The sequence below is a fragment of the Caballeronia sp. BR00000012568055 genome (assembly GCF_029439455.1).
Lineage (GTDB): Bacteria > Pseudomonadota > Gammaproteobacteria > Burkholderiales > Burkholderiaceae > Caballeronia.
Window position 1 is genome coordinate 1 of record NZ_JAQFVG010000301.1, and the last position, 57671, is coordinate 57671.

52 protein-coding genes (1 of these 52 running past the window's edge) are annotated in these 57671 nt (G+C 60.9%); 20 read left to right on the top strand and 32 right to left on the bottom strand.

What is annotated here, in order from left to right:
• The coding region (locus P7F28_RS19300) for a hypothetical protein (RefSeq protein WP_277186194.1) at positions 1-1246 on the top strand (1246 nt) is incomplete at its 5' end.
• Between the two features lie 84 nt (positions 1247-1330).
• On the opposite strand, the gene P7F28_RS19305 is transcribed toward P7F28_RS19300, so the two are convergent.
• On the bottom strand, positions 1331-2722 hold the full coding sequence (locus P7F28_RS19305) for a nucleobase:cation symporter-2 family protein (RefSeq protein ID WP_277186195.1): 1392 nt from the start codon (positions 2720-2722) through the stop codon (positions 1331-1333).
• A 465-nt stretch (positions 2723-3187) separates the two neighbouring features.
• On the opposite strand from P7F28_RS19305, the gene P7F28_RS19310 reads away from it, so the two are divergent.
• The 4 genes from P7F28_RS19310 to P7F28_RS19325 all read left to right on the top strand — a co-directional run bounded on the left by P7F28_RS19310 (position 3188) and on the right by P7F28_RS19325 (position 8148).
• Positions 3188-4402, top strand: a complete 1215-nt coding sequence (locus P7F28_RS19310; protein ID WP_277186196.1) for an AGE family epimerase/isomerase — start codon at positions 3188-3190, stop codon at positions 4400-4402.
• Between the two features lie 21 nt (positions 4403-4423).
• Entirely contained in the window at positions 4424-5530 is a 1107-nt protein-coding gene (locus P7F28_RS19315) for an S-(hydroxymethyl)glutathione dehydrogenase/class III alcohol dehydrogenase (RefSeq protein WP_277186197.1), read from the top strand.
• 13 nt (positions 5531-5543) lie between these two features.
• Complete coding sequence (fghA, locus tag P7F28_RS19320) at positions 5544-6386, top strand: S-formylglutathione hydrolase (RefSeq protein WP_277186198.1); 843 nt, start codon at positions 5544-5546, stop codon at positions 6384-6386.
• 166 nt (positions 6387-6552) lie between these two features.
• On the top strand, positions 6553-8148 hold the full coding sequence (locus P7F28_RS19325) for a tetratricopeptide repeat-containing glycosyltransferase family protein (RefSeq protein ID WP_277186199.1): 1596 nt from the start codon (positions 6553-6555) through the stop codon (positions 8146-8148).
• Here P7F28_RS19325 and P7F28_RS19330 read toward each other — a convergent pair.
• The 6 genes from P7F28_RS19330 to P7F28_RS19355 all read right to left on the bottom strand — a co-directional run bounded on the left by P7F28_RS19330 (position 8112) and on the right by P7F28_RS19355 (position 11971).
• Positions 8112-8900 carry a metal ABC transporter permease gene (locus P7F28_RS19330; protein WP_277186200.1) on the bottom strand — a complete coding sequence of 263 codons (789 nt, stop codon included), beginning with the start codon at positions 8898-8900 and terminating at the stop codon, positions 8112-8114. The genes P7F28_RS19325 and P7F28_RS19330 overlap by 37 nt on opposite strands.
• An 8-nt stretch (positions 8901-8908) precedes the next feature.
• On the bottom strand, positions 8909-9802 hold the full coding sequence (locus tag P7F28_RS19335; protein WP_277186307.1) for a metal ABC transporter ATP-binding protein: 894 nt from the start codon (positions 9800-9802) through the stop codon (positions 8909-8911).
• Positions 9802-10692: a metal ABC transporter solute-binding protein gene (locus P7F28_RS19340; protein ID WP_277186201.1), complete on the bottom strand. Its 891-nt coding sequence runs from the start codon at positions 10690-10692 to the stop codon at positions 9802-9804. The genes P7F28_RS19335 and P7F28_RS19340 overlap by 1 nt, the downstream gene beginning before the upstream one ends.
• Positions 10693-10720: 28 nt before the next feature.
• On the bottom strand, positions 10721-11188 hold the full coding sequence (locus P7F28_RS19345; RefSeq protein WP_277186202.1) for a Fur family transcriptional regulator: 468 nt from the start codon (positions 11186-11188) through the stop codon (positions 10721-10723).
• 95 nt (positions 11189-11283) lie between these two features.
• A complete protein-coding gene (locus P7F28_RS19350) occupies positions 11284-11505 on the bottom strand; it encodes a hypothetical protein (RefSeq protein ID WP_277186203.1) in 222 nt (73 codons plus the stop codon).
• Between the two features lie 19 nt (positions 11506-11524).
• Positions 11525-11971: a hypothetical protein gene (locus P7F28_RS19355; RefSeq protein WP_277186204.1), complete on the bottom strand. Its 447-nt coding sequence runs from the start codon at positions 11969-11971 to the stop codon at positions 11525-11527.
• Between the two features lie 704 nt (positions 11972-12675).
• Between P7F28_RS19355 and P7F28_RS19360 the strand changes: the two genes are divergently transcribed.
• From P7F28_RS19360 to P7F28_RS19380, 5 genes are all read left to right on the top strand, one after another.
• Positions 12676-14037, top strand: a complete 1362-nt coding sequence (locus P7F28_RS19360) for a sugar ABC transporter substrate-binding protein (RefSeq protein ID WP_277186205.1) — start codon at positions 12676-12678, stop codon at positions 14035-14037.
• Positions 14038-14117: 80 nt separating this feature from the next.
• Positions 14118-15056, top strand: coding sequence for a carbohydrate ABC transporter permease (locus P7F28_RS19365; RefSeq protein WP_370467358.1), 939 nt, complete (start codon positions 14118-14120; stop codon positions 15054-15056).
• Positions 15053-15913 (top strand): carbohydrate ABC transporter permease, encoded by an 861-nt coding sequence (locus tag P7F28_RS19370; RefSeq protein ID WP_277186206.1) that lies wholly within the window; start codon positions 15053-15055, stop codon positions 15911-15913. The genes P7F28_RS19365 and P7F28_RS19370 overlap by 4 nt, the downstream gene beginning before the upstream one ends.
• A 10-nt stretch (positions 15914-15923) precedes the next feature.
• Positions 15924-16637, top strand: coding sequence for an HAD family phosphatase (locus P7F28_RS19375; RefSeq protein WP_277186207.1), 714 nt, complete (start codon positions 15924-15926; stop codon positions 16635-16637).
• A gap of 49 nt (positions 16638-16686) precedes the next feature.
• On the top strand, positions 16687-17841 hold the full coding sequence (locus tag P7F28_RS19380) for an ABC transporter ATP-binding protein (RefSeq protein WP_277186208.1): 1155 nt from the start codon (positions 16687-16689) through the stop codon (positions 17839-17841).
• Between the two features lie 16 nt (positions 17842-17857).
• Here the strand turns inward: P7F28_RS19380 and P7F28_RS19385 are convergent, their stop codons facing one another.
• The 6 genes from P7F28_RS19385 to P7F28_RS19410 form a co-directional block, all read right to left on the bottom strand.
• Complete coding sequence (locus P7F28_RS19385) at positions 17858-18805, bottom strand: sugar-binding transcriptional regulator (RefSeq protein WP_277186209.1); 948 nt, start codon at positions 18803-18805, stop codon at positions 17858-17860.
• A 103-nt stretch (positions 18806-18908) separates the two neighbouring features.
• On the bottom strand, positions 18909-19163 hold the full coding sequence (locus tag P7F28_RS19390; RefSeq protein WP_277186210.1) for a DUF2442 domain-containing protein: 255 nt from the start codon (positions 19161-19163) through the stop codon (positions 18909-18911).
• The gene (locus P7F28_RS19395) at positions 19147-19389 is read right to left on the bottom strand and encodes a DUF4160 domain-containing protein (protein ID WP_277186211.1); all 243 of its coding nucleotides are present in this window, start codon (positions 19387-19389) and stop codon (positions 19147-19149) included. Before P7F28_RS19395 ends, P7F28_RS19390 begins: the two co-directional genes overlap by 17 nt.
• 23 nt (positions 19390-19412) lie before the next feature.
• Positions 19413-20894, bottom strand: a complete 1482-nt coding sequence (gene xylB / locus P7F28_RS19400) for a xylulokinase (RefSeq protein WP_277186309.1) — start codon at positions 20892-20894, stop codon at positions 19413-19415.
• Between the two features lie 147 nt (positions 20895-21041).
• Positions 21042-22424 (bottom strand): D-arabinitol 4-dehydrogenase, encoded by a 1383-nt coding sequence (gene dalD / locus P7F28_RS19405; RefSeq protein ID WP_277186212.1) that lies wholly within the window; start codon positions 22422-22424, stop codon positions 21042-21044.
• Positions 22425-22686: 262 nt separating this feature from the next.
• Positions 22687-23514: an EAL domain-containing protein gene (locus tag P7F28_RS19410; protein WP_277186213.1), complete on the bottom strand. Its 828-nt coding sequence runs from the start codon at positions 23512-23514 to the stop codon at positions 22687-22689.
• Positions 23515-23727: 213 nt separating this feature from the next.
• Between P7F28_RS19410 and hmgA the strand changes: the two genes are divergently transcribed.
• From hmgA to P7F28_RS19425, 3 genes are read left to right on the top strand one after another with little or no spacing between them, the layout of a single operon-like run.
• Entirely contained in the window at positions 23728-25053 is a 1326-nt protein-coding gene (gene hmgA / locus P7F28_RS19415; protein WP_277186214.1) for a homogentisate 1,2-dioxygenase, read from the top strand.
• Complete coding sequence (gene fahA, locus P7F28_RS19420; protein ID WP_277186215.1) at positions 25050-26339, top strand: fumarylacetoacetase; 1290 nt, start codon at positions 25050-25052, stop codon at positions 26337-26339. Before hmgA ends, fahA begins: the two co-directional genes overlap by 4 nt.
• Before the next feature lie 13 nt (positions 26340-26352).
• Positions 26353-27690 (top strand): MFS transporter, encoded by a 1338-nt coding sequence (locus P7F28_RS19425; protein ID WP_277186216.1) that lies wholly within the window; start codon positions 26353-26355, stop codon positions 27688-27690.
• Positions 27691-27714: 24 nt separating this feature from the next.
• On the opposite strand, the gene P7F28_RS19430 is transcribed toward P7F28_RS19425, so the two are convergent.
• Positions 27715-28872: an MFS transporter gene (locus tag P7F28_RS19430; protein ID WP_277186217.1), complete on the bottom strand. Its 1158-nt coding sequence runs from the start codon at positions 28870-28872 to the stop codon at positions 27715-27717.
• Between the two features lie 27 nt (positions 28873-28899).
• Complete coding sequence (locus P7F28_RS19435) at positions 28900-30072, bottom strand: MFS transporter (RefSeq protein WP_277186218.1); 1173 nt, start codon at positions 30070-30072, stop codon at positions 28900-28902.
• Positions 30073-30367: 295 nt separating this feature from the next.
• Between P7F28_RS19435 and P7F28_RS19440 the strand changes: the two genes are divergently transcribed.
• Positions 30368-30805 (top strand): hypothetical protein, encoded by a 438-nt coding sequence (locus P7F28_RS19440; protein ID WP_277186219.1) that lies wholly within the window; start codon positions 30368-30370, stop codon positions 30803-30805.
• On the opposite strand, the gene pdeM is transcribed toward P7F28_RS19440, so the two are convergent.
• Genes pdeM through P7F28_RS19460 form a run of 4 tightly spaced genes read right to left on the bottom strand, consistent with a single transcriptional unit; the run spans position 30802 to position 36724 of the window.
• Positions 30802-31467: a ligase-associated DNA damage response endonuclease PdeM gene (gene pdeM, locus P7F28_RS19445; RefSeq protein ID WP_277186220.1), complete on the bottom strand. Its 666-nt coding sequence runs from the start codon at positions 31465-31467 to the stop codon at positions 30802-30804. The genes P7F28_RS19440 and pdeM overlap by 4 nt on opposite strands.
• A gap of 9 nt (positions 31468-31476) precedes the next feature.
• Positions 31477-34038: a ligase-associated DNA damage response DEXH box helicase gene (locus tag P7F28_RS19450; protein ID WP_277186221.1), complete on the bottom strand. Its 2562-nt coding sequence runs from the start codon at positions 34036-34038 to the stop codon at positions 31477-31479.
• Positions 34035-35690, bottom strand: coding sequence for an ATP-dependent DNA ligase (locus P7F28_RS19455; RefSeq protein ID WP_277186222.1), 1656 nt, complete (start codon positions 35688-35690; stop codon positions 34035-34037). The genes P7F28_RS19450 and P7F28_RS19455 overlap by 4 nt, the downstream gene beginning before the upstream one ends.
• On the bottom strand, positions 35687-36724 hold the full coding sequence (locus P7F28_RS19460) for a ligase-associated DNA damage response exonuclease (RefSeq protein WP_277186223.1): 1038 nt from the start codon (positions 36722-36724) through the stop codon (positions 35687-35689). Before P7F28_RS19460 ends, P7F28_RS19455 begins: the two co-directional genes overlap by 4 nt.
• 257 nt (positions 36725-36981) lie before the next feature.
• Between P7F28_RS19460 and P7F28_RS19465 the strand changes: the two genes are divergently transcribed.
• Positions 36982-37479 carry a hypothetical protein gene (locus tag P7F28_RS19465; protein WP_277186224.1) on the top strand — a complete coding sequence of 166 codons (498 nt, stop codon included), beginning with the start codon at positions 36982-36984 and terminating at the stop codon, positions 37477-37479.
• Positions 37480-37489: 10 nt separating this feature from the next.
• On the opposite strand, the gene P7F28_RS19470 is transcribed toward P7F28_RS19465, so the two are convergent.
• Positions 37490-38509, bottom strand: a complete 1020-nt coding sequence (locus tag P7F28_RS19470) for a 2-hydroxyacid dehydrogenase (protein ID WP_277186225.1) — start codon at positions 38507-38509, stop codon at positions 37490-37492.
• Between the two features lie 64 nt (positions 38510-38573).
• On the bottom strand, positions 38574-39578 hold the full coding sequence (locus P7F28_RS19475; RefSeq protein WP_370467362.1) for a LysR family transcriptional regulator: 1005 nt from the start codon (positions 39576-39578) through the stop codon (positions 38574-38576).
• Positions 39579-40072: 494 nt separating this feature from the next.
• Between P7F28_RS19475 and aspT (P7F28_RS19480) the strand changes: the two genes are divergently transcribed.
• From aspT (P7F28_RS19480) to P7F28_RS19490, 3 genes are all read left to right on the top strand, one after another.
• Positions 40073-41755, top strand: a complete 1683-nt coding sequence (gene aspT / locus P7F28_RS19480; protein ID WP_277186227.1) for an aspartate-alanine antiporter — start codon at positions 40073-40075, stop codon at positions 41753-41755.
• A 22-nt stretch (positions 41756-41777) separates the two neighbouring features.
• Positions 41778-43466, top strand: a complete 1689-nt coding sequence (aspT, locus tag P7F28_RS19485) for an aspartate-alanine antiporter (RefSeq protein WP_277186228.1) — start codon at positions 41778-41780, stop codon at positions 43464-43466.
• Positions 43467-43530: 64 nt separating this feature from the next.
• The gene (locus P7F28_RS19490; RefSeq protein WP_277186229.1) at positions 43531-44376 is read left to right on the top strand and encodes an aldo/keto reductase; all 846 of its coding nucleotides are present in this window, start codon (positions 43531-43533) and stop codon (positions 44374-44376) included.
• Here P7F28_RS19490 and P7F28_RS19495 read toward each other — a convergent pair whose 3' ends face one another.
• The 10 genes from P7F28_RS19495 to P7F28_RS19540 all read right to left on the bottom strand — a co-directional run bounded on the left by P7F28_RS19495 (position 44377) and on the right by P7F28_RS19540 (position 55279).
• A complete protein-coding gene (locus P7F28_RS19495; protein WP_277186310.1) occupies positions 44377-44742 on the bottom strand; it encodes a hypothetical protein in 366 nt (121 codons plus the stop codon).
• A gap of 123 nt (positions 44743-44865) precedes the next feature.
• On the bottom strand, positions 44866-46941 hold the full coding sequence (locus tag P7F28_RS19500; protein ID WP_277186230.1) for an ABC transporter ATP-binding protein: 2076 nt from the start codon (positions 46939-46941) through the stop codon (positions 44866-44868).
• Complete coding sequence (locus P7F28_RS19505) at positions 46938-47789, bottom strand: ABC transporter permease (RefSeq protein WP_277186231.1); 852 nt, start codon at positions 47787-47789, stop codon at positions 46938-46940. The genes P7F28_RS19500 and P7F28_RS19505 overlap by 4 nt, the downstream gene beginning before the upstream one ends.
• Entirely contained in the window at positions 47786-48793 is a 1008-nt protein-coding gene (locus P7F28_RS19510; RefSeq protein ID WP_277186232.1) for an ABC transporter permease, read from the bottom strand. The genes P7F28_RS19505 and P7F28_RS19510 overlap by 4 nt, the downstream gene beginning before the upstream one ends.
• Positions 48794-50461, bottom strand: coding sequence for an ABC transporter substrate-binding protein (locus P7F28_RS19515; RefSeq protein WP_277186233.1), 1668 nt, complete (start codon positions 50459-50461; stop codon positions 48794-48796). It abuts the gene before it with no gap.
• A gap of 124 nt (positions 50462-50585) precedes the next feature.
• Positions 50586-51071, bottom strand: coding sequence for a cupin domain-containing protein (locus tag P7F28_RS19520; protein WP_277186234.1), 486 nt, complete (start codon positions 51069-51071; stop codon positions 50586-50588).
• Between the two features lie 91 nt (positions 51072-51162).
• On the bottom strand, positions 51163-53268 hold the full coding sequence (fusA, locus tag P7F28_RS19525; RefSeq protein WP_277186235.1) for an elongation factor G: 2106 nt from the start codon (positions 53266-53268) through the stop codon (positions 51163-51165).
• A 172-nt stretch (positions 53269-53440) separates the two neighbouring features.
• Positions 53441-53902, bottom strand: coding sequence for a DUF192 domain-containing protein (locus P7F28_RS19530; RefSeq protein WP_277186311.1), 462 nt, complete (start codon positions 53900-53902; stop codon positions 53441-53443).
• Positions 53903-54116: 214 nt separating this feature from the next.
• The gene (locus P7F28_RS19535; protein ID WP_074169340.1) at positions 54117-54323 is read right to left on the bottom strand and encodes a hypothetical protein; all 207 of its coding nucleotides are present in this window, start codon (positions 54321-54323) and stop codon (positions 54117-54119) included.
• A 386-nt stretch (positions 54324-54709) separates the two neighbouring features.
• Positions 54710-55279 carry a pseudouridine synthase gene (locus P7F28_RS19540; protein ID WP_277186236.1) on the bottom strand — a complete coding sequence of 190 codons (570 nt, stop codon included), beginning with the start codon at positions 55277-55279 and terminating at the stop codon, positions 54710-54712.
• Between the two features lie 210 nt (positions 55280-55489).
• Here P7F28_RS19540 and icd point away from each other — a divergent pair, with 210 nt between their 5' ends.
• Positions 55490-56743: an NADP-dependent isocitrate dehydrogenase gene (icd, locus tag P7F28_RS19545; protein ID WP_277186237.1), complete on the top strand. Its 1254-nt coding sequence runs from the start codon at positions 55490-55492 to the stop codon at positions 56741-56743.
• Positions 56744-56938: 195 nt separating this feature from the next.
• Here icd and cspD read toward each other — a convergent pair whose 3' ends face one another.
• Positions 56939-57145 (bottom strand): cold shock domain-containing protein CspD, encoded by a 207-nt coding sequence (gene cspD / locus P7F28_RS19550; RefSeq protein WP_008351201.1) that lies wholly within the window; start codon positions 57143-57145, stop codon positions 56939-56941.
• A 512-nt stretch (positions 57146-57657) separates the two neighbouring features.
• On the opposite strand from cspD, the gene clpS reads away from it, so the two are divergent.
• On the top strand, positions 57658-57671 hold the start of the coding sequence (clpS, locus tag P7F28_RS19555; RefSeq protein ID WP_014190611.1) for an ATP-dependent Clp protease adapter ClpS. Its footprint extends 301 nt past the window's final position; 14 of the gene's 315 nt are visible here — the first part of the coding sequence; its start codon is at positions 57658-57660; the stop codon falls past the right edge of the window.

Here is a 57671-nt window from a genome sequence, read left to right on the forward strand (position 1 = left end):
TCTCGACATGACGGGGCGCTTGGTCAGTTACGCATTTTTGCTCGCCTCCCTCATTCCCTCGTGGACTGTGTGCAAGCATTTTTTCGGCAGTGGTGCGAAACTATTTTTCTGTGTGTTCGTTGCACTCTGTCTGTCCTGTCCTCTATATCTGTTCTGGGGTCGGGCATTTTTGATGGAGACAGAGGCGCTGTACTTCACGCTTTCCTTTCTCGCTTTCTCACTCAAAACACCTATTGACGAAGTGCGATGGAAAGATGCTCTGATGTGCGGTGGTTTCCTCGCGTTGGCGATACTCCAGAAATCGACTACGGTGCTTCCCGTGCTGTTATTCGCTGTTGTTTGGAGAATCGCTGGCTTGATACGCTCTCGCATCAGACCCAACGCGGACTTGTTGCTGAAGTCGTGTGCGACTTATGTCGTCCCGTTCATCATCGGTGTTATATGGGTCGAGTACACCGATAAGGTTAAATCCCAAAACTTATTTGGGCAGTTGCTAACTTCCGCAAAGCTTTTCAGCTGGAATTTCGGGACGCTGCATGCTCGCCTTTCCGCTGAACTCTGGAACGGTGTGATCTGGCATCGCGTCGTCGCGGAAAATTCTGGCGGTCACCTGGGCATGTTGATCATCGTTGCCGGACTGCTATGGGCGCCCCAACGACGCTGGCTGATCGGGGCCGCGTGCGGACTCTTTCTCAGCTTTTTCTTGATCTTCGAAAATCTGCTTTTCGTACACGAGTATTATCCGGCTGCAAACACGGTCTATCTGGTATTCGCCATAACGGCCTCGATTGCAGGTTTGATAGAGAAATATCCTGCGCGATCTGCTTTCATCCTTGTTGTCGTCGGCATTATCGTTGCATTGAATCTGAATGCCTTCTGGCGCGGGCCTCTTTATGCCCAAGAGACGCACATTTACGCGGCCAATGACCCAATCCTTTCTTCGGCCTTTTTTGTTCGGGACAACACTGAGAAGCAATCAGCCATTCTGGTATACGGAGATGACTGGAACAGTCAGTTTCCCTACTATTCGCAACGAAAAGCGTTCGTGGTGTCGAAGAGTTTCTCCGACTATCTCGATCCGATCAAACACCCGCAACGCTATATTCAGACACGGCCGGCGGCGACGATGGTTTGCGGCGAAGCACGTGCAGATGTACAACTTCATCAGGTGATCTCGGTGGCTTACAAGGGATGGAGAAAGACGTCGCTCGAACTCTGCGAAATCTATCAGCCGGTCAGCCAGTGAGAAGCAAAAAAAACGCCGCGGCTCTCGCCACGGCGCTCAACGCAACACCACTTCCAGGAAACTCGCTACATCAGAATCACGAAATCAATGCACATCGCCTGCATGAGCCGCACCTTCGAATTCATGCGCGGCTTCGCGCATCTCACAGCGCGCTTCACGTTCCTTGCGCACGCCGTTGAACACCACGTTCAACACCACCGCCGTCACCGATGCCAGCAAAATCCCGCTGTGAAGAATCGGCTCCAGCGCATGCGGCAGTTGCGAGAAAAACTTGGGCGCTACGACCGGCACCATCCCCATTCCCACGCTCACCGCGACGATAAACAAGTTGTGATGGTTCTTCGAGAAATCCACGCGCGACAGCGTCTTGATGCCGTTCGCCGCCACCATCCCGAACATCACGATACCCGCGCCGCCGAGCACGAACGGCGGCACTGACGCCACCACCTGCGCCATCTTCGGGAACAGGCCGAGCACGACGAGAATCACGCCGCCGGTCGCACACACGAAGCGGCTTTTCACACCCGTCACGCCGATCAGCCCGACGTTCTGCGAAAACGACGTATGCGGAAACGAGTTGAACACGCCACCGATCAGCGTACCGAGTCCGTCCACACGCAGCCCGCGCACCAGCGCCTTCTGATCCACCGGACGCTCGACCAGATCGCCGACCGCGAGGAACATGCCGGTCGATTCGATAAACGTCACGAACATGACGATCACCATCGTTGCGACGGAGAGCGGATCGAAGTGCGGCAAACCGAAGTGGAACGGCAGCACGATACCAACCCACGGCGCATGCGCCACGCCATCCATATTCACGCGGCCGAGCATCGCGGCGATCGCGAAGCCTGCGACGATCCCGAGCAGCACCGAAATATTCGCGATAAACCCGCGCGCAAACTTGTTGATGAGCAGAATCAGCGACAGCACGACCAGCGACAGCAGCAGATAAATCGGATTGCCGTAATCCGGATTGCCGACGCCACCCGCCGCCCAGTTGATACCCACGCCCATCAGCGACAAGCCGATCACCGCGATCACGGTGCCGACCACCACCGGCGGAAAGAAGCGCAGCAGCTTGCCGATCATCGGCGCGAGCACGATGCCGATCACACCGGCCGCGATCGTCGAGCCGAATACATCGAGAATGCCGAGCGACGGGTTCGTGCCGATGGCGATCATCGGGCCGACCGCGGCGAACGTACAGCCCATGATCACCGGCAGACGGATGCCGAAAATCCACAGGCCGAGCGTTTGAATCAGCGTGGCCACGCCGCAGGAAAACAAGTCCGCGCTGATCAGAAACGCGACCTGATCCTTGGTCAGATGCATCGCCGCACCGAGAATCAGCGGCACCGCGACTGCGCCCGCGTACATCACCAGCACGTGCTGGATGCCCAACGTGAGCAACTGACCTGTCGGCAGCCGCTCGTCGACCGGATGGACCTTCGGTCCCGTCGAACTCAATGCCATGTCTCTCTCCTATATGCCTCTCATTGGAATGGTCTCCAAGTTAAGTGGATAAAAGCCCATGAACAAGACCACGCGCCGCTATACGTCGCGTTCGCGTGACCATATGGGAAATGCGCCGCATATATCGAGTCCAAGCGGAAAACCCCTTGCTGCAAGGGGTTTGACGCATGCAGGGAGATTTGCGTCGCGTGACGAAAGGCCGCTATCTTCGGGCCATCGTTATGATGTGCATTACGGCGCGCGTATAGTCCGTTTTTCGCGTGCACCACGAAAGGGCGGGGTTAACCCCGGTTTTACGTGTTTTCCCCTAGGCTCGTTTTCATCGATAAAACCGGGTTCTGACGAGCGCTCCGTTAGCCCTTAAACTTGGCGCGCCCATGTCGCGAATGACGACGGGCTTCTGCAACGCCGCTTCATATTGACCGCCCCCGATGTTCGGGTTTACACGTCAACATCGACCCAACAATGCCCGATTCCGCTTTGACGCAACCAGACTTCCGCTCGCGCGTTTTCCTGCTCGATCACGCGCTTCGCACCATGACCTTCTATCACCCGCACTGCATGGATCCGGCGGGCGGTTTTTTCCACTTCTACAAGAACGACGGCACCATTTACGACCGCAAGTCGCGACATCTGGTGTCGAGCACGCGCTTCGTCTTCAACTATGCGATGGCCTACAAGCACTACGGGCTGGAGGAGTATCGCGGCGGCGTGCGGCATGGCATCGACTATTTGCGGGAGGTGCATCGCAATCCGCAGACGGGCGGCTACGCATGGACGCTCGACGGACGCACCGTCACCGATGCCACCAATCATTGCTATGGCCTGGCCTTCGTCGTGCTCGCGTATGCGAAGGCCGTGGAGGCGGGCGTGGATGAAGCGCGCGCGTATCTGTCGGAAACGTGGGACGTGATGGAGCAGCACTTCTGGGATGCGCCGCACGGTCTGTACAAGGACGAAGCGAGCGCCGACTGGACCGTCTCCGACTATCGCGGCCAGAACGCCAATATGCACGCGTGCGAAGCCTTCCTTGCCGCGTTCGAAGCGACCGGCGAAACGCGTTATCTCGATCGCGCCGCGCTGCTGGCGGACAACATGGTGAATCGGCAGGCGTCGCTGGCGGGCGGTCTGGTGTGGGAGCACTACAAGCCGGATTGGTCGATCGACTGGGAGTACAACAAGGGCGATCGTTCGAACATCTTCAGGCCGTGGGGCTTTCAGCCGGGCCATCAGACCGAATGGGCGAAGCTGCTGCTGATTCTCGACCGGCATCGTCGGCAAGCGTGGCATCTGCAACGCGCGCGCGAGTTGTTCGACCGCGCGCTCGAACTGTCATGGGACGATGAACACGGCGGCATGGTCTACGGCTTCGATCCCGACGGCCAGTTCTACGACGAAGACAAATACTTCTGGGTGCAGGCGGAATCGCTCGCGGCGGCGGCGCTGCTCGCCGATCGCATGCAGCGCGATGGCGACACGCAAGCCGCGCAGCACTACTGGAACGAATACGACCGCTTGTGGACCTATAACTGGGCGCATTTCGTCGATCACAAATGGGGCGCGTGGTATCGCATTCTCACGCGCGACAACCGCCAGTACAGCGACGAAAAAAGTCCCGCAGGCAAAACCGACTATCACACGATGGGCGCGTGCTACGAAGTTCTGAACGTAGTCCGCTAAGACAAACTCAGGGAGAAACGAATGAAGACGAAGGCAGCAATCGCATGGGAAGCCGGCAAGCCGTTGACCATCGAGGAAGTCGATCTCGAAGGCCCGCGCGCCGGTGAAGTGCTGATCGAAGTGAAAGCGACCGGCATCTGCCATACCGATTACTACACGCTCTCGGGCGCGGACCCCGAAGGCATTTTCCCGGCGATTCTCGGTCACGAAGGCGCGGGCGTGGTGGTCGATGTCGGTCCGGGCGTTGGCACGCTGAAGAAGGGCGATCACGTTATTCCGCTCTACACGCCGGAATGCCGCGAGTGCAAGTTCTGTCTGTCGCGCAAGACGAATCTGTGCCAGAAGATTCGCGCCACGCAAGGCAAAGGCTTGATGCCGGATGCGACCTCGCGCTTCTCGCTCGATGGCAAGCCGCTGTTCCACTACATGGGCACATCGACGTTTTCGAATTACATCGTGGTGCCGGAAATCGCGGTGGCGAAGGTGCGTGAAGACGCGCCGTTCGACAAGATTTGCTATATCGGCTGCGGCGTGACGACGGGCGTCGGCGCGGTGGTGTATTCGGCGAAGGTGGAAGCGGGCGCGAACGTGGTCGTGTTCGGGCTCGGTGGCATCGGCTTGAACGTGATTCAAGGCGCGAAGATGGTCGGCGCGGACAAGATCATTGGTGTCGATATCAATCCGGGCCGCGTGGAACTGGCGAAGAAGTTCGGCATGACGCACTTCATCAACCCGAACGAAGTGGAGAACGTCGTCGATCATATCGTTCAACTGACGGATGGCGGCGCGGATTATTCGTTCGAATGCGTCGGCAATGTCAAGCTGATGCGTCAGGCGCTCGAATGCACGCACAAGGGCTGGGGCCAGTCGTTCATCATCGGCGTGGCGGCGGCGGGGCAGGAAATCAGCACGCGTCCGTTCCAGCTCGTCACGGGCCGTGAGTGGAAAGGCTCGGCGTTCGGCGGCGCGCGCGGCCGGACCGATGTGCCGAAGATCGTCGATTGGTACATGGAAGGCAAGATCAATATCGACGATCTGATCACGCATCATTTGCCGTTGGAGCGTATCAACGAAGGCTTCGATCTGATGAAGAAGGGCGAGTCGATCCGCTCCGTCGTCGTGTACTAACGAGGATATGCCGATGCTCGAACTCATCGAAGAACACGCGTGTTTCGGTGGCGTGCAGCGAATCTACAAGCACGGCTCGAAGTCCATCGGTCTGCCGATGCGCTTCTCCGTGTTCCTGCCCGCGCAGGCGTCTTCCAAAAAAGTGCCCGCGCTGTTCTATCTCGCCGGCCTGACGTGCACGGAAGAAACCTTCCCGATCAAAGCCGGCGCGCAGCGATATGCGGCTGAACACGGCATCGCGCTGATCGCGCCGGACACGTCGCCGCGTGGCGCGGATATTCCCGGCGAGAAAGACGCGTGGGATTTCGGCGCAGGCGCAGGCTTTTATGTCGATGCCACGCGCGAACCGTGGGCGCAGCGTTATCGGATGTATTCGTACGTGACGCAGGATTTGCGCGAGGCGGTGCTGGCGGAATTGCCCATCGACGAAAAGCGGCTCGGCATCTTCGGCCATTCGATGGGCGGGCACGGCGCGCTGGTGCTGGCGCTGCGCAATCCGGAGATCTATCGGAGCGTGTCGGCGTTCGCGCCGATTGCCGCGCCTTCGCAATGTCCGTGGGGCGTGAAGGCGTTTTCGGGCTATCTCGGTGAAGATCGCGAAGCGTGGAAGCAATACGATGCAAGCGAGTTGGTGAAGCAGGCATCGCGCGTCGAAGGCGGCATTCTGATCGATCAGGGATTGGCGGATCAATTCCTGAAAGAGCAGCTTCATCCGGACGTATTCGAACGCAACGCGAAAGCGGCGGGGCATGACGTGACCGTGCGCCGCCATGAAGGCTACGACCACGGTTATTTCTTTATCTCGAGCTTTATCGGCGACCATATCGCGCATCACGCGCGCGTGCTCTGTCGTTGATATCGTCGGTCGCTCTTCCATAGACGGAGTGTTAAAAAAGGCCGTTTCGCCTGATCGCGAAATGGCCTTTTTGTTTTTCAGGCGCAAATGAGATTTGTCTCGTGGTTCCTAAGCGTTGCCCGGGTTACTCTGCGCCGGTCCTTCGCTCCGAAATAGCCCACGCCTCATGCAAACCAGCGCCCGCTCAGACTACGCATCCGCCGAAGCGCTTTATCTCGATGGCCGGTTCGCGCAAGCGCTTGCATCGTTGAAAGCGTGCGACGACGCCTTGTCGCTCAATCTCGCGGCGGCGTGCTGTCTTGCGCTGGCACGCGTCACCGACGCGGCCGCGTACTGTCATCGAGCGATCGATGCCGATCCGCGCAACGCCAACGCGCATAACAACCTCGGCGTCGCGTTGCGTGCGGACGGGCGCTTGCAAGACGCGAAGGCGGCCTTTCTGCGCGCACTGGAGATTGCCCCCAATCTCGCCAACGCACATTCGAACCTCGGTCTTTTCCATGATGCGCTCGGCGCGCATGATGACGCGATGCAGTCGCATCGGCGGGCGCTCGAATGCGATCCACGCGATTCCTACGCGCATCTCAACTACGGTTTCTGCTGCACGAAGCTTGGCCGATACGGCGAGGCGGAACAGGCGTTTCAGAGCGCGGCGTCGCTCGCCCCGAGCGACGCGCAAGCGCATTTCAATCACGGCACGGCGCTGAAAAAACTGGTGCGCTTCGAGGAAGCGGAAGCGGCCTACCGGCGCGCGCTGGCGTTACACCCCGATCATATCGACGCGAAACTCAACCTCGCGCATCTGCTGCTCGGTCTCGGAACGATGCGCGAAGGCTGGGCGCTGTTCGAATCGCGCTATGAACCGGGCGGCTGGTTCGAGCCGCCGCGCACCGGCGTTCCGATGTGGCAGGGCGAGCCGCTCGAAGGAAAATCGCTGATCGTGTGGGTGGAGCAGGGACACGGCGACACGCTGCAATTCTGCCGCTATCTGCCGATGCTCAAGGCGCGCGGCGTCGCACGATTGAGTTTCGCGTGCCCGGACGCGCTTCGTGAACTGTGCCTGACGATCGAAGGCGTGGACGCGTGCATCGGCTTCGACGATGACGCCGTGCTCGACCATGATTACCAGTGCATGCTGATGAGCCTGCCGCATCGCTTCGGCACCACGCTCGATTCGGTGCCGGCCGCGTTGCCGTATCTCCATGTGCAGCAAGCACGGGCGCGGGCGTGGCAAGACAGGCTGCCATTGGGCGATTTCAACGTGGGTCTGGTCTGGGCCGGCGATCCGCGCAGCCACGCGGCGCATCTGAACGCGGTGGACCGGCAGCGTTCGCTATCGGCGCAGCAGTATCTGCCGATTCTGCGCGTGCCCGGCGTCACCTTCATCAGCCTGCAAAAGGGCGCTACGACGCAGCCGCAAATCGACACGCTTCCGCCCGATCTGCGTCCCTTCGACCCAATGCACGACGTCACGGATTTCGCGGATACCGCCGCGATCATCGAACAACTCGATCTGGTGATTACCGTCGATACGTCCGTCGCGCATCTGGCGGGCGCGCTGAACAAGCCGGTGTGGATTCTCTCGCGCTACGACGGCTGCTGGCGATGGCTGTATCGAGCCGAGCGGACTTCGCCGTGGTATCCGAAGGCGCGTCTGTTCAGGCAGACGCAACCCGGCGAGTGGGACGACGTGATCGCGGACGTCGCGCGCGCGCTCGAAGAGGCTCAGCTATTGCGCCGCCCGAGCAAACTCGCACCATAAACCAGCGCGGCGAGCGTCGTGATCCAGAAGCTCGTCGGCCAGTCGGTGTAGTAGGCGAGCACCAGGCCGAGCCACGCCTGACCGAGCGCGAACAGCGCGGCGAGCACCAGGCCCGACGATAGCCGCGTCGTCACGTTCTGTGCGGCGGCGGCGGGACCGACCATCAGCGCGAACACCAGCAACACGCCGACAATCTGCGTACACGCGGCGACTGCGAGCGCGGTGATCGCCAGAAACAAGACCGACACGAGCCGCAGCGATACACCCTTGGCTTCCGCCAGTTCCGGCTGCAAGGACGCGAACATCAGCGGGCGCGTGATAAACGCGAGCGCGACGAGACTCACCACGGCCAGACCCGCCAGCAAGGCGAGCGTTTCGTGATTCACGCCAAGCACGTTGCCGAACAAAAGCGCGGTCGCCTGCGTCGCGTAGGCGGTGAAAAAGTGCAGAAACAGCAAGCCGAAACCGAGCGACAAAGACAGAATCACGCCGATGGCCACATCGCGCCCGGAGAGCTTTTCGCCCAGCGCGCCCATGCCGATACCCGCCATCAGCGTGAAGCCGACCATGCCCCAGATCGGCGGCATGCCGAGCAGCACCGCGCCGGTCGCGCCGGTGAAGCCGACGTGCGAGAGCGCGTGACCGGCGAAGGTTTGCCCGCGCATCACCAGAAAATAGCCGACGATTCCCGCGAGCACCGCGACGATCCCCGACGCCGCGAATGCGTTGACCATGAAGTCGTATTCAAACATTGTGCGTTCTACTTGGCGTGACTGTGATGATGACCATGACCATGACCGTGCGCGTGCTCATGGCCGTGATCGTGTTCGTGCTCATGCTCGCCGCCTTCCTCGTGCGCATGATCGAGCTTGTCGATTTCGACATCGCCGGACATCACGAAGATGCGGCCGTTCACGCGCATCACGTCGATCGGCGAGCCGTACAGTTTCGAGAGCACGGGTTTGGAGATGACTTCATCGACGGTGCCGAGCGCGGCGCGCCCGTTGCCGAGATAAAGCACGCGATCGAGCGAATTCAACAGCGGATTGAGTTCGTGCGCAGAAAACAGCACGGTGATATTCAACTCACGCTGCACGCGCCGCACCAGTTCGACCACGCCGGTTTGATGACGCGGATCGAGACTGATGAGCGGCTCATCGAGCAATAAGAGATGCGGGTCGCCGAGCAAACATTGCGCGAGCAGCAAACGCTGACGCTCGCCGCCCGAGAGTTCCGACAGTGGCCGCTTCGCAAGCTGTTCAGCGCCGACCAGCGACAACACGCGATCCACCTCCGCCCGCACGCGCGCACTGCGATGCGGCACGCCCCAGCGATGCCCGTCCGCCGCCATCGCGACGAAATCGCGGCCGAGCACGCGGCGATTCGCCAGACCCGTGCGAATCTGCGGCATATAGCCGATAAACGGATTGCCGCGCATGACCGCTTCGCCGTGCACGCGGATCGCGCCGGACGCGACCGGCACGAGGCCGAGCAGGGCGCGCATCAGCGTGGTCTTGCCCGCGCCGTTCGGACCGAGCACGCCGATAAATTCGCCGTTCCCGACCGTAAAGCTCGCGTCGTTGAGAATCGCGCGGCCGCCCAGTTCGAGCGTGACGCGATCGACTTCGAGCGCGGGAGGCTGCGGCGTGTTCATCATTGCCATCCTTGCAGCGCGCCGGCGAGATTGTCCAACTGGCCGAGCATCCATTGCTGGAACGATTTGCCCGCAGGCAAGGTTTCCGTCACGCTGATGGTCGGCACATGCGAGTCCTTGGCGACGCCGAGCATGCGTTTGGTCAGCGCGTCGGTCGCCTGGCTGTTGTAGATCAGCACGTGCACGCGGCGGTCGCGCAGGTCTTTCTCGAACGCGGCGATATCGGCGGGGCTGGGTTCGGTGTCGTCCATCGCGGCGAGCTGGAAGCGCTCGTTGCGCATCTCGAAGCCGATGGCATCGGCCATATAGCCGAACACTGGTTCGGTCGCGGTCACCGGCACGCCCTTGTAGTGCGACCGGAGTGTGGCGACGCGCGTGTCGATGGCCTTCATCGAATCGAGGAACGTGGCGAGACGGGCGTCGTAATCGCTCTTGTTGGCGGGATCGGCTTTCACCAGATACGCGCTGATGGCTTTGGCGACCACGGGCATGGTCTTCGGGTCGTACCAGAGATGCGGATTGTCGCCGCCCTTCTTGCCGACCAGTTGCGCCGCGACGATCACCGTGCGCTTGTCATTACTCTTCGATGCACCGAGCAGCTTGTCCATCCACGGATCGTAGTCCGCGCCGTTATAGACGATCAGCGAGGCGTGTTGCAAGGCGCGCGCGGTCTTCGGGCTGGCTTCGAACAGATGCGGGTCTTGATCGGGATTGCTGAGGATGCTGGTGACCTGAACGTGATCTCCGCCGAGCTGATGAATCACCTCGCCATAGAAGTTTTCAGCGGCGACCACGGGCACGCGCGCGGTTTGCGCAGAGGCCGCGTCGCAGAAGCCGAAGGTGATGGCGAAGGCGATGGCGAAACAAGTCAGGACATGCGCGAATTTCATCGGATTCCTTTGGTTTTGTCTTGTGATGTCAGGCGTCGTGCTGCGCGCGATGTTTCTTCTGGCAATCGGCACACAATCCGCTCAATTCGACGACCTGGTGATGCACCTGAAACCCGTGCGCAGGCGGACTCGCCGACAACGACGACGCCAGATCGCGGCCCTGGATTTCGAGCGTGGCGCCGCATTCATCGCAGATCAGGAATTGGCTTTCGTGCGGTTTGCCGGCATCGCAACAGGCAATAAACGCATTTTTCGATTCGATGCGATGCACGAAGCCGTTGTCGACCAGAAAGTCGAGCGCGCGATAGACGGTGGTCGGCGGCACGCGCGCGCCGCGCTGCGGCTCCATCGCATCGATGAGGTCGTACGCACCGATGGGCTTGTGCGCCTTCAGCACGAGTTCGTAGACCTGGCGGCGCAACGGCGTAAGCGCCAGGCCGCGTTCGCCCGCCAACGCTTCGGCGCGGGCGAGCATGGATTCGACGGATGCGGTCATGTCGGTGACTCTCTGCAAGGGTGAGGCGTTCGCCGCGCGGTACGCCGGTCAGGACGTGCGTCGGAGAAATCCGAGATGATATAACGTATCAGATCTTACCGCATCGGCGGGGCCGGGGACATTTTGCGACCCGTGAGGGCGCGCGCGTCGAGATCGATGCCGTTCGCCGCGAGGAACGCCGTCTTGCTATGCCATTTCACGATGCCACCGGATATGCCGAAGGCGAGGTCGCTGTCGGCGGGAACGTCGTTTTCGTCGGGCGCTTGAGTGAAGGTGCGGGTACGCCATGCAACCGCGATCAGCATTTTGATGCGCATCGAAGACGCGAATCCAGGTTCAATGCGCACCGGACGAATCTTCCCAGCCAATCGCGATGGTTCTCACCGTGCGCCCGGCGCGATCGAGTTGTTCCTGACGCTGAACGTGCTTGCCGAGCATCTGGAATCGCGCGACGGGAACGTGCGACCCGGCCAGAAAGTATTCCGCCATCACCCAGTCGCCGCCCGATGACACAATCGGCACGTCACGCCGCCGGTCATATCCATAAAGATCAGTCAGGCGATGCAGCGTGCGCTCCGGCACATGCGCGGCGGGAAACGAATAGCGCGCGGGCTTGTAGTCGCCGGTTTCGGAGCGGACCGCGTTGTGGTCGTTCATGTCGAGCTTCAGCAACCTGGGCGGCATGGCCACGGAGATCAATTCGCCGTGAGCGACGTTAGCCACGTAAGGCGGGTTGGCAATGAGCGACACGGCGAGCGTCAAAGCCGAAGCGATTGGGTTCATCGAGTGATCTGAGAAATGGAAGATCACGGATTACTCCATACCCGCGTCCAAATGCCTCGCAAAATTTTGTCGATGCTTAAAACGCGGAATGAGGCTTGCTACTGCCGTCACCAGTCAGGTTTTTCGCGCCGGCCCTTGCGCGCCGCAGCATCAAAACCTCGTTTCCTCTCCTTGACACGAGCACGCGCAACGCCGATGATTCGATCAAACTACGAGCAATTGCTCAGGCGTCGAGCGTTCGCTCACCTTGCGAGCCGCGTTTGCGAACTGCGAAGACAGCGCCGGACGATGAAAAGAATCGGAGACATCGGTGTGAGACTGAGAGACAGGGTGACCATCATCACGAGCACCGCGAGCGCGCGCCTTCCCGCGACCTCATACAAGCTATGCACCTATGCAACCGCGTCTTCACGATCATCGTGCAAGACGGGGAATCGCATTAGCTGTCGATAAGCATCAAGCGAACAAATTGAGCACGGCGTGAGCACGGCGGACAGCGTTGCAGCTTGAAGCATGAAGCGCACCGTCTATAGTGAAACGGCATCACGCGACGCAAAGAGCACAGAGTACAGAACGCAGAACGAAGCAAAACCACGCGAGCCACATCGCATCCCTGAAGGTAAGCGGCACATGAGGCAGTCTCGGTCAGGCGCATGGTTCAGGGCCGCGACATCAGTGCCAACGAAAAAAGGAGACGCACCACTATGAAACGCATTCACTCTGTCGTCCGCAGCGAGCCGGGAAAGAAGCTCGTGCTGAACGGGCTTGCCGGATCCTTATTGGCCGCGACTGCCGCGCTCGTCCCCGCCACGGGGAATGCCGCGACCATCACCATCGCTACGCTCAACAACCCGGACATCATCGAGCTGAAGAAGCTCTCGCCGGCGTTCGAGAAGGCCAATCCGGACATCAAGCTGAACTGGGTGATTCTGGAAGAGAACGTGCTGCGCCAGCGTGCCACGACCGATATCACCACCAACAGCGGTCAGTTCGATGTGGTCACCATCGGTACGTACGAAGCGCCGCAATGGGGCAAGCGCGGCTGGCTCTCGCCGATGACCGGCCTGCCATCCACCTACGATCTCGACGATGTCGTGAAGACCGCGCGTGACGGTCTTTCCTACAACGGCACGCTGTACGCGCTGCCGTTCTACGTCGAAAGTTCGATGACGTATTACCGCAAGGATCTGTTCCAGGCCGCCGGTCTCAAGATGCCCGATCAGCCGACCTACGATCAGATCAAGCAGTTTGCCGACAAGCTCACCGACAAGTCCAAAGGCCAGTACGGCATCTGTCTGCGTGGTAAGGCGGGCTGGGGCGAGAACATGGCTTTCGTATCGACAGTCGTGAATACGTACGGCGGCGAGTGGTTCAACGAGAAGTGGCAGGCGCAGCTCGATACGCCCGAATGGAAGAAGGCGGTCGGCTTCTACGCCGATCTGCTGAAGGCAGACGGCCCTCCGGGAGCCAGCTCCAACGGCTTCAACGAAAACCTCACGCTGATGTCGTCCGGCAAGTGCGCAATGTGGATCGATGCAACCGTCGCCGCGGGCATGCTCTACAACAAGGCGCAATCGCAGGTGGCCGACAAGATCGGCTTTGCGGCCGCGCCGATCGCCGTGACGCCGAAGGGCTCGCACTGGTTGTGGTCGTGGTCGCTGGCGATTCCGAAGACGTCCAAGCAACAAGACGCCGCGAAGAAGTTCGCTGCGTGGGCCACGTCGAAGGAATACATCGAGATGGTCGGCAAGGACGAAGGCTGGGCATCGGTGCCGCCGGGAACGCGTAAATCCACCTACGCCCGTCCCGAATATAAGCAAGCTGCACCTTTCGGTGACTTCGTGCTGCAGGCGATCGAAACCGCGAATCCGAACGATGCCACGCTGCACAAGGTGCCGTACACCGGCATTCAGTTCGTCGGCATTCCGGAGTTCCAGTCGTTCGGCACGGTGGTCGGTCAGTCGATCGCGGGTGTGGTCGCGGGTCAGTCGAGTGTCGATCAGGCGCTCAAGGCTGCAAACGCAGCGGCTGATCGTGCTGTGAAACAAGCCGGCTATCAGAAGTAACGCAGACGTCACTCCACGCAGCATCACGGGCCGGTTTGCAATGAACCGGCCCGCAAGCATCATCATCGAGAGGTGAAACGATGAGTCAACTGAATCCCCCCATCACCGATCACCACATGCAGGAGTCTGCCGCCGAACGCGACAAGCGTCGCGCGAAGTCGGTGCGCTGGCTGATCACGCCATCGACCGGATTGCTGTTCTTGTGGATGGCCATTCCGCTGGCGATGACGATCTGGTTTTCGTTCTCGCGCTACAACCTGCTGAATCCCGATGTCAAAGGTTTCGCGGGGCTCGACAACTTCGAGTTCCTCGTCACCGATCCGGCGTTCGGCCCGTCGATCGGCCATACGCTGACGCTGATCATTTCGGTGCTGGCGATTACGGTGATCGGCGGCGTGCTGCTGGCCGTATTGTTCGATCGCAAGTTCCTCGGGCAGGGCATTGCGCGCCTGCTGGTGATCGCGCCGTTCTTCGTGATGCCGACAGTGTCCGCGCTGATCTGGAAGAACATGATCCTGCATCCGGTGTACGGCCTGATCGCGCAACTGATGCGCTCGATGGGCATGCAGCCGATCGACTGGTTCGCGGATTACCCGTTGTTCGCGGTGATCGTGATCGTGGCGTGGCAATGGCTGCCGTTCGCATTCCTGATCTTGTTCACCGCGATCCAATCGCTCGATCAGGAGCAAAAGGAAGCGGCCAAGATCGACGGCGCGGGCGCGTTCACCATGTTCTTCTACATCACGCTGCCGCACTTGAAGCGCGCAATCGCCGTGGTCGTGATGATGGAAACCATCTTCTTGCTGTCGATCTTCGCGGAAATCTATACGACCACCGGCGGCGGTCCCGGCACCGCGACCACCAACCTGTCGTATTTGATCTACGCGCTGGGCTTGCAGCAATTCGACGTGGGTCTCGCGTCCGCAGGCGGCATTCTCGCGGTCATTCTGGCGAATATCGTGGCGTTCTTCCTCGTGCGGATGCTCGCGAAGAACCTCAAGGGAGAGTTGGAATCATGAGCACATCTGTCAATACGCGCGTCAATGCGCCGCCGGGGAAGTCGGCGCTCGATCATGTGAAGAACATCGTGCCGGGCGTTGTCGCGTGGCTCGTATCGATTCTGCTGTTCTTCCCGATCTTCTGGATGACCATCACCGCGTTCAAGACCGAGCAGCAGGCGTATTCGTCCTCGCTGTTCTTCTCGCCGACGCTGGAGAGCTTCCGCGAAGTGTTCGCGCGCAGCAATTACTTTGGCTTCGCGCTGAACTCGGTGCTGATCTCGGTCGGCGTCACGGTGATCTGCCTGCTGCTCGCCGTGCCCTGCGCGTACGCAATGGCCTTTTTCCCGACCAAGAAAACGCAGTCCGTTTTGCTGTGGATGCTGTCTACGAAGATGATGCCGTCGGTCGGCGTGCTGGTGCCGATCTATCTGCTGTGGAAGAACACCGGTTTGCTCGATACGGTGAGCGGTCTGATCATCGTATACACGCTGATCAATCTGCCGATTGCGGTGTGGATGGCCTTTACGTACTTCAACGAAGTGCCGAAGGACATTCTCGAAGCCGGCCGCATCGATGGCGCGACGACGTGGCAGGAAATCGTCTATTTGCTGATGCCGATGGCGCTGCCGGGACTCGCATCGACGGGATTGCTGTTGATCATTCTTTCGTGGAACGAAGCATTCTGGTCGATCAATCTGTCGAGTTCGAATGCCGCGCCGCTGACGGTGTTCATCGCGTCGTATTCGAGTCCGGAAGGGCTGTTCTGGGCCAAACTCTCGGCGGCTTCGCTGCTCGCGGTCGCGCCGATTCTGATCGTCGGCTGGCTGTCGCAGAAGCAACTGGTGCGCGGTCTTACGTTTGGCGCGGTGAAGTGAGGACGATTACGTGAACCTCACTCCATCGAGAGAAGCGAGCCTCGAAGACCGACTGCTGATCTGCGATTGCGACGGTGTCCTGATCGATAGCGAAGCGGTGGCGGCGCATATGCTCGTCACCGAACTGGAAGCGCTGTGGCCCGGCGTCGATGTCGAACCGGTGCTGCTGCCGCTGCTGGGACTGCGCATCGAAGCCGTGCTGGCGAGTGCGGCGGACGCGGTCGGCAGAACGCTGACGCACGAGCAGGTGATATCGATCCGCCGCGCGGTCGAAGTAGCGGCGATGCAAGCGCCGACGGTTCCGGGTATCGCGGAAGCGTTGGCGGCCGTGCCGTTCGAGAAGGCATGTGCGAGCAACAGCTTTTCGAACTACGTGGAAAGCGTGCTGAATCGCACCGGCCTCGTGCGTTATTTCGGCGATCGACGTTTCTGCGCCGACATGGTCGAGAACCCGAAGCCTGCGCCCGACGTGTACCTCGCCGCAGCGCGCGCAATGCGTGTCGATCCGCTGCGTTGTCTCGTGGTGGAGGACAGCGTGACCGGCGTGACGGCGGCGAAGGCGGCGGGCATGACGGTGCTGGGTTTCATCGGCGGCGGACATGCGACTGAATCGCAGATGGGCGCGTTGCAGCGCGTGGGCGCGGAAGTGGTATTCGACGATATGAAGCGGCTGCCCGTGCTCGTCGAGCAATGGCTCGCGAACACGACGTTCGAAATTCGATAGCGTGGACACGCGGCAGCAAGCCGCGAGATAAGCATCAAGGAGACACATCATGGCTAGCCTGACACTGCGGAATATCGCAAAGCGTTACGAAGAAACCGAAGTGATGCGCAACATCAACCTCGACATCAACGACGGCGAGTTTGTCGTGTTCGTCGGACCGTCGGGCTGCGGCAAGTCCACGCTGATGCGCATGATCGCGGGACTCGAAGATATCAGCGCGGGCGATCTGATGATCGACAACGCGCGCGTGAACGAACTGCCACCCGCGAAACGCGGCATCGCGATGGTGTTTCAGTCGTATGCGCTGTATCCGCATATGACGCTGTACGACAACATGGCGTTCGGCCTCAAACTCGCGGGCGAGAAGAAGCCCGCGATCGATGCGGCGGTGAAAAATGCCGCGAAGATTCTGCATATCGATCACTTGCTGGATCGCAAGCCGAAGCAATTGTCGGGCGGTCAGCGCCAGCGCGTGGCGATTGGCCGCGCGATTACGCGCAAGCCAAAAGTCTTTCTCTTCGATGAACCGTTGTCGAACCTCGACGCTGCGTTGCGCGTGAAGATGCGCCTGGAATTTGCGCGCCTGCACGACGACCTCAAGACCACGATGATCTACGTCACGCACGATCAGGTCGAAGCGATGACGTTGGCGGACAAGATCGTGGTGCTGTCAGCGGGGAATATCGAACAGGTTGGTACGCCTAACGAGTTGTATCACGCACCGGCGAACAAGTTCGTCGCGGGTTTCATCGGATCGCCGAAGATGAACTTCTTGTCGGGCACGGTGGCTTCAGTCCAGAACGATGGCGTGCTGGTCAAATACGCGACGGGCGAGACGCAACTGGTCGGCGTGCTGCCTGGCAACGCCAAGCCCGGCGATGCGGTCACTGTCGGCGTGCGCCCCGAGCATTTGCAGCCGAATTCGGTTGAAGCGGGCGACTACGGTTTGACGGCGACGGCATCAACGGTCGAAACGCTCGGCGATGCAGCGTATCTCTACGCCGAAACGCCGGTTGCACCCGATGGCATCATTTCGCGGATTCCGCCGCTGGAAAAGCACGCGCGCGGTACGCAAATTCGCCTGGGCACCGCGCCCGATCACTGCCATCTGTTCAACGCGGAAGGGCAGGCGTTCAAGCGCAATGTGGTGGCGGCGTGGGTGAGAGAAAATCCGACGCATCCGGTAGCGGCTGCGCGGGCTTGAACTCCAGTGAAGGCGGTTAGCTTTCGAGCGCCGCCTTCGCGCACAGCTCATCGGTCACCAAACCGGAAAGCCATTTCCCTTTTAGCGCTGCGATCAGCGCTTCCTGCTTGCGCTGTCCGCCCGCGAATCCGATCGTCGGACGCTGCGGCGGCGAATCGAGCCTGAGACTTGTCACGCGTGCACCGGCATTCGATTTCACCCGCGTGCCGCTCGCATTGATTGGCAATCCCAACCACTCGGCGACGGCGCCCGCCTGCATCATTTCATCCACTTCCGTGCGCGTGATAAAACCATCCTCATGCAGCGGACAGTTCGGCCCGACATTGCCGATTCCCACGAACGACACATCCGCCTGCTGCGCCAAATCCTCGACGATCCGATACAACCGGTGATTCACCCACTGCGCGCGCTCGGTTTCGCTATCGGCCATCAGTGGCGCGGGCAGCATGAAGTGCTTGCCGCCGGTCTTCTCCGATAACTGCTGCGCGACGTCGTATCGATTCGACGATCCATCCTGCGCAATTGCACCGACCATCGACACGAATCGATGCTGCGGCCGTTCCAGTTGCGCGATCTGCGCGACCGCGGCCTTCAGCGTCCGTCCACTGCCGATGGACACGACGAGCGGTTTCTCATCGACGAGATAGCGTTCCATGACTTGCGCGCCCGCGACCGCGAGTTTTCGATCCACCTGTTCCTTTTCATCGCCATCGATCGGCACGACTTCGCACATGGCAAGGCCATAGCGATCGCACAGCGCTTTCGCCAGCGACAGACAGTCCGCGATGCGATGATCGACGCGCACGCGAATCAGGTTTTTCTCGACCGCGAACGCGACCAGCCGCTGCGCCACCGGACGCGAAATCTGCAGCTTTTCGGCGATTTCGTTTTGGGTGTTGCCAGCGACGTAATAGAGCCACGCGGCTCGCGTCGCGAGATCGAGTTTTTCGTTGGATTTGGGCACGAGGTCTATGTGTTCTGGTTTTCTATTAGTTTTAGTTCGTATTTTGCCGTTTGGTGGTTTTTCCCGGAAACCACGTGCTCAAACGAATCTGTTTAATTTTTGTTCACGCGGCGCGCGGCGGTACACGCGTGACATCACCGCGGCCCGCGAGCAGCCCATCAACCGAAATATCTTCGTCAACGTCCGGCCAATGGATGCCGATTCCGCTGTAGCTGATTTCGTAACGCTGCCGTTGCTCCGCCGTAGCGTGCAGCAAGCGGGGAAACCAGGCCAGCGGCACTCCGAGCGTGCGACCGTCCGTGAGTTCGACCCACATCGTGTAATCGTCGAATCGAATCGCTTTAGCCGAAGTATTCATTCCAGGATCTCTCTATTTCTTCGCGACGCTCTTCGACCAATAACAACAGTTCGGAAAGCGTGCGTCGGTCGAATCCGGTACTGCTTGCAACGTGCACGTTCGGCCGAAGCCAGAATTTGGCTTCGCCGTTTGCGCCACTTGCATGAATATGCAGTGGTTCCCTCGGATTCCCTTCGTTGGAGTAAAAGTGAAATCGTACACCCTTGTATCGAAATACCGTCGGCATCAAAAACTCTCTACTTCCTTAACTCAAGCCAACCGCGGCCGCGCCGGATCGAACAACGGCCGCACGTGCTGATACAACTCGCGGAATCCCTTCAACCGCGCGCGCAGTTGCTCATGCCGCGCGGCATTCGGAATGAACTCTTGTTTGATGGCCGGTTTCGCCAGCACCGTAGCCGGATCGCCGCCCGCTGCGAGCCAGCCGAGTCGCGCCGCGCCCAAGGCCGCGCCGGTTTCGCCGCCGCCGTGCGTGCGCGTCGGGGTATCGAATGCGTCGGCGAACATTTGCGCCCAGTACGCGCTGCGTGCGCCGCCACCGAGCATCGACAACGCGCGGGCTTGAGTGCCTGCGGATTCGAGTGCATCGAGTCCATCGGTCAAGGAAAGCGTGACGCCTTCGAGTACCGAATAGCCGAGCAAGGCGCGATCGGTTGCGTGCGTCATGCCGAAGAACACGCCTTGCGCGTACGGATCGTTATGCGGCGTGCGTTCGCCGCTGAGATAAGGCAGAAACAACGGCGCGGACGATAAGACATCGGCGGGAAGGGCTTCGACTTCGGCAAGCAAAGTCGGCTCATCGGTCGAGGTGAGTTTGCAGACCCAGCGCAAACAACTCGCCGCCGATAACACCACGCTCATCTGATGCCACCGATCCGGAATCGCATGGCAGAACGCGTGCACGGCCGACGCCGGATTCGGCCGGAAGCGATCGCCGATCACGCACAGCACGCCCGATGTGCCCAGCGACAAAAAGCCATCGCCCGGATCGGTCGCGCCGATGCCGACCGCGCTCGCGGCATTGTCACCGCCGCCCGCCGCCACCACGACGTCGTCGCGCAGACCGAACTCGCGCGCAAGCTCCGGCAACAGCATGCCCGATGGCTCGCTGCCTTCCGCAAGCGACGGCATCTGCTGCCGCGACATGCTGCATGCAGCAAGCAACTCATCCGACCAGTCACGACGCGCGACATCGAGCCAAAGCGTGCCAGCGGCATCCGATGGATCCGACACCTTCGTACCTGTCAGATGCATGCGCAGATAGTCCTTCGGCAACAGCACGCAGGCGGTTTGATTGAAGATTTCCGGCTCGTTGTGCGCGACCCAGAGCAGCTTCGGCGCGGTGAAACCGGGCATCGCCAGATTGCCGGCGATCTCGTGCAGATTCGGCGCGCGCTCATAAAGCTCGGCGCATTCCTTGTCGCTGCGCATATCGTTCCAAAGTATCGCGGGACGCAGCACGCGATCGGTGGAATCGAGCAATACGGCGCCGTGCATCTGTCCCGACAGGCCGATGCCGCGAATCGCCGCGAACGCTTTCGGGAATTGTTCGCGCAGCTTGAACAACGCCGCGCGCGTGCCTTCCCACCAGTCGAGCGGATTCTGTTCGGACCAGCGAGGCTTCGGACGCGAGACCGTGAACGGCGTGCCCGCCGTGCCGATGACGCTGCCATCGCTCGAAAGCAACAGTACTTTCACTTCGGATGTGCCGAGGTCGATGCCTAAGTACATGAACGGACCCTTGATCGATGCCGGCACGCGATGTCCGGCAGAAGGAAGCGGAAGAACGGTCGCGCTAATTTAACGCCACGCGCGAAGCCGCGCCATGGGCACAATACCCGAGCGGCGCGGCGCTTTGAAGTACGCGCGGAAACAGCGTTATGCAGGCCGGTTGGCGAGCCACGCATCCACACGGCCGATCGCACCGCGGATCACGCGTTCGAGCTTGTCGCTGCCCGCCATGCTGCCCCACAGGAGCTTGTCGGCGGTGAACGCCTTGATCGGATCGGCGGATTCGAAGAACGCGTGCGCAACGGCCGGGTCCATCACGCCGTCCTGATACGCGTAGGGCAGCTTGCCTTCGTGCCAGCGTTCGAGAAAGCGGAAGAACAGCGCGGGCAGCACGGCGGTGGCGTCCGGATCGACGCCGCGCGCGAAGCATTCGGAAATGGTCGGCGCGATAAAGCCGGGCAGCTTCGAAAAGCCATCGGCGGCGACGCGCTGATTCGTGTCCTTGATATGCGGATTGCTGAACCGATCCAGCACGATATCGCGATACTTCGCCAGATCGAGCGGACTCGGCGTGAGGCACGGAATCACGTCTTCGGTGACGTAGGCATCGGCGAGGGCGCGGATTTCCATGTCCTGCGTGCCTTCGTGGATATATTGCAGGCCGACCAGCGTCCCCGCCCACGCGATGCAGCTATGGCTCGCGTTGAGAATGCGGATCTTCGCCTCCTCATACGGATGCACCGATTCCACCATCTCTGCGCCGACCTTCTCCCACGCCGGCCGCCCCGCGATGAAGTTATCCTCGATCACCCACTGAATGAACTTCTCGCCCATGATCGGCGCTTTGTCGTCGAAACCGGTCGCGGCCTTGATGCGCTCGGCCACGTCCGGAGTCGGGCGCGGCGTGATGCGGTCCACCATCGAATTAGGCGATGACGTGTTGGCGATCATCCAGTCGCGCAGGGCGGTTTCGCCGCGCAATTGCAGGAACTCCAGCATGCCTTTCTTGAAGCGGTCGCCGTTGCTGCGCAGGTTGTCGCAGTTCTGCAGCGACACTTTGCCCGCGCCGTTTTTCATGCGCGCATCGAGGATGGCGGCGAGCGCGCCGTAAATGGTCGTCTTGCCGCCTTTGAGGTCGGTGGCGAGATCGGCGTTGGCGGTATCGAGCTTGTCGTGTTCGTCGAGGTAATAGCCGCCTTCGGTCACCGTGAAGGACACGATCTTGCATTCCGGCGATGCGCCCGTTTCGATCAGCGCGTTCAGATCGGCGGACCAGGGCACCACGCGGCGGATCGCACGCACGGTTTCGTATTCGCGCTCGCCTTTGGGCGTAACGGTTTCGAGCGTGTACTCGCCGTTCTGCGCGGCGAGCGCTTCGAGCACGGCGTTCATATCGCCGCGAATATTGCCGATGCTGAGCGACCAGTTCGCTTCGCCCGTCTCGATCAGCCGATGCAGATACCACGCCTGATGCGCGCGATGAAACGAACCGGCGCCGATGTGCAGGATCACGTTGGCTTCGCTATTCATATCGTGTCTTCCTCTGAATGGGCAGGCGTCCGTTCTGTGCGGACGACGCTATGCGTTTGACGCGCTCTGCGGCGGCTTGAGCGGTTCTAGACCGAGCATTTGCTCGTTTGTTGGTCGAATGTTCGAATAATGGTATCCGCAAGAGCGAAAGTCAAGGCGCGCGGATGCCGTCGAAGACATCGCAATTCGCGCGCCTCGACGTGTGCGGTTTGTGCGGGAGAAGATCGGGAATAACCCGGATGGGGATGCTGCGCGTGTGGGATTATCGAACTTGCGCGTGGACCGGATGCGCATCAAACACCGGTCCCTGCACGAAATGCACATCGAACTGTTGAAGCGCATTGAACTGCGCTTCATCGGAAACGTTCGAGAAGATCAGCGGAATCTTCAGCCGATGCGCGTACGCCACCAGATGCTTCACCACTGAATCGCGCAGCGCCGCGCTGGCATCCATCTTGATGAAATCGGGGCGCGGCGCGTCCGCAAAGGCCATGATCTGGCCGGCGTTCGGCAGATTGCCCGCGACCTTGAATCCGTAGTGCTGATAACTCTTGGTCAGATAGCCAAGAAAGGTCTTGTGCGCCACCGCCGCCGCCGGCAATTCGATCACCACGCGCGACGGGCTCATGCCGAACTCCATCAACACGGACGAGAAGTGCAGTCCGTGATCGTATTTCACGCTCTTGAGCAGACGTTCATGCACGCGCAGGAACAACAGCCCATGCCGCTGCGGCCCGAAGAAATTGAACGCATGCAGCGCACGCGCTAAACGATCAAGCGTCACCAACTCGCGATCGTCATCGGTCTGCGCGAACGGATCGGGCGGCGCATCGCCTTCGATCAGCGTGATTGCCTGAACGCCCAGCTCGTCGCCGAATCGCTCGGCGCTTTCCGGCGATGCAGTCAATACCTGCGGAAAACTATGCGTGCCGACATCGAAAATCGGCTCGTAGGCGCTCGCAATCGTCATCGCGCCATGCCGCGCGATGGCCTGCTGCGCGTGTTCGCCCGAGCCTTCCACGATATGCGCGCCCAGAAACGGATGCTGCCGTGCACGGGCGACGAGTTCGGGAAGAGACGGGGAGATCATGTCGTTCTGAGCGTTCGGAGGTGGATGCGTTTGTGATTGGAGTTTCCGACGATGGTATCAGCGAGTGCCGCCACGTCATCCACCAAATCCACATATTGATATGCGCGGCTCATGACGTCGATTAAGGGTATACGAGCTATTTCACTAATCGTAATTCGTTTTACTATGCGTAAAACATTGTGACCACGGCTTTCTTTCCTGAGGTTCCCGATCATGCCCACGTTCGAGACGCACACGGACGCCAATCGGCATTACCAGTCCGGCTTTGCCAACAATTTCGCCACCGAGGCGCTGCCGGGCACGCTGCCGATCGGCCGCAACTCGCCGCAGCGCGCGGCTTACGGCCTTTACACCGAGCAGCTTTCCGGCACCGCGTTCACCGCGCCGCGCGCGCATAACCGTCGTTCGTGGCTGTATCGAATACGGCCGGCGGCGGTGCATATGCCGTTCACGCAGATTGGCCGCGCCAAACTCGTCGCCAATTTCGCGGAGGTGCCGCCTACGCCGCCGAATCAGCTTCGCTGGGATCCGCTGCCGATGCCGACCACGCCGACGGACTTCATCGATGGATGGGTGACGATGGCGGGAAACGGCGCGGCGGAATCCATGAACGGTTGCGCGATTCATCTCTACGCCGCGAATCGGCCGATGCACGACCGCTTTTTCTACAGCGCCGATGGCGAATTGCTGATCGTGCCGCAGCAGGGGCGGCTGGCGATTTTCACGGAACTCGGCAAGCTGGATATCGAACCGTTCGAGATCGCGGTGATTCCGCGCGGCGTCCGTTTCAGCGTGACGCTGCCCGATGGCGAAGCGCGCGGGTATATCTGCGAGAACTTTGGCGCGCTGTTGCAGTTGCCGGATCTGGGACCGATCGGCTCGAACGGACTGGCGAATCCGCGCGATTTCCTGACGCCGAATGCCGCGTACGAAGACCGCGAAGGCGACTTCGAACTCGTCGCCAAGATGAACGGCGTGCTGTGGCGCGCGCAGATCGGCCATTCGCCGCTCGATGTGGTCGCGTGGCACGGCAACTACGCGCCGTACAAATACGATCTGCGCCACTTCAACACCATCGGTTCGATCAGCTACGACCATCCCGATCCGTCGATCTTCCTCGTGCTGCAATCACCGAGCGATACGCCCGGCGTCGATACCATCGACTTCGTGATTTTTCCGCCGCGTTGGCTCGCCGCGGAAGATACGTTCCGGCCGCCGTGGTTTCATCGCAATGTGGCGAGCGAGTTTATGGGACTCGTGCACGGCGTGTACGACGCCAAGGCCGAAGGCTTTTTGCCCGGCGGCGCGAGTCTGCACAACTGTATGTCGGGCCACGGACCGGACGCGGGCACATTCGAAAAAGCCTCGCATATCGATACGACGAAGCCCGCGAAAGTCGGCGACACGATGGCCTTTATGTTCGAAACGCGCACGCTGATCAAGCCGACGCAATTCGCGCTCGAAACCGCGCAATTGCAGGCGCATTACTACGAATGCTGGCAGGGCCTCACAAAACACTTCAACCCGGAACAACGATGAACGACGCGCTCAAGGCCACGCTCTCGCCTGCACTCAAAAGCTGGATCGATTCCGCCAACGATCCTTCGAGCGACTTTCCGATTCAAAATCTGCCGTTCGGCGTGTTCAGCGACGAAGTGAATATGAAGCCGCGCGCGGGCGTGGCGATCGGTGAATGGATCGTCGATCTTTCGGTGCTGCAAAGCGCCGATTTGCTCGACACGCACGCCGCGTTCGATGTCCCGCGTCTGAACGATTTCATCGCGCTGGGTCGGGAAACGTGGCGTTCGGTGCGGATCGCGTTGAGCGCGTTGCTCGCGCAAGGCAACGCGACTTTGCGCGATAACGCCGATCTGCGTCGCCGCGCGCTCGTGCCGCAATCGAACGCGACGATGCATCTGCCTGTGGAGATTCCCGGCTACACGGATTTCTATTCGTCGAAGGAACACGCGACCAATGTCGGATCGATGTTTCGGGATCCGAAGAATGCGTTGCTGCCGAACTGGTCGGAGATGCCGATTGGGTATAACGGGCGCGCGTCGTCGGTGGTGGTGAGTGGAACGCCGGTGCGTCGGCCGAACGGGCAGTTGAAGTTGCCGACGGATGATCGGCCGGTGTTCGGCGCGTGTCGCAAGCTGGATATCGAACTGGAGACGGGCTTTGTCATCGGACAGGGCAATGCGCTGGGCGAACCGATTGCATGTGACGATGCCGAAGCGCACATCTTCGGCATGGTGCTGCTGAACGACTGGAGCGCGCGCGATATTCAGCAGTGGGAATACGTGCCGCTGGGTCCGTTCAATTCCAAGGGTTTCGCAACGACCATTTCCCCGTGGATCGTCACGCTCGATGCGCTGGAGCCGTTCCGTGTCGCCACGCCTGTGCAATCGCCCGAGCCACTTTCGTATCTGAAGCACGATGGCGATCACGCGTTCGATATCGAACTGGAAGTGTCGCTGCGTGCCGAGGGCGCATCGAAGCCGACGACCATCACGCGGACCAATTTCAAGCTGATGTACTGGTCGATGGCGCAGCAGCTTGCGCATCACACGGTATCGGGCTGCAACACGCGCGTCGGCGATCTGATGGGCTCGGGCACGATCAGCGGACCGACGCCGGATTCGTGCGGCAGTTTGCTGGAAAGCACGTGGAACGGTCAGCGGCCTGTGAAGCTGGAAGAGGGCGGCGAGCGCGCATTTCTTCAGGATGGCGATGAAATCACAATCGCGGGATGGTGTCAGGGAGCGGGGTATCGCGTGGGATTTGGAGAGTGCCTAGGGACGATTCTCGCAGCGCACGCGCAATAAAAAGGACACGGACATGAGAGAGACGACGATCGATGTCGAGCGCGTGCTGGGCGAGGCGCATCGGCCCGGATTTCAGTGGATGCTGCTTGCGCTATGCGGTCTGTGCCTCGTGATCGACGGCTTCGACGCGCAGGCGATGGGTTACGTCGCGCCAGCCGTGATCGCGGACTGGCATGTGTCGAAAGCGGCGCTCGGTCCGGTATTCAGCGCCAGTTTGTTCGGCATGCTGCTGGGCGCACTGGGCTTGTCGGTGCTGGCGGATCGCATCGGGCGTCGTCCGGTGCTGATCGGATCGACGCTGTTCTTCGGCCTGTCGATGATCGCCACCGCGTTCACGCAAGACCTCACCGTGCTGACGATCCTGCGCTTTATCACCGGACTCGGCCTCGGCTGCATCATGCCGAACGCGATGGCGCTGGTCGGCGAGTTTTCGAGCCCGGCGCATCGCGTGAAGCGGATGATGCTCGTATCGTGCGGCTTCACGCTGGGCGCGGCGCTCGGCGGCTTTCTGAGCGCGGCGCTGATTCCCGCGTTCGGCTGGAGCTCGGTGTTCTGGATCGGCGGCGCGGTGCCGCTGCTGCTTTCATTGGCGATGATCGCCGCGCTGCCGGAATCGCTGCAATTTCTGGTGCTCAAAGGTCGCGAATCGCGTGCGCGCGCCTGGCTCGCGAAGTTCGATCCCTCTCTGAAAAGTGACGACGCCACGCGGCTCGTGGTGCGCGAGAAGGCGAGCGGCGGCGCGCCGGTTGCCGAATTGTTCCGCGCGGGACGCGGACCGGTCACGCTGATCCTTTGGGCGATCAGCTTTATGAATTTGATCGACTTGTACTTCCTGTCGAACTGGTTGCCGACCGTGATGCGCGATGCGGGCTATTCGCCCGGCATGGCGGTGCTCGTCGGAACGTTGCTTCAAACGGGCGGCGTAGTGGGCACCTTGTCGCTCGGATGGGTTATCGAACGATTCGGCTTCGTGCGGGTGTTGCTCGCGTGCTTTGGCATCGGCGCAGTGGGCGTCGGCATGATCGGCGGTGTCGCGCATGTGCAGCTCTGGCTGTTCGTCGCGGTATTCGCGAGCGGCTTTTGCATCGTCGGCGGACAACCTGCGGTCAATGCGCTCGCGGGCCATTACTATCCGACGACGTTGCGATCGACGGGTATCGGCTGGAGTCTGGGCATCGGGCGAGTCGGATCGGTGATAGGACCGCTCGTCGGCGGACAGATGATCGCGCTCGGATGGAGCAACGTCGCGCTGTTTCATGCGGCAGCGGTGCCGGTGGCATGTTCGGCGGCGTTGGTGGTGCTGCTCGCGATCGTGCGTCGGGAGAAGGGTGGGGTGGTGCAGGCGGCGTGAGGGGTTTTGCTTCGACGGCGTCGCTCAGTTTCTTCGAGTTTCGCCGTCGCGCCCTTCCCACCACGCCGCACCCAAAAAACCCACCACCGCCACAAACAACACCGCAATCAGCGCATCCGCGCCGACGCGCTCCATCAACGCTCCCGCGATAATCGGCCCGCCGAAACTCGCCGTACTCCACGATGCCCCGACGATCGCCGTAGCGGTCACCAGCGCCGCGCCACGAAAGCGCTCGCCGCACGCCACGATCGACAGCGTATAAACGCTGCCCGCCGCCGCGCCGGTCACGAACAGCAGCGGCCAGCACACCCACGGATGATTCACCGCCCACGGCAACAAGGGCAACGCCAACGCGACGACAACGCCCGCGCCCGCATGCACCTTCGCGCGCCCGATCCGATCCGCCAGCCAGCCGATGGGAAACTGCATCGTCGTATCGCCGAGGAGGATGGCGGAGGCGAACAGCACGCCGACGTTCGCAGCGATACCGTGCGAGATGGCGAACAAAGGCATCAAGGAAAGCGCGAGGGTATCGAATAATGCGAAAAAGCCGGTGCCGATCACCAGCGCCGGCATGCGCGGCAACACCTGCCGCCAGTCGCCGTGCTCGCCTTCGTCGGAATCAAGCGCGTGCGGCGAGACGCGGATCATCGCAAGCGCAGGAAGCGCCAGCAAGAAGATCGCGCCGCAGATGGCGAAGCGCATCGATGGCCAGTGGCCGATCGCGCTGACCAGCACCGGGCCCATCATCTGAAACAGCGTGAAATTGGTCGCGTAGATGGCGACGACGCGCCCGCGCGTGGTGTCATCGGCAAGCTGCGTGACCCATGCTTCGCCGATAGTGAACAGCAGCATCAGCGCCGCGCCGCATAGAAAACGCAGCAACGCCCACAGCCACAGGTTGCCGGAAAACTGCATCGCGATGGTCGCGAACGCAGCGACGACCACCGTGCCGGTGATCGTCTCGCGCGCGCCGTATCGCGTGGCGATGCGGCTGGCGAACGGCGCGATGGCGAGTCCGCCGCCCGCCTGCATCGCCGTCATGATGCCGACGATATCGCTCCCATGTCCGGCTTGCGTGAGTGCGAGCGCGGTGAGCGGAAGCGTCGCGCCGAGGCCGAGTCCGACCACCGCGACGCTCAAAATCAGAGCCAGAAAATCCTTCGACAGAACACCCTTCATCCACTACCCGACCACAAAACTATGACGTCACGCAGCTTGCCCGATTGCGAGCCGGCGCGCACGTTTATCGAGCGTGGCGGAGAGGAGCGTAAGCGCGAAGGAGCAGCCCGCCATCAGAATGCCGACCCACGGCAGCGAGGTCAGCGGCGCGCCCGCGCTGATCACGCAGCCGCCGAGCCACGCGCCGGTCGCGTTGCCCAGGTTGAACGCGCCCTGGTTCAGCGTGGAGGCGAGATTCGGGGCATCGCTGGCGCGGTTGACGATCAGCATTTGCAGCGGCGGCACGATCGCGAAGGCGAGCACGCCCCACAGGAAGATGGTGATCATCGCAGAAACCGGCTCGTGCATGGTGCCCGCGAAGATCGTCAGAATCACCATGATCGACACGAGAAAAGTCAGCAGCGAGCGCAACAGCTTCCAGTCCGCGAGCTTGCCGCCGAGCGTGCTGCCGACCGTCAGCCCGAGGCCGAACAGCAGCAGCACGTACGTGACCGCGTGCGGCGACAGGCCGGTGACGTCTTCGAGAATCGGCGTGATGTAGGTGAACACCGAGAACAGACTTGCCGATGCCAACACGCTGATGCCCAGCACCATCAGCACTTGCGGGTTCTTCAGCACGTCGAATTCGCGCAGGATGCTGGTGTCCTGCATCTCGATATGCTTCGGCAAACACAGATGCAGCGCGCCCGCCGCGACCAGACCGATCGCCGTCACCACCCAGAATGTCGCGCGCCAGCCGGCCGCTTGTCCGAGCGCGGTGCCGAGCGGCACGCCGAGCACGTTGGCGAGCGTCAGACCGGTGAACATCAGCGCGATCGCCTGCGCGCGCCGATTCGGCGCGACCAGATTCGCCGCCACCACGGAACCGATTCCAAAGAACGCGCCATGACAGAACGCGGTGACGATACGCGCGCCCATCAGCACCCAGTAATTCGGTGCAATCGCACACAGCAGATTGCCGACGATAAACACCGCAATGAGGTTCATCAGCGCTTTCTTGCGCGCCATTTTTGCGGTGATGACAGCGAGAATCGGCGCGCCGATGGTCACGCCGAGCGCGTACCCGGACACCAACATGCCCGCCGCCGGAATCGATACACCGAGATCGCGGGCGACATTGGGCAACAGGCCCATGATGACGAATTCGGTCGTGCCGATGCCGAACGCGGCAACGGCGAGAGCGAGAAGGGGCAGAGGCATGGCGGCGGGCGGGAGAAGGATTCATCCTCGCCTTGAGCGAGGTCAAGGTTCGGATTCTACCGAAAGCTTTTTTACGATGTTGGTAAAAACCCTTATCCACATTGGCCTGGTCGATGCAGAATTATTTTTTTGAACAGGCACGCAATGCAGGAGTCTTGCGGCACATGAAGCCGTAAGTAAGCATTGCTTTCGACAAAATGTCGCAGGCGTGCGCTTCATTGCGCGACATCTATCCGTGGAATATCCGTGAAAGTGTTGGAAAATTGCAGCACACGCTGAATTCCGGATTTTTTCGATGAAACCTATTCTTCTCGCCCTGCTCGCCGGGCTGGCTTTTTCCAACGTCGTTCACGCGCAGAACAACGCAACAGGTCCGATCGCCACGCCCGCAGGCGCGCTGCAATTCGTGCGCGACGATCGCGATTTCGTCGTGACGCTGAACAACCAGATCGTCGATCGTTTCGATGCGAACACGCTGGCCCATTTCGACGATATCGGCACATCGAACGACGCGATCGCGCGTACGCTCGTGCAGACCGACACCGGCCCGATTCTCTACGACTTCCGCCGCAATCCGCCGCTGATTCAGCGCACGGGCAAGCGCATGGTCGTTAAACGCGTGTTCTGGCAGGGCGATGAAGTCGTGATGCAAGGCTCGCAAGGCTGGTTTCGCTATCAGCGCGGCGTGTTGACCAAGCTGCAATCATCGACGACCACGTATCACACGAACTAAGGAGCGCGCACGCCGAACACGCGTTCGCCCGCGATCACATAGACCGATTCGCCGCGCACCTCGCCGTTCACTTCGTAACCGCCTGTGAACGCGCCGAACGCGGGCAGCACGCCGGATGTCGGACCAAATCGAAAGCACGGCAAACGCGCGCTGTCGATTCGCGTCGCCAGCTTGTACACGGGATGCTCGTGGCCGGCGAGTGCGTAGCCATCGGCGACGCGCTGCGGGTGATGGCACAGCGCCCACGGCCCAAGCCGATACGGCTCCTTCACGACATCCATATCGAACGATGCCGGCAGCGCGCCCGCATGTTTATCGTGATTGCCTTCGACCAGCACGAGCTTCAGCGCGCGATGCTTCTCGCGCCACGCGTCCAGCGCGCGCAATGTTTCCTCCGCATGCGATTCGCGCGCGTGCAGCAAGTCGCCCAGAAACACGATGGTTTCCGGATGATGCGTGGCGATCAGCCGATCCAGCCGCGCGAGCGTTTCATCGGTTGCGCCGACGGGCACGGGAATGCCGCGCGCGCGGAACACGGCGTCCTTGCCGAAATGCGCATCGGCGATAAACAGGCTTTGGGACTTCGGATCGTAGGCGGCGCGGTCGGCTGAGAGAATCAGCGCGTGGCCTTGTACATCGATGGTCAGTGCTTCTATCGGCATATCGTTAGGTTAAGTTCCAGCGGCTTTCTCCAGATCCATCAGCATGCGTTCGACGCGATCCGCGAGTTTCTCCGTGCTCACTTTTTCCCTCAATCGCCCGACGATCAGCGGAAAGGCGAACGGCGTCGGTTTTTTCGGATGCGTGAGCGCGAGGCGGCTGTCGTTCATGCGTTCGAGCGCGGCGCGGATTCTGCCGAGTTCCAGTTCCTGCAACATGACTTCCTGATCGGCTTGTGCGAGCAGCAGATTATCGCTGTCGTGCTTGCGGAAGACTTCGTAGAACAGTCCGCTCGACGCCTGCAATTGCCGCGCACTTTTCTGTTGCCCCGGATGGCCCTGATAAATCAATCCCGACACGCGCGCGATCTCGCGAAACCTGCGTGCCGATAGCTCCGACGCATTGAGACTCGCCAGAATATCGTGCTCCAGATTCTCCGCCGAGAATAAACCTTCCGCGATCAGCGTCTCCCAGTCGAACGGGCGCGCGGAAAGCAATTCGAAGCCGTAATCGTTCATCGAAATGGAGAAGGTGGAGGGCTGATCGCGCGCGACGCGCCAGCCGATCAGCGAGCCGAGGCCGATATGCGCCATGCGTCCCGCGAACGGATAGCAGAAGAAATGATGCCCTTCGCGCGAACGCACGTTTTCGACCACCAGCACGCCGGGTCCGGGCAGCGCGGACCACTTCGCCTGCAAATCGAGCAGCGGTTTGATGGCCTGCATCTCGGGTTCGTCGTAGATGCCATCGCTGGCGCGCGCCAGCATCACCAGCGCCGACTCCGCCAGTTCCGACGATAGCGGCATCTTGCTGCCCGCCCATGTCGGCATCGCGCCGCGCGAGGACGTCGCGCGTTTGACGTAGGCGATCATATCGCGCACGCGGATCAGTTCGAGCGTGCGTCCGCCGAAGGTGAAGACATCGCCGGGCTTGAGCCGCGAAATGAACGATTCCTCCATCGCGCCGATGCGTCCGCCCGTCATATACGCCACATTGATCGTGCCATTCGAAACGATCGTCCCGACATTATTCCGATGCCTTCTCACCAGATCCTCACGCGGCACGCGATACACCCCGTCATCGCCGCGCACCACGCGGTGATAATCCGGATACGCCCCAAGCGATGCGCCGCCACGCTCGACAAACGCCAGCGCCCAATCGAATTCCTTCTGTGTCAGATCGCGATACGCATACGCGCTGCGCACTTCATCGAGCATGGGAGCCGCTTCGAAACCGCCGCCGATCGCCACGGTCACGAGATGCTGAACCAGCACATCGAGCGGCTTGAGCGGCATATCGCGCCCTTCGATACGGCGCTCGCCGATCGCCCAGCGCGCCGCCGCCGCTTCGACCAGTTCGAGCGCATGCGTCGGCACGATCGTCACGCGCGACACGCGTCCCGGCGCGTGGCCGGATCGGCCGGCACGCTGCATCAAACGCGCGACGCCCTTCGGCGAACCGATCTGAAACACGCGATCCACCGGCAGGAAATCGACGCCGAGATCGAGACTCGACGTACACACGACCGCCTTCAGTTGGCCGTTCTTCAAACCCAGTTCGACCCAGTCGCGCACTTCCTTATCGAGCGATCCGTGATGCAGCGCGATCAGCCCGGCCCATTCCGGCCGCGTCTCCAGCAAGGCGCGATACCAGATTTCCGCCTGCGAACGCGTGTTGGTGAACACCAGCGAGCTTTGCGCGCGTTCGATTTCATCGGCGACGGGTTTGACCTGACGCACGCCGAGATGCCCGCCCCACGGAAATCGTTCGATGGTCGCGGGAATCAGCGTATCGACGATAAGCGTTTTCGGCTGCGCGCCTTGCACGACCACGCGCGGCGTTTTTACGGGATGCAACAGCGCATCGTGCGCGAGTGCGAGATTGCCGAGCGTCGCCGACAAGCCCCAGATTTGCAGATCGGGACGCCAGCGCGCCAGCCGCGCGATCGCCAGTTGCGTCTGCGTGCCGCGCTTGTTGCCGAGCAACTCGTGCCATTCATCGACCACGATCATCCGCAGATGCTTCAGTTCGTCGCGTGCGTTAGCGCGCGTGAGCATCAGCGTGAGGCTTTCGGGCGTGGTCACGAGCGTGGACGGCATGCGGCGGTTTTGCTTCGCGCGTTCGCCCGATTGTGTATCGCCGGTGCGCAGGCCGATGGTCCACGGCACCGAAAGCGCCGTGACCGCCGTTTGCAGCGCGCGGGCGGTATCGGCGGCGAGCGCGCGCATCGGCGTGATCCAGAGGACGGTGAGCGGCGCGTTCGGTTTTTCGTTGGAAAACGCGGCGAGTGCGCCGAGCCAGATCGCCCAGGTTTTGCCCGCGCCCGTGGTCGCGTGAAGCAGGCCGCTCGCGCCGCGTTCGACTTCGCGCCAGACCTCGCGCTGGAAGTCGAACGGTTTCCAGTTGCGCTCACCGAACCATCGTGCGATGCGTTCATCGATGGGTTTCGCGGCTTCGATTGCGTCGTAGACCAAAGGCGCAGGTTTGAACAGCTCGGCGGCAGCGTCGAGCTTTGCCTGTGCGGCTTGTGTGCGAGGAATTCGACGCGGACGCGGACGTGGCGATGTGCTCATGCCATCGCCTCGTTGAGGAAGCCTTTGAGCATATCGAGCGTGTCGGCGTCATCGATTGCCTTGTCGGTGCGCCAGCGCAGCATGCGCGGAAATCGCACCGCGATGCCCGACTTGTGACGCGGACTCGCCTGAATCCCTTCGAAGCCGATCTCGAACACGAGAGTCGGCGTGACGCTGCGCACTGGCCCGAACTTTTCGATGGTCGTCTTGCGCACGATGGCATCGACCTGGCGCATTTCTTCATCGGTGAGGCCGGAATACGCCTTGGCGAAGGGCACGAGCGTGCGCACTCCATCGGCTTCGTCCCAGACGGCGAAGGTGAAATCCGTGTAGAGGCTCGCGCGCCGGCCGTGACCGCGTTGGGCGTAGAGCAAGACGGCATCGATCGCGTATGGGTCGATCTTCCACTTCCACCAGGTTCCCGACGACTTGGTGCGGCCGACGCCGTACATCGACGAGCGTTCTTTCAGCATGAAGCCTTCGACGCCGCGCGCTCGGCTTTCGTCGCGCAATGTCGCCAACGTGGTCCAGTCTTTCGCGGTGACAAGCGGCGACACGCGCAAAACGTCCGCGTGCAGCGATGACGCCAGCGCATCCAGCCGCGCACGACGCGCATGCAAAGGCTCGGTGCGCAGATCGCGGCCATCGGCTTCGAGAAGATCGTAGGCGAGCAGGGCGGCGGGGGAATCGGCGAGCACTTTCTTCGTCAGCGATCTTCGCGTGATGCGCGGCTGCAGACGCGCGAACGGCAGCGGCGCGTCCGCGCCCGGTTCCCACGCGAGGATTTCGCCATCGATCACGGTGCCATCGGGCAGCGCTTCACCGAGCGCGGCAAGCTCGGGAAATCGCTCCGTGACGAGGTCTTCACCGCGCGACCAGATCCACACGCGCCCGCCGCGCTTGACCAACTGCGCGCGAATGCCATCCCATTTCCATTCGATGATCCACTCCGAGGGATCGCCCAGCGTCGCGGGATCGGCCTGCAACGGATGCGCGAGAAAGAACGGAAACGGCAGCCCGAGATCGCTTTCGTGCGGGGTATCGACATCTTCGCCTTCGACGGCGGGCGCGATCAGTCGCAGATAACGCGCCGCGCTCGGCGCTTGCCGCGAGTCGGTCCAGCCGACCATGCGCTGCGCGATACGCTTATGATCGACGCCCGCGACTTCGGCCAACGCGCGCACCACCAGCTGCCGCGCGACGCCCACGCGGAAGCCGCCGCCGATCAGCTTCGTCAGCAGAAAACGCTCGCTCCAGTTCAGTTCGTCCCAATACGACAGCAGCCGCTCGCGCAATTGTTCAGGCGACGCGCGGCGCAAGGTCAACACACGTTCTTCGATCCACTGCGCAAGCCCCAACTCCGACTCACGACTGGCGGGCGGCAACACATGCGCAATCGTCTCCGCCAGATCGCCGACCGCCTGATACGACTCTTCGAACAGCCAATCCGGCAACCCCGCGCGCGCACCAGCGATCTCCGTCATCAGCCGCGTCGGCACCGACTGACGCGGCTTCCCGCCCGCCAGAAAATACGATGCCCACGCCGCGTCTTCCGGTTCCGCCGCCGAGAAATACGCAATCAGCGCTTCGAGCTTTTCATTGGTCGATGTGGTGGCGTCGAGCGCGGTATAGAGCGTGGCGAAGCGTCTCATGTCGCCTCGGCCTTGTCAGCGGCGGCGGCTTCGATGTCGTCATCGCCGTATTCGGTTTTGAATGCGCCCGCGTCGAGACCTTGATCGCAAAGCCAGCGCACCATCGGTTCGATCTGACCATGCGTGACGATCACGCGCTCCGCACCGCTTGCGCCGATCGCGAGCTGCAGTCCCGGCCAGTCCGCATGATCCGACAGCACGAATCCGCGATCCACGCCCTTGCGACGCCGCGTGCCGCGCAGACGCATCCAGCCGGAGGCGAAGGCATCGCTGTAATCGCCGAAGCGGCGCATCCACGTGCTGCCTTGCGCGGATGGCGGCGCGACGATCAGCGCGCCCTTGAACATCGCTTTATCCTTCGCGGCGATTTCACTGACGAGACGCGTCGGTGGCAAGGCTACGCCCGCTTCGCGATAAGCACGATTCAACGGCTCCACCGCGCCATGACAAAAAATCGGACCGATGCCCGCATCGATACCCGCGAGCACGCGCTGCGCCTTGCCGAACGAATAGCAGAACAGCACCGACGCGCGCCCTTGCGATGCGTTGTGCCGCCACCAAGAATCGATGCCATCGAACACGACTTGCGACGGGTCCCATCGATAGATCGGCAGGCCGAACGTGGATTCGGTGATGAAGGTATCGCAACGTACGGGTTCGAAAGGCACGCATGTCGGATCGGGCTCGACCTTGTAATCGCCGGACGCGACCCACACGCGCCCCGCGTGCTCCACGCGCACCTGCGACGACCCGAGCACATGTCCCGCAGGATGCAGCGACACGCGCACACCGTTCACGTCGATTGCTTCTCCATAGCGCAGACCTTGCACATCGATACCCGGCAATCTCGACGTCAACACGCCGAGTCCCGGTTCCGCGCACAGGTAACGCGCATGCCCGAAGCGCGCGTGATCCGCGTGCGCGTGCGTGATGATCGCGCGTTCCACGGGACGCCATGGATCGATATAAAAGTGGCCCGGCGGACAGAACAGTCCTTCGGGTCGCGCGACGATGAGGTCGTTGGAGTTGTCCACGTATCGTTGATGCCGCTCTCGGTGACAGTCTCATGAAACCCTGAACCGTCGAGTTAGCGCGTAGTGTTCGATTCTGACAACAAAAGCACGTCATGTGCCCGTCATGGCGCTTTCATGATTGGCGACTAGGGTGTAAAAATTTAATTGGGCTAATTATTTTTCTTTGGTTTTCTTTTCCGTTGCCGTAAAGAAGGGTGGTATGCGAAACACGCGCGCACGGGGCGCGCGCGCCGCAGTCTCTTTTCAGATAAACGATCATGGATACGATGGTTGCTCCGACCGCCGCAGAAGCGGTCTGGATCGTCAGGCTACAAAGCCATCGACAATATGACTTTGTTCGCCTGAAGCGAGTGTTCAACGAGGTCGGCTCGCGGCATCAGGTCGTACTGGTCGATGTGCAGAAGCTGCTCGCCTGCGCCGATCGCGACGACACCGATTACGTGCTGAAAGCCGTCAACGACTGGCACGCCGGCAAGGTGCGCGGCATCCGCGAGTTTCTCGACCCGGACAATCCGCGTGTGCCCGAAATGCCGTACGTGACGATCACGGCGCGGCGTTCATCGGGTTTGCTCGGTTTGCTGGGCGTGCATCGAGAAGGCGTGGTCGCGTTTCGCAACGGGCAGCATCGCGCGCGCTATCTGGCGAACGCGGGCGCGTTGTGCATGCCGGTGGAAGTGCACGAGCGCGAAGCCGATTTGCTGCGCGAAATGTGCGCCGCGCCCGATGCGTCCAGTCCGGAGTACGGTGAAGTCTGAGCACTGAGGCTCAGCTCGAAGGCGCGTCCACGGTGTTGCGTGGCGTGCCGTCGAGCCATGCCTTCATATTGCCGAGCGTCGTGGCGGCGATCTCGATCAACGCCTCGCGCGTAAAAAACGCCTGATGCGCGGTAATGATGACATTCGGAAAAGTCAGCAGGCGCGCCAGCGTATCGTCCTGAAGCAGATTGTCCGAGTGGTCTTCGAAGAACAGACCGCCTTCTTCCTCGTACACGTCCAGCCCGAGATTGCCGAGTTGGCCGCTCTTGAGCGCGCCCACCAGCGCATTGCTTTCGACCAGTCCGCCGCGCCCGGTGTTGATGAGCATCGCGCCGCGCTTCATGCGATTGAGCGCGTCTTCGTCGATCAGATGGTAGGTGGATTCGAGCAGCGGACAATGCAGCGAGAGGATATCGGAATTCGCCAGCAGTTCGTCCAGTTCGACATAGCGTGCGCCGCGCGCGAGCAGATCGTCGGCGGGTTTGCCGGGATCGTAGCAAAGCAGCTGCATGCCGAAACCCGCCATGATGCAGCCGAACACGCGGCCGATAATGCCTGTGCCGATCACGCCGACGGTCTTGCCGTGCAGATCGAAACCGAGCAGGCCGGTGAGCGAAAAGTCGCCTTCACGCGTACGCGCCACCGCGCGATGCAGCCGCCGGTTGAGCGTGAGAATCATCCCGACCGCATGCTCCGCGACCGCGTGCGGCGAATACGCCGGAACGCGCGTCACCGTGATGCCGAGCCGTTTGGCCGCGTGAAGATCCACGTGATTGAAGCCCGCCGAACGCAGCGCGATCAGCCGCGTGCCGCCTTCGTGGAGCTTTTGTAGAACCGCTTCATCGACGGAATCGTTGACAAAGGGGCAAACGGCCGCGAACCCTCTCGCGAGGATGGCCGTTTGCGCGTCCAGATGGGCTTCCTGGAAATCCAGTTCGACGCCGAATGCTTCGTTGGCTTGCCGGAAGGTATCGGCGTCGTACTGGCGGGCACTGAATAGAATCAGCCGGTTGGAGTCTGTGTGGGGCATATCGGTGGCCAGTCGGTCAGTTGGAATGACGCGCCGGCCGCGTTTTGTACAGACCGTCGTGTCGTCAGTGCTGAGTGGCGGTTGCCTGCGTGGTCGCGCCGAGTGTCTGCGTCGGTCCGAAGGTCGGACGTTGACGGAAGACATCGTCGGGCTTGGCCGCGGCGGCGTTCACCTCCTGCGTCAGCTTTTCCAAAGCATAGTCGATGAAGAAGCGGGTCTTGGCCGGCAAATATTGACGTCCGGGGTAGACAATCGAAACTTTCATCTCCGGACCGTCGATAGCGTAGTCCGGCAGGAGGCGCACCAGCGTGCCGTCCTTGATGTCGTTCGCCACGATGCCTTCCGGCAAGATGGAAAAGCCCATGCCGCGCAGCGAGGCGAGCCTGACCATGAGCGCGCTGTTGACCGAATACACGGGCGCGAGCGTGACCTGTTCGGACGAGCCGAGCTTATGCCGGAAATGCCAGGACGAACTACGGATGTCGTTCGGCAGACCGACCGAAGGCATGTTCTGCAAATCCACCGGTGCGGCTGGCATTCCATGCTCCGCAATAAACGCGGGCGTGGCGACCGGCACCAGCGCATTCACACCGACCGGACGTTCGACCAACGCGGTACTCGACACCATGAAGGCAGTGACGATACCCACGTCATATCCATCTTCCACTAAATCGACATGTCTTTCGGCCAAAGTCAGCCGGACATTAACTTTCGGATATAACTTGCGAAATCCGTCAATTAATGGTGTCAGTGTCAACAAAGAAAGCGCGCTGGATGCGACTACGCGCAATGTTCCGCTGGGTTCACCCTCTGTATGTGTAACAGCGGATTCGAGATGATCCAATTCTTCCAGTAATGCCCTGCATCCTTCCAGATAACGCGTACCGGCTTCCGTCAATGAAAGATTACGCGTGGTGCGATTGATGAGGCGAGTGCGCAAATGTGCTTCGAGCATAGCAATTGCCCGAGTAACGAGTGCGTTGGAAACATCGAGCTGCTGAGCGGCGCGGCGGAAGCTTTCCGTATCTGCGACGCGCACGAAGACGCGCATTGCATGGATCTGGTTCATCTTTTTGCCCTCTCGGTTGTGCCACAGACTGGACAACTGCGCATTCGGGGAGCGCGTGTCCACTTTTTGAAAACCCTGTTTTCGGGATAATATTGACAGAAGGAACATATTGCAATATCAGAATTAACCTTAGAAGCAACTGGCAATAGTTGCCTGTTCAGGAAATGTTTTAGTTTTTTGTCTAATGAGTTGAAACTTGCGTACAGGCAGCGATTGTTGGTGAAATCGGCACATGAAACAGGGAATTTTGCTTATCGGATACGTACTTGGCACGCTAGACAAATATCGCTCTGAAAGTTGTTCGTATGGGGAATTTGCTTAAATGATTTACACGTGCTTTTGCGCGAGACGCTAAAACAAATATGGCGAAAATGCCACGTTGCTAAAGTTTATCAATTTGATGTCTATATTCCGCATTTCCAAAGTGCCGTGATTGCCGTTGTATATAGCGTGGAATAACGTTTCAACACAATCGATCGGGATGGGCCAAATTTATGCTTTGGCATCTGCTGGCGGCACAACCTGAAATCGCGTTATTTGCGAGTCTCGCAATCGGCTTTTTTATTGGCTCATTCAAGCTCGGACCCATTCAACTCGGCGGCGTGTGCGGCACGCTGATCGTCGCGCTGATTCTCGGCCAAAGCGGTGCGCGCATATCGCCCGATCTCAAGAATATTTCCTTTGCCTTATTCATTTTCGCGCTTGGTTTTACGGGCGGCCCGCAGTTTTTCGCCAACATAGGGCGTGGCTGGCGTTATGGCGCATTGTCGATAATCGAAGTCGTTGCGGTCGTCGCGCTCGTACTCGCGGCCGTGTCCATTCTTAAACTCGATGCGGGCACCGCAGCTGGTTTGCTCGCGGGCGGCGCAACGGAATCCGCAGTAATCGGCACGGCGTCCGAGGCGATCAACCGACTCGGACTTTCCTCGGCGGATACGGCGCGTTTGCAGTCGAATATCGTGACTGCGTACAGCGTGAGCTATCTCTTCGGGCTGGTTACGATCGTGCTGTTTTGCAGCCAGTTCGCGCCGCTGATCCTGCGCGTGAATTTGCGTGAGGAATCCGAACGGGTTTGGCGCGAACTCGGCGGCGATGGCGCGATGACCGAAGGCCAGTCACTCGCCATGTCCGTGCTCGCCGGACGTGAACTCAAGGTGACGGCGGCGGCGGGCGAGTCTATCGGTGATATCGAGAAGCGCTTTGGGCAGAACATCAGCGTGCAGCGCGTGTTGCGCGATCGCTCCGTCATCAAGGCGCAGCCGACGGTCGTCCTGAAGGCGGGCGACCGGATTGTGATCGGCGGGCGGCGCGAGGCGGTGATCGCGGCGATCGGTGTGATCGGCGAGGAAGTGTTCAATGGTGGCGGCTCGGACGTGGTTGTCGAAAAAGCCGACGTGATGCTCACACGCCGCGAACTGCACGGCCTCACGCTCGCGCAGGCGCGCGCGCGTGCTGCGCCGGCGGAGGGGCGCGGCGTGTTCGTCGCCGCCGTCACGCGGCTCGACAATACGATTCCCGCGCTGCCGAACACGCAGCTTCATCGCGGCGACGTGCTGACGCTGGTCGGCAATAAGGAGGATGTGGCGCGCGGCGCGTCCAAGCTCGGCTACATCATTCGCGCGACGCAGAAGACCGATTTCGTTTATCTCGGGCTGGGCGTGCTGATTGGCATCGGCATCGGCAGATTGTCGGCGCAGGTCGGCGGCGTGGAATTGACGCTCGGCACGGGCGGCGGCTGTCTGCTCGCGGGACTGCTGTTCGGATGGATTCGCTCGCGCTTTCCGGTGATCGGCTCGCTGCCCTCGGCGGCGGCGCAGATCATCAAGGACTTCGGGCTGTGCACGTTTATCGCGGCGGTCGGTTTGTCGGCGGGTGCGGATGCGTTGCGGCTGATCCGCGAATACGGCGTGGCGCTGCCGATTGCGGGCATCGTGATTACGCTGGGGCCGGCGCTGGCGTCGTTGTTTATCGGACGGATGCTGCTGAAGCTCGAAGTGCCGATGCTGCTCGGCGCGATCGCCGGTCAGCAATGCAGCACGCCCGCGATCAGCGCGCTTTCCGGCGTGACCGGCAACGCGACGCCGGTAATTGGCTACACCATTACTTATGCGATCTCGAACGTGCTGCTGCCGCTGCTCGGGCCGCTGGTCGTGGGGATCGCGAGCAAGATGAACTGAAACGCGTTGAATAGGGAACGGCATGGACTGGCTCCATCAGATCTTCCAGAAGATTCCGGAGACCGCGCTGTTTTTGTCACTGGCGGCGGGCTATCTCATCGGTCAGATCAGTTTCGGCAAGTTTCAACTCGGCGGCGTGGGCGGCTCGCTGCTGGCGGCGGTTGTCGTGAGTCAGGTCGGCGTGCAGATCGACAACGGCGTGAAATCGGTGATGTTCGCCGTGTTCATCTATGCGGTCGGTTATGAATCGGGGCCGCAGTTCTTCAACTCGCTGAATCGCAAGACGCTGCGCGAAATTGCGATGGCCGTGTTTCTCGCGGTGACCGCGCTGATCACCGTGCTCGTCTGCGCAAAAGTGTTCGGGCTGAACAAGGGACTCGCGGCGGGACCCGCGGGCGGCGCGCTGACGCAATCGGCGATCATCGGTACGGCGGGCGATGCCATTTCGCGGCTCGGTCTGCCCGCCGATCAGGTCAAGTCGCTGCAATCCGATGTGGCGATCGCCTACGCGGTGACGTACGTGTTCGGCTCGCTCGGCGCGATCATCGTGTGCGTCAATATCTTGCCGAAGTTCATGGGACGAAGTCTGCGCGACGCATCCGTCGATGCGGAGAAGTTGCTCGCGGGTGGCGGCACGGGACCGGGCGAAGGGCAGTTGTCCGCGTTGCCTTCGCTGGTCGGGCGGGCGTATCGCGTGACGAACGGGGCGACGGGGCGCACGGTCGCGGATATCGAAATCGGCGAGCAGGACATGATTACGATCGAGCGTATCCGTCGCGGCGGAACGTCGATCGAACCGCGCCCGGACGTCCGGCTGGAGCGATGCGACATCGTGCTGGTGGTCGGACGGCGCGACGTGATGGTCGGCGCGGCGGCGCAACTAGGGGAGGAAGTCGCGGATCACGACGGCATGAGTCTCGTCATGCAGAAGCGGCAGGGCGTGTTCACCAAACGCGGCATGAATCACACGAGCATCGCGGAAGTGCGCGCGACGGTGGATCGTGAAATGCGTCACGGCGTCTATTTGCAGGCGATTTCGCGCGCCGGCATGGCGCTGCCCGTGCTGCCGGAAACGCGCCTCGAACACGGCGATGTGCTCACGTTCTACGGCACGCCGCAGGATACGCAACGCGCCGTGAATGCCGCCGGTTACGAACTGCCGTACACCAACAAGACCGACTTTATTTATATGGGCGTGGGGATCGTGATTGGTCTGTTGATCGGGCTGATCGTGGTGCACGTGGGCGGCATTCCGATCACGCTCGGCTCGGGCGGCGGCTGCCTGCTCGCGGGCCTCGTGTTCGGCTGGATGCGCGGCAAGCATCCGATGTACGGCGTCATGCCGCCCGCTGCATCGCAATTATTGAAGGACTTTGGATTGGCGGCGTTCGTCGCGGTGGTCGGACTGAACTCGGGCTTGCAGGCGGTCGTGACGGTGAAGCAAAGCGGGCTGACCATCTTTCTGCTCGGCGTCTTCGTCACCTTATTCCCCTTGCTTCTGACGATGCTGTTCGGCCGCTACGTGCTGCGCTACGACAACGCGGCGATTTTCGCGGGCGCGCTGTCGGGATCGCGCAGTGCGAATCCGGCGTTCGGCGGCGTGCTCGACAAGGCCGAAAGCGCGGTGCCGACGGCGGCGTTCGCGGTGACGTATGCGCTGGCGAACGTGCTGTTGACGCTGCTCGGGCCTTTACTGGTCGGACTCGTTTAGCGATACAGGCAAGCTCCTTGCGCCATAATCGGCGGACTTAATTGGCGAAACAAGGAGGCTTTTCATGACGAATGCAATGCCAACCATCACGCTCCCGGACGGCGAATCGATCCCGAAACTCGGTCAGGGCACCTGGGAAATGGGCGAGCGTCCGGCCGCGCGCAAGGCGGAAATCGCCGCGCTGAAAGAAGGCGTCGATCTCGGCATGACACTGATCGATACCGCCGAAATGTACGGCGATGGCGAGAGCGAAAAGCTGATCGCTGAGGCGCTGGGCGATCGGCGTGACGAGTTGTTTATCGTCAGCAAGGTGTATCCGCATAACGGCAGCGAGCGCGGCGTGCAGGCGGCGTGCGAGCGCAGCCTCAAGCGGCTGAAAACCGATCGCATCGATTTGTATTTGCTGCACTGGCGCGGCGGCGAGGATCTGGAAGGCGTGGTTGCGGGCTTCGAAAAGCTCAGGGGCGACGGCAAGATTCGCCACTGGGGCGTCAGCAATTTCGATGTCGATGACCTCGAAGAACTCTTCTCGCTCGATGGCGGCGATGCCTGCGCCACCGATCAGATTCTCTACAACGTCGCGCGGCGCGGTCCCGAGTTCGATCTGTTCCCGTGGCTGCGCGAGCGCCGCATGCCCGCGATGGCCTACAGTCCGGTCGATCACGCGCGGCTGCCGCGAGGCGGCGCGCTGGAGACGATTGCGAAGGCGCGTGGCGTGTCGGCGTTTCAGGTGGCGCTGGCGTTCGTGCTGGCGCAGCCCGAAGTCTTCGCGATACCCAAGGCCGCCGATATCGCGCATGTGCGGGAAAATCGTGCGGCGCTGGAACTGGCTTTATCGGCGGATGAACTGGCTCAGATCGATGCGCAGTTCGCGCCACCCAAAGCCAGGCGACGGCTCGAAATGCTGTGATCAGCTACACGCGTGATGCAGATGCACCGAGCCGAGCACCGCGACTTCGGCCGGTGTGCGCTTCAGATCGGCTTCGTTGACTTGTTTGGCATCGGCGAGGAAATCATCGACGATGGACGAGACCTGCGTGTCGGTCAGACACAGCGACACACGCTTGGTCTCGGCATCCGGCACTGACGCGCGCTGCGACAAAAACAGCACGCCATATTGATACCCGCGCACGATGCCGCGCACCGCGCCCACGCACTGACCTTGCGCCGTGTTGTCGGACTTTGCGCTGCATTGCTGCGCGAGCGAGTAGGCGGAGAAGGTCGGATCGCTGGCGCCGGGCGTGGGCGCGTTTTGCGCCTGCACGGTGACGCCCATTCCAAGACCCAAGCCGAGCACGAGACCGATAGCGAAAGCGGGTTTCATCGATGGAATCCTCTTTATGTTGTTGATACGTGAACCGTTGAGAGGGTTCCGGGGCGCTTTGGTTCCGCTCGATGCCTAAGTGACGCGCTCGCCTTTCTGCATCACACGAAGCTCATCGACTGGAATATGACAGTGAATCACATGGCCATTACCTGCCTCGCGACACGGCGGCGTTTCGCTTTCGCAGATCGCGCCGATCTTGCGCGGACAGCGCGTGTGGAACACGCATCCCGATGGCGGATTCGCCGCGCTTGGCAATTCACCGGATAAACGGATGCGCGTGGCTTGTGTGCCATCGAGCGATGGCACGGAGGAGAGCAGCGCTTCGGTGTACGGATGTTGCGGGCCGTCGAACACATCGGCGGCTGCGCCCAGTTCCATGATGCGCCCGAGATACAGCACCGCGATGCGATCCGACAGATAGCGCACCACATGCAGATCGTGCGAGATGAACACGTAGCTCACGCGCCGCTCGCGCTGCAAATCCGCGAGCAGATTCAGGATCGCGGCCTGCACGGAGACGTCGAGCGCGGAGGTCGGTTCATCGCAGACGACTACGCGCGGATCGCCCGCGAACGCGCGTGCAATTGCCACACGCTGTTTCAATCCGCCCGACAATTGCCGCGTGCGCGAGCCGAGATATCGCTCGGGCAGACGCACGGCTTCGGTCAATGTGTGCAGGCGCTTTTCCTTCGCTTCGCCATGCAGCGCGGCGAGTTTCGACAGCGACCGCGCGATCAGTTGACGCACCGAATGCGCCCGGTTCAACGCCGAATCCGGATTCTGAAACACGATTTGCAGCGACTTCACCTGCTCGCCGCTGCGCTGCGTCACCCGTTCGGGAAGATGCGCGCCATCGAGTTCGAGCGTTGCGCCTTTGTCGGGCGCGACGAGGCCGAGCAGCAGTTTCGCAAGCGTCGTCTTGCCGCTGCCCGACTCGCCGACCAATCCGAGCGTTTCCCCTTGCACCAGATCGAGCGATACATCGTGCACCGCGCGCACTTGTTCATCGCCGACATCGAAGGTTTTGGAGAGATTGCGGGCGGAAAGCGCGAGCGTTTTTTCTTCCGATGCGGCGACCGGCACCGGCGCTTCGTCCGATGATCGTGGCAGGCTTTCCGCACGCTCGTGATAATGACAGCGCGCCATCTGATCGCCATGTTTCGCCGCGATACGATACGGCGGCGGCGCATCCTTCGCGCATCGCTCGTCGGCGAGTTTGCAGCGCGACGCGAAGATGCAGCCCTGCGTCACCGATCCCGGCAGCGGCAGCGAACCGGGAATCGTATCGAGACGGCCGGTTTCCTTGCTCCGGCCTTCGCGCGGCAGACAGCGCAGCAAGCCGACCGTGTACGGATGACGCGGTTTGGCGAAGACATCGGCGGTTGCGCCTTCTTCCACCAGCTTGCCCGCATACAACACGCCGACGCGGTCGCACATGCGGCCGATCACCGCGAGGTTATGGCTGATGAACAGCACTGCCGTACCGAGTTCCGCGCGTAGTTGCGCGATCAGATCGAGCACTTCGGCTTCGACGGTGGCATCGAGTCCGGTGGTCGGTTCATCGAGAATCAGCAGGGCGGGATTGCATGCCAGCGCCATCGCGATCACCACGCGCTGCTGCATGCCGCCCGACAATTGATGCGGATAACTATCCATCACCCGTTCCGGCGATGCGATCCGCACGCGTTTCAGCATATCCGCCGTGCGCTCGAGCGCTTCCGCCGCCGACGCGCCGCTTGCCTCGAACGCTTCCGATACTTGCCGCGCAATCGTCAGCGATGGATTCAGCGCGCGGCCCGGATCCTGATAAACCATCGAAACCGCGTTCGCGCGCATTTCACGCAGCGCTTCCGCCGACAACGACGCCACATCGCGCCCGCCGATGTTGATATGCCCGCTCTTCATCCGTCCGTTACGCGGCAGATAGCGCAGCACCGCGAGCGCCGCCGTCGACTTGCCGCAACCGGATTCGCCGACGAGCCCATACGCTTCGCCGCGCTTTACGCGCAAGGTCACGTCTTGCAGCACCTCACGCTCGCGTCCGCGCGATCGATACGTGACCGTCAGTCCGACGATGGTCAGCGCATCGGCCTGATCGCCTTTGGCGGCGCCGAACGTGGGAAAAGCCGATGGCGGCGGTCCGTTCATCGGTCGAGCACTCCTTGTACGGCGTCGGCGACGAGATTGACCGCGATCACCAATGAAGCGATGGCGGCGGCATCGAACACGACGGTCCACCATGCGCCGCCGGCCATCAGCGTATAACTTTCGGACAGCGCGAGGCCCCAGTCGGCGGACGGTGGCTGAATGCCGAAGCCCAGGAACGATAGCGTCGCGACCGCGAAGATGGCGTAGCCGAGCCGCACCGTCGCCTCGACGATGATCGGCGGCAGCACGTTCGGCAGAATCTCCGCGAACATGATGTACAGCGCGTTCTCGCCGCGCAATTGCGCCGCGAGCACGTAGTCGAGATGGCGTTCGCCGAGCACGGCGGCGCGCACGGTGCGCGCGGTGATCGGCGCGAAGGTCAGGCCAATCACGAGGATCACCGTCGTGTTGCTTGCGCCGACTGCAGCGAGCGCGAGCAGCGCAACGATAACGAGCGGAAGCGCGAGCATCGCATCGATCACGCGGCCGATCACGGCATCGACCCAGCCATCGAAATAGCCGACGATCAAACCGATTGCCGTGCCCGCCGCCGTGCCGAGCAAGGTCGCCAGCGGCGCGATGGTCAGAATGTCGCGCGAGCCGACGATCACGCGTGCGAACACGTCGCGTCCGAGTTGATCGGTGCCGAACCAGTGTTCGCCGGATGGCGGCGTGAGGGAGTTCAGCGGATCGGATGCGTAGGGATCGAGCGGGACGATCCAGTGGCCGAACAGCGCGCACACGACCCAGAACAGCAGGATCAGCACGCCGAGATCGAACGTGAGCGAACGTGTCAGCGCGCCTAACGCTTCGAAGCGACGCGGCTTTATCGATGCAAGCGTGCTCATCGCGCATCCCCCGTCCGCAGACGCGGATTCAGCACGACATACAGCGCATCCGCGATCAAATTCGCCGCCGTATAAATCACGCCGATGGTCAGCACGCCGGCTTCGAGCATCGGAAAGTCCTTGGCTTGTGCGGCGCTGTAAATCAGCGAGCCGATGCCCTGATAGTGGAACAGCGTTTCCACCACGACGAGTCCGCCGATCATGTAACCGAGCTGCGTCGCGGCGACGGTGACGGTCGGCAGCAACGCGTTGCGCAGCACGTGACGCAGAATCACGACATGACGCGGCAGGCCTTTGAGGATCGCGGTGCGCGTGTAATCGGCATCCAATGCTTCGACCGTGCCCGCACGCGCCATCCGCGCGATATAGCCGAAGAACACGAACACCAGCGGCAGCACGGGCAAGATCAGATGCTTGAGTTGCGTGAAGACACCGGCATCGGCGGGCGCGGTCGCTTCGATCGGCAGCCATTGCAGCCACACGCCGAAAATCAGAATCAGCACGATCGATGAAACGAATTCCGGCACCACCGTCGCCGTCAATCCGCCGATGCTGATGACGCGATCGATCCATCGTCCCGAATGCAACGCCGCATACACGCCGCCCGCGATACCCAGCGGCACCACGACGATAAACGCCAGCGCACCGAGCTTCGCCGAATTCCACAGCGCATTGCCGATAAACGGCGCGACCGGCGCGCGGAACGCGTACGACTCGCCCATATCGCCACGCAGGAAGTGGCTGATCCAGCTCGAATACTGCGTCAGCAAAGGACGATCGACGCCGAGCTGATGATTCAGCGCCGCGACCGCGCGTGCATCGGCTAGTGGACCGAGAATCGCGCGGCCGACATCGCCCGGAAGCAACTGGCCGCCCGCGAAGACGATCATCGACAGCAGCCAGAGCGTGATGAGCGCCAGCAGCACGCGCACGCCGACAAAGCGCACGATGCGCTTCACTCGGGCGAAGTCGGCGGGGCGGGCCGTCGGCGTAAGCGTGCTCATTTACGCACTCACCTGCGCACGGTCGAACCACATCTGCGAGATCGCGTTGAAGCGCACGCCGCTGACGTTGGAACGCGTGACGATCAACTGATCGTAGAAGTAGGGGATCACGACCGGCGTTTCATCGAGCAAAAGTTTTTGGATTTCGCCCGAAATCTTCTTCTGCGATGTCACGTCCAGCGCCGCGACAAAATCCGCGACGAGTTTGTCGTATTGCGGATTCTTGAAGTGCGCCGCGTTCCACGTGCCGCCACTCGTCAGCGGCGCGTTGAGGAACACGTTCGGCACGCCGCGATGCCCATAATCCGTAATGCCCAGCGGCGAATCCAGCCAATCCGATTTGCCGAAGGTGCCCGAGCCGTAATACAAGTCCTGGCTCTCGACCTTGAGTTGGATGCGAATGCCGATCGCCTTCGCCGCGTTCTGCACGACGACCGCGAGATCGGGAATCTCCATGTACTTTTCAGTGGTGAGCGTGACATCGAAACCATTGGCGACGCCTGCATCGCTCATCAGCTTTTTGGCCTGGGCGATATCGAACTTGCGCTGCGGCACGCTCAGATCGCTCGACGGAAACACCGGCGCGAACGGGCTGTCGTTGCCGACCTGCGCGCGTCCCTTGAACAAGCCCTTGACGATGACTTCGCGATTGATCGATAGCGCCAGCGCCTGCCGCACGCGCTTGTCCTTGAACTGCGCCGAGTCGCATCGCATATGAATCTGCCGATGCGAACTGGACTTCGTGCCGAGCACCTTGAACTGCGGATTCGTCAGCACCGATACGCCGCCTTGCACGGTGAAGTCGCCCATGACATCGGCTTGACGGCCTTGCATGGCGAGCAGTTGCGCTTGTTGATCGGCATAGAAGGAAAACTGCGTGCGGTCCGGCAGCGCTTTCTCGCCCCAATAATCCGGATTGCGTACGAACGATGCGCCCACTTTCGGCGTGTACTTTTCCAGTTTGAACGCGCCCGTGCCCATGAACGATTTTTCGTACGGACCGCTGAAATTCGCCGGGAGAATCACCGCGTTATACGTATTCGAGGAAACGTAATACGGGAAATTGCCATTAGGCGCGTCGAGGTGGAATTCGACGGTGTGATCGTCCACGGCCTTCGCCGAATCTTTCGACAACACGCCCTTGAGCACCGAGAGCGCCGCCGATCCCGCGTTTGGATCCGACAAGCGGTTGAAGGTCGCGACGACGTCTTTGGCGGTCATGGTCTGGCCGTCGTGGAACTTGACGTTCGGACGCAGCTTGAATGTCCACACATCGCCCTTCGCGTTCGATGACCACGAGAGCGCCAGCGCCGGACGCAGCGCGAGATGCTCGCTGTCGTCATCGATCAGAAATTCGCCGGTCTGATTGATGAGCGCGAGACCGGAGGCATCGGTGACGGTGAGCGGATCGACCGCGCCCGCCGGCGTCAAATGCGCGATGCGAATGGTGCCGCCCGGTTTGCCCGCGCCTTGTGCACGCGCCGCGCCCGACATGCCGAGCATGCCGGTGGAAAACGCGAAGCCCAACATGCCAGCATGACGCAGCAATTCGCGTCGGGAGAGACGCCCGGCCTTGAATTCATCGATAGCGTGATTGCCAGATTCGCCCGCTTGCGGACGAATGGCGTCCAGCGAAAGAGAATGCGCGTCGGTCGAAGATTTCTTCATCGGATCAGGTTTCCGTATGCGGAGTTTTTATAGGTCGATCAGCATGCGCGCGCGCCCGAAATTTCGAGCGCATTCGGGCATGGTCAGCAAGATTCGCGCCGCGTTCAGCGAGCTTCAGTAGTCTTCAATGATCGTGTGGATGCTTGTGGATCGGATCGACCCAATAGACTTCTTCGGGTTGCTCCACGGCATCGATATTCAGATTGACGACGACGGCTTCGTTATCGCTGCGTACGAGCACGCATTCGAGCGGCTCGTCGGTGCGCGCGTTGATCTCCTGATGCGGCACATACGGCGGCACGAAGATAAAGTCGCCCGGACCGGCTTCGGCCGTGAATTCGAGGTGCTCGCCCCAGCGCATGCGCGCCTGACCGCGCACGACATAGATCACGCTCTCCAGCGCGCCATGATGATGCGCGCCGGTCTTGGCATTCGGATGGATCGTGACGGTGCCCGCCCAGATTTTCTGCGCGCCGACGCGCGCGGCATTGATGGCGGCGGCGCGGTTCATGCCCGGCGTCTGCGCGGTGTTGGTGTCGAGCTGATCGCCCTTGATGACCTTGACGCCGTTTTCGCGCCAATCAACGTGTTCGTGATGTGCGTCGCTCATAGCGGTTTTATCGTCTGGGGATAAAAAAGTCCGTTGCCGCCCACCAACGAGCCAAACAACGGACTTCCGATACTACACGTTTACAAGCGCGTTATTTCGCCTTGGCGTTGATGATCGCCTCCGATACGTTGTTCGGCGTCTCGGCGTAGTGCTTGAACTCCATCGTGTAGGTGGCGCGGCCTTGCGTCAGCGAACGCAGCGAAGTCGAGTAGCCGAACATTTCGGCCAGCGGCACTTCAGCGCGCACGATCTTCCCGCCGCCGCCCGCGATATCTTCCATCCCCTGCACGATACCGCGACGGCTGGACAGATCGCCCATCACGTTGCCCATGAACTCCTCGGGCGTTTCCACTTCGACGGCCATCGTCGGTTCGAGCAGCACGGGCTTGGCGCGGCGCATCGCTTCCTTGAAGGCCATCGAGCCGGCCATGCGGAAGGCGTTTTCGTTCGAATCGACATCGTGATAGCTGCCGAACGTCAAGGTCACCTTGGTATCGACAACCGGATAGCCCGCCAGCACGCCGGCCTTGAGCGTCTCCTGAATGCCTTTATCGACCGCCGGGATGAATTCGCGCGGAATCACGCCGCCCTTGATGGCATCGACGAATTCGTAGCCTTTGCCCGGCGCAGGCTCCAGCGTGACGACCGCGTGGCCGTACTGGCCGCGTCCGCCCGATTGCTTGACGAACTTGCCTTCCACGCCTTCGACCTTGTTGCGCACCGTTTCGCGATACGCCACCTGCGGCTTGCCGACGGTCGCCTCGACGTTGAACTCGCGCTTCATCCGATCGACGAGAATTTCGAGGTGCAGCTCGCCCATGCCCGAGATGATGGTCTGGCCGGATTCCTCATCGCTCGTGACGCGGAACGACGGATCTTCCTGCGCCAGCCGATTCAGCGCGATACCCATCTTTTCCTGGTCGGCCTTGGTCTTCGGTTCGACCGCCTGCGAGATCACCGGCTCCGGGAAAATCATCCGTTCGAGGATGATGATGTTGTTCGGATCGCAAAGCGTGTCGCCGGTGGTCGCTTCCTTGAGACCGACCGCCGCCGCGATATCGCCTGCGCGCACTTCCTTGATTTCCTTGCGCTCGTTGGCGTGCATCTGCAGGATTCGCCCTAAGCGTTCCTTCTTCTCCTTGACCGGGTTGTAGACCGTATCGCCCGATTCGACCACGCCCGAATACACGCGGAAGAAGATCAACTGGCCGACGAACGGGTCGGTCATGATCTTGAAGGCCAGCGCCGAAAAGGGCTCGTCATCGCTCGGATGACGTTCGGCTTCTTCGTCGTCTTCGGTGTGGCCCAGAATCGCGGGGACATCGACGGGCGAGGGCAGATAATCGATCACCGCGTCGAGCATGGCCTGCACGCCCTTGTTCTTGAACGCGCTGCCGCACAGCATCGGCACGATTTCGTTGTTAACGGTGCGCTTGCGAAGCGCCGCCTTGATCTCGTCTTCGGTCAGACTCTCGTGATCTTCGAGATACTTTTCGAGCAGTTCTTCGCTCGATTCCGCCGCCGCCTCGACCATCTTCTCGCGCCACTCATGCGCGACTTCCTTGAGGTTGTCGGGAATCTCTTCGTAGCTGAATTTGATGCCCTGGCTCTCATCGTCCCAGACGATCGCCTTCATCTTGACGAGATCGACCACGCCCTGAAAATGCTCCTCCGCGCCGATGGGAATCTGAATCGGCACCGCGACGCCTTTGAGGCGCTCACCGATCTGCCGCTGCACGCGGAAAAAGTCCGCGCCCACGCGATCCATCTTGTTGACGAAGGCAATGCGCGGCACCTTGTATTTGTTTGCCTGACGCCACACGGTTTCGGATTGCGGCTGCACGCCGCCGACCGAGTCATAGACCATGCATGCGCCGTCGAGCACGCGCATCGACCGTTCGACTTCGATGGTGAAGTCCACGTGTCCGGGTGTATCGATAATATTGATGCGGTGTTCCGGATAATTCCCCGCCATGCCTTTCCAGAAGGCGGTGGTCGCAGCGGAAGTAATCGTGATGCCGCGTTCCTGTTCCTGCTCCATCCAGTCCATCGTGGCCGCGCCGTCGTGCACTTCGCCGATCTTGTGCGTCACGCCGGTGTAGAAAAGAATGCGCTCGGTCGTCGTCGTCTTGCCGGCGTCGATATGAGCGCTGATCCCGATATTCCGATAGCGCTCGATGGGAGTCTTGCGGGGCACGTGAACCTCCTGTGGATGAGTCGCAGCGCGCCGGGAATGCCGATGAAACCGCCGCGCTGAATCTTTTTAGGATAGCGTGTCGGCAGGCTTTTTGCAGGAATGCTGTCGGGCGTCTTCACGCGAAAAAAAACCGGCGTGGTTCGCCGGTTTTTTCTATCGCCTGGATGCCGCGTTACTGCGGCTGCGGCAAGCCCTTGATCTTCATGCCGGGCTTGATGCCCTTCGACGCGAACCAGCCCTTGCTCATTTCCAGCGCATACACGCCGTTGTTGCGCGGGCAGTGATTGTTCTCCGTTTCGGCATCCATCTCGTCGATATCGGTCACCGTGCCGTCGGCGCGAATAAACGCGATCGACAGCGGAATGAGCGTGTTCTTCATCCAGAAGCAGTGCACGGCGTTTTCACCGAACACGAACAGCATGCCTTCGTTCGGCGCGAGCTTCGTGCGATACATCAAACCCTGCTCGCGATCGGGATCGTTCGCGGCGACGGCGGCATCGATCACGTACATGCCGGCGGTGAGTTTGGCGCGCGGGAAGTCGGACGGCTGCTTCGCGCCCGGCGGCATGGTCTGCGCCTGAGCGATCGGAAGCGCTGCGAACGGCAATGCCAGCGCAACGATAAGCGCGCGCATCGAACGCGCAAAGTTAAATCCTTGATTCACCACGATGCTCCCTCTTTGGTCTTGAAGACGCGCCGATCGAAACGGCAAAAGTCCCGCGCATGTTACGCGATCACGCTGCGCAAAACAAAAGGGCAGATGCCTTGCGGCCATCTGCCCTTTGAACGCCGTAAGAACGGCGGTAACGCTCGTTTTTGACTTCGCTATACCGCCTCTTACAACGAACTTACTGAGCTGCCGAAGCGGCTTCCGGTGCCGAAGCAGCCTTCTTCGACGACTTGTGCGACTTCTTGTGCGACTTCTTGTGAGCCGACGACTTGTGAGCCGACGAAGCAGCAGCAGCCGGAGCAGCAGCAGCCGGTGCCGAAGCTTCTTGTGCGAAAGCAGCCGTTGCGAACAGGCCAGCGACGAGAGCAGCGATCAGTTTGTTCATCTTGTGAATCCTCAGCTTGAGTTAATTTAACCAAACGACCCGGTCATTGAGTCATGTCGGTAAACGAGCCATCCACCTTTCGGTTGACAATCGAATCGAACAAAGCAAATCGATAAGACTGTGAACGTCTGGTGCCTTTCAAAAAGCCTGGAGCACACAGGCAATTCGAAAGGGTTTCATCCATTCATGCCGGATGGCTTTGCGCGGCATCTGTGGCCCTTAACGCGTGCCGGGAACGGACGGTTGACGTGATTGACAGAGAAAATTGCGCAGCAGAACAAAAATATTTTTGGGCGCGTATTGCTTAACGCGTTCGCGTGACAAAGTGGTTAATGCATGTCAACTAACTTGCTAATTTCGCATCAGTATGAATCGGTGAATGGGATTCAACCTTGCCACGGCGAACGCGGCGGCACTTCGATCGTGTCGCCCGGTGCAAGACCGAGCGTGAAGATATCGAGCGCGCCGATCGCGACCCGTACGAGCCGCAGCGTCGGATAACCGACCGCCGCCGTCATGCGGCGCACCTGCCGATTCTTGCCTTCGGTGATAGCGAGTTCGATCCACGTGGTCGGGATCGCTGCACGGTAGCGGATCGGCGGCGTGCGGTCCCAGAGTGCATCGGCTTGCTCTTGTGCGACGTACGCCGTGCGGCACGGACGCGTGACGTAATCGCCCAGATCGACGCCTCGGGCGAGATGCGCGAGGGCGGCATCATCGGGTGCGCCTTCGACTTGCGCCCAATAGCGCTTTACCAGCTTGTGCCGCGGCTCCGCGATCCGCGCCTGCAACGCGCCGTCATCGGTGAGGAGCAGCAGGCCTTCGCTGTCGGCATCGAGTCGTCCTGCGGGATACACGCCCGGCGTCTTCACCCAGTCGCCCAGCGACGCGCGCGTCTCGTGCGCAGAGAACTGGCAGATCGTGCCAAACGGCTTGTTCAGGGCGATGAGAGGCATGTCGGGAAGAGTCGGTGAGGCCAAGAGCGTGCGGCATCTTAATGCATAATCGAACGCTGCCTTGTCTTATATATAAGAGCACGGGCGGGGCCGCCCGTCGCGCCGCGAGCATGGTTAGAATGACAATCTCGCTGCATGTTGCGTCCCGCGCATCGCATCATCACTTCATCCAGCCAGCTTCCGACAAGCCCGCCATCTTTGGAGTAGACCATGCCGTATCAGCACATCAAGGTTCCGACGGACGGTGACAAAATCACCGCCAACGCGGATTTCTCGCTCAACGTTTCGGATCGGCCGATCATCCCGTATATCGAGGGCGATGGCACGGGCGTGGACATTACGCCGGTGATGCTGAAAGTGGTCGATGCAGCGGTCGAGAAGGCGTACCGCGGCAAGCGCAAGATCGCGTGGATGGAAGTGTTCGCGGGCGAGAAGGCCACGAAAATCTACGGCCCGGACGTGTGGTTGCCCGACGAAACGCTCGAAGTGGTGAAGGACTATCTCGTTTCGATCAAAGGGCCGCTGACGACGCCCGTCGGTGGCGGCATCCGCTCGCTGAATGTCGCGTTGCGGCAGCAGCTCGATCTCTATGTGTGCCTGCGTCCGGTGCAGTACTTCAAGGGCGTGCCGTCGCCGCTGCGCGAGCCGGAGAAGGTCAATATGGTGATCTTCCGCGAGAATTCGGAAGATATTTATGCGGGAATCGAATGGCCGGCCGGGTCGCCGGAAGCGAAGAAGGTGATCGCGTTTCTGCGCGATGAGATGGGCATCAACAAGATTCGCTTTCCGGAAACGTCGGCGCTGGGCATCAAACCGGTGTCGCGCGAGGGCACGGAGCGGCTGGTGCGCAAGGCCATTCAGTACGCGCTCGATCATGACCGACGCACGGTCACGCTGGTGCACAAGGGCAACATCATGAAGTACACCGAAGGCGCGTTCCGCGACTACGGTTACGCGCTGGCGCAAAAAGAATTCAACGCCGAACTGATCGATGGCGGCCCGTGGATGCGCGTCAAGAATCCGAAGGGCGGCGACGTGATCGTGAAAGACGTGATCGCGGACGCTTTCCTGCAGCAAATTCTGCTGCGTCCCGCCGAATACGACGTCATCGCCACGCTCAACCTGAACGGCGATTACATTTCGGATGCGCTGGCGGCGGAAGTCGGCGGTATCGGCATTGCGCCGGGCGCGAATATGTCGGATTCCATCGCGATGTTCGAAGCCACGCACGGCACCGCGCCGAAATATGCGGGTAAGGATTATGTGAATCCCGGCTCCGAAATTCTTTCCGCTGAAATGATGCTGCGACATATCGGCTGGACCGAAGCCGCGGATCTCATCATTCAATCGATGGAGCAATCCATTTTGTCCAAGCGCGTGACTTATGACTTTGCGCGATTGATGGAAGGCGCAGTGCAGGTTTCGTGTTCAGGATTTGGTGAGGTGATGATCGAGAATATGTGATGCTTCGGCATTAGCTTCATCGAATTGGCGCATAAGCTTATAAAGCCCCGGAAATCCTTATGGAGTCCGGGGCTTTTATTCGCCGGAGAAATATGCAATATGACGCATCACAAAACGGGCACTGAATACGCCGCGCAAAAATAAAAAAACCCGGCACAAAAGGCCGGGTTTCACGAGGCAAAGGCAATCGAACGGTCAGGCCGCGTCCTGGATGTTCGATGCTTGCTTGCCCTTCGGTCCTTGGACGATCTCGAAAGAAACCTTCTGTCCTTCTTTGAGCGTCTTGAAACCGTTCATTTGAATCGCCGAGAAATGTGCAAACAGATCCTCGCCGCCTTCATCGGGCGTGATGAATCCGTAGCCTTTCGCGTCGTTAAACCATTTGACCGTACCAGTAGACATTCGTACATCCCCTCTAACTCTTGTCGCAACCAGAGCCGCTCGAAAAGCCCGACGGCACACCCCACATTGTGAACCGCCACCTCCTCACTGGCCCACCTCGGCCTTCGCCCGGAGGCCCCCGGAAAAAAGTGCCAGTTTGATTGTTAAAGCTCTTAAATCAGGTGTCAAGGAATTTTTGGGATAGCCGTTAAGCTCGTTGCAGATGTCGCATTTGTAGGGTAATTCCTGCATTGCGTGTGCGGTCCCGTCCAAGCACGGCATCTTGAAAAGTCGCATAATCGTCTCACTTGTGTGGTACTGCCTGCGCTTGGCCTTTGGGGTTCAGTTTGTTTTTTTTGAAGCTGTGCGATACTGGATTCGACGAGGTGCAAGCGGGCCGCGCTGAGTATCGGCGTGGCAGGATTCGATGAACCGTGTCAGCAGTTTCACGCTAATCGGCAACATATTCCGACCGGGCGGTCGGAGTGCGGGAGCGGTGATTGCGGGCGAGTTCGTGCGTTTAGAATGGGTGTATGGCGATTAATCC

Bases quoted from the DNA above. Each gene is read 5' to 3' on its own strand.
- P7F28_RS19365 (WP_370467358.1), top strand. From the start codon at position 14,118: ATGAGTCAACTGAATCCCCCCATCACCGATCACCACATGCAGGAGTCT.
- P7F28_RS19455 (WP_277186222.1), bottom strand. From the start codon at position 35,690: ATGAGACGCTTCGCCACGCTCTATACCGCGCTCGACGCCACCACATCG.
- P7F28_RS19305 (WP_277186195.1), bottom strand. From the start codon at position 2,722: ATGGCATTGAGTTCGACGGGACCGAAGGTCCATCCGGTCGACGAGCGG.
- aspT (WP_277186227.1), top strand. From the start codon at position 40,073: ATGCTTTGGCATCTGCTGGCGGCACAACCTGAAATCGCGTTATTTGCG.
- dalD (WP_277186212.1), bottom strand. From the start codon at position 22,424: ATGAATAGCGAAGCCAACGTGATCCTGCACATCGGCGCCGGTTCGTTT.
- P7F28_RS19470 (WP_277186225.1), bottom strand. From the start codon at position 38,509: ATGCCCCACACAGACTCCAACCGGCTGATTCTATTCAGTGCCCGCCAG.
- P7F28_RS19330 (WP_277186200.1), bottom strand. From the start codon at position 8,900: ATGTTTGAATACGACTTCATGGTCAACGCATTCGCGGCGTCGGGGATC.
- cspD (WP_008351201.1), bottom strand. From the start codon at position 57,145: ATGTCTACTGGTACGGTCAAATGGTTTAACGACGCGAAAGGCTACGGA.
- P7F28_RS19410 (WP_277186213.1), bottom strand. From the start codon at position 23,514: ATGATCTCCCCGTCTCTTCCCGAACTCGTCGCCCGTGCACGGCAGCAT.
- P7F28_RS19475 (WP_370467362.1), bottom strand. From the start codon at position 39,578: ATGAACCAGATCCATGCAATGCGCGTCTTCGTGCGCGTCGCAGATACG.
- P7F28_RS19340 (WP_277186201.1), bottom strand. From the start codon at position 10,692: ATGAAATTCGCGCATGTCCTGACTTGTTTCGCCATCGCCTTCGCCATC.
- P7F28_RS19395 (WP_277186211.1), bottom strand. From the start codon at position 19,389: ATGCCGACGGTATTTCGATACAAGGGTGTACGATTTCACTTTTACTCC.
- xylB (WP_277186309.1), bottom strand. From the start codon at position 20,894: ATGTACTTAGGCATCGACCTCGGCACATCCGAAGTGAAAGTACTGTTG.
- P7F28_RS19465 (WP_277186224.1), top strand. From the start codon at position 36,982: ATGGATACGATGGTTGCTCCGACCGCCGCAGAAGCGGTCTGGATCGTC.
- pdeM (WP_277186220.1), bottom strand. From the start codon at position 31,467: ATGCCGATAGAAGCACTGACCATCGATGTACAAGGCCACGCGCTGATT.
- P7F28_RS19370 (WP_277186206.1), top strand. From the start codon at position 15,053: ATGAGCACATCTGTCAATACGCGCGTCAATGCGCCGCCGGGGAAGTCG.
- P7F28_RS19540 (WP_277186236.1), bottom strand. From the start codon at position 55,279: ATGCCTCTCATCGCCCTGAACAAGCCGTTTGGCACGATCTGCCAGTTC.
- P7F28_RS19430 (WP_277186217.1), bottom strand. From the start codon at position 28,872: ATGAAGGGTGTTCTGTCGAAGGATTTTCTGGCTCTGATTTTGAGCGTC.
- P7F28_RS19390 (WP_277186210.1), bottom strand. From the start codon at position 19,163: ATGAATACTTCGGCTAAAGCGATTCGATTCGACGATTACACGATGTGG.
- P7F28_RS19315 (WP_277186197.1), top strand. From the start codon at position 4,424: ATGAAGACGAAGGCAGCAATCGCATGGGAAGCCGGCAAGCCGTTGACC.
- P7F28_RS19530 (WP_277186311.1), bottom strand. From the start codon at position 53,902: ATGCGCGCGCTTATCGTTGCGCTGGCATTGCCGTTCGCAGCGCTTCCG.
- P7F28_RS19380 (WP_277186208.1), top strand. From the start codon at position 16,687: ATGGCTAGCCTGACACTGCGGAATATCGCAAAGCGTTACGAAGAAACC.
- P7F28_RS19350 (WP_277186203.1), bottom strand. From the start codon at position 11,505: ATGCGCATCAAAATGCTGATCGCGGTTGCATGGCGTACCCGCACCTTC.
- P7F28_RS19310 (WP_277186196.1), top strand. From the start codon at position 3,188: ATGCCCGATTCCGCTTTGACGCAACCAGACTTCCGCTCGCGCGTTTTC.
- P7F28_RS19335 (WP_277186307.1), bottom strand. From the start codon at position 9,802: ATGAACACGCCGCAGCCTCCCGCGCTCGAAGTCGATCGCGTCACGCTC.
- P7F28_RS19520 (WP_277186234.1), bottom strand. From the start codon at position 51,071: ATGAGCGACGCACATCACGAACACGTTGATTGGCGCGAAAACGGCGTC.
- P7F28_RS19440 (WP_277186219.1), top strand. From the start codon at position 30,368: ATGAAACCTATTCTTCTCGCCCTGCTCGCCGGGCTGGCTTTTTCCAAC.
- P7F28_RS19435 (WP_277186218.1), bottom strand. From the start codon at position 30,072: ATGCCTCTGCCCCTTCTCGCTCTCGCCGTTGCCGCGTTCGGCATCGGC.
- icd (WP_277186237.1), top strand. From the start codon at position 55,490: ATGCCGTATCAGCACATCAAGGTTCCGACGGACGGTGACAAAATCACC.
- P7F28_RS19425 (WP_277186216.1), top strand. From the start codon at position 26,353: ATGAGAGAGACGACGATCGATGTCGAGCGCGTGCTGGGCGAGGCGCAT.
- P7F28_RS19360 (WP_277186205.1), top strand. From the start codon at position 12,676: ATGAAACGCATTCACTCTGTCGTCCGCAGCGAGCCGGGAAAGAAGCTC.
- P7F28_RS19325 (WP_277186199.1), top strand. From the start codon at position 6,553: ATGCAAACCAGCGCCCGCTCAGACTACGCATCCGCCGAAGCGCTTTAT.
- P7F28_RS19450 (WP_277186221.1), bottom strand. From the start codon at position 34,038: ATGAGCACATCGCCACGTCCGCGTCCGCGTCGAATTCCTCGCACACAA.
- hmgA (WP_277186214.1), top strand. From the start codon at position 23,728: ATGCCCACGTTCGAGACGCACACGGACGCCAATCGGCATTACCAGTCC.
- fahA (WP_277186215.1), top strand. From the start codon at position 25,050: ATGAACGACGCGCTCAAGGCCACGCTCTCGCCTGCACTCAAAAGCTGG.
- aspT (WP_277186228.1), top strand. From the start codon at position 41,778: ATGGACTGGCTCCATCAGATCTTCCAGAAGATTCCGGAGACCGCGCTG.
- P7F28_RS19355 (WP_277186204.1), bottom strand. From the start codon at position 11,971: ATGAACCCAATCGCTTCGGCTTTGACGCTCGCCGTGTCGCTCATTGCC.
- P7F28_RS19510 (WP_277186232.1), bottom strand. From the start codon at position 48,793: ATGAGCACGCTTACGCCGACGGCCCGCCCCGCCGACTTCGCCCGAGTG.
- P7F28_RS19490 (WP_277186229.1), top strand. From the start codon at position 43,531: ATGACGAATGCAATGCCAACCATCACGCTCCCGGACGGCGAATCGATC.
- P7F28_RS19345 (WP_277186202.1), bottom strand. From the start codon at position 11,188: ATGACCGCATCCGTCGAATCCATGCTCGCCCGCGCCGAAGCGTTGGCG.
- P7F28_RS19515 (WP_277186233.1), bottom strand. From the start codon at position 50,461: ATGAAGAAATCTTCGACCGACGCGCATTCTCTTTCGCTGGACGCCATT.
- fghA (WP_277186198.1), top strand. From the start codon at position 5,544: ATGCTCGAACTCATCGAAGAACACGCGTGTTTCGGTGGCGTGCAGCGA.
- P7F28_RS19505 (WP_277186231.1), bottom strand. From the start codon at position 47,789: ATGAGCACGCTTGCATCGATAAAGCCGCGTCGCTTCGAAGCGTTAGGC.
- P7F28_RS19500 (WP_277186230.1), bottom strand. From the start codon at position 46,941: ATGAACGGACCGCCGCCATCGGCTTTTCCCACGTTCGGCGCCGCCAAA.
- P7F28_RS19495 (WP_277186310.1), bottom strand. From the start codon at position 44,742: ATGGGCGTCACCGTGCAGGCGCAAAACGCGCCCACGCCCGGCGCCAGC.
- P7F28_RS19535 (WP_074169340.1), bottom strand. From the start codon at position 54,323: ATGAACAAACTGATCGCTGCTCTCGTCGCTGGCCTGTTCGCAACGGCT.